The organism is Roseobacter sp. HKCCA2468 (assembly GCF_037805105.1).
GTDB lineage: Bacteria > Pseudomonadota > Alphaproteobacteria > Rhodobacterales > Rhodobacteraceae > M30B80.
Genome location: NZ_JBBLYN010000005.1, coordinates 32,501 through 88,119, shown reverse-complemented (window position 1 = coordinate 88,119; position 55,619 = coordinate 32,501). Strand labels below are relative to the sequence as shown.

57 protein-coding genes and 1 tRNA gene (2 of these 58 running past the window's edge) are annotated in these 55,619 nt (G+C 56.6%); 28 read left to right on the top strand and 30 right to left on the bottom strand.

Annotation, left to right across the window (positions count from 1 at the left end):
- The 4 genes from AAC620_RS11365 to AAC620_RS11350 form a co-directional block, all read left to right on the top strand.
- A protein-coding gene (locus AAC620_RS11365) for an exodeoxyribonuclease III (protein WP_340245089.1) crosses the window boundary here: on the top strand, positions 1-762 show its 3' portion. It extends 27 nt beyond the left edge of the window; 762 of the gene's 789 nt are visible here — the last part of the coding sequence; its start codon lies beyond the left edge, outside the window; its stop codon occupies positions 760-762.
- A gap of 71 nt (positions 763-833) precedes the next feature.
- Positions 834-1,736, top strand: a complete 903-nt coding sequence (locus AAC620_RS11360; RefSeq protein ID WP_340245087.1) for a co-chaperone YbbN — start codon at positions 834-836, stop codon at positions 1,734-1,736.
- A gap of 27 nt (positions 1,737-1,763) precedes the next feature.
- A complete protein-coding gene (locus AAC620_RS11355; protein WP_340245085.1) occupies positions 1,764-2,408 on the top strand; it encodes an LON peptidase substrate-binding domain-containing protein in 645 nt (214 codons plus the stop codon).
- Positions 2,405-2,593 (top strand): Trm112 family protein, encoded by a 189-nt coding sequence (locus AAC620_RS11350; protein ID WP_317656765.1) that lies wholly within the window; start codon positions 2,405-2,407, stop codon positions 2,591-2,593. Before AAC620_RS11355 ends, AAC620_RS11350 begins: the two co-directional genes overlap by 4 nt.
- Here AAC620_RS11350 and AAC620_RS11345 read toward each other — a convergent pair.
- The gene (locus AAC620_RS11345; protein ID WP_340245081.1) at positions 2,590-3,816 is read right to left on the bottom strand and encodes a UbiH/UbiF/VisC/COQ6 family ubiquinone biosynthesis hydroxylase; all 1,227 of its coding nucleotides are present in this window, start codon (positions 3,814-3,816) and stop codon (positions 2,590-2,592) included. The two genes, AAC620_RS11350 and AAC620_RS11345, sit on opposite strands and share 4 nt — an antisense overlap.
- A 91-nt stretch (positions 3,817-3,907) precedes the next feature.
- On the opposite strand from AAC620_RS11345, the gene AAC620_RS11340 reads away from it, so the two are divergent.
- From AAC620_RS11340 to AAC620_RS11325, 4 genes are all read left to right on the top strand, one after another.
- Positions 3,908-5,260: an amidase gene (locus AAC620_RS11340; protein WP_340245078.1), complete on the top strand. Its 1,353-nt coding sequence runs from the start codon at positions 3,908-3,910 to the stop codon at positions 5,258-5,260.
- Between the two features lie 82 nt (positions 5,261-5,342).
- Positions 5,343-6,524 (top strand): aminotransferase class I/II-fold pyridoxal phosphate-dependent enzyme, encoded by a 1,182-nt coding sequence (locus tag AAC620_RS11335; RefSeq protein WP_340245076.1) that lies wholly within the window; start codon positions 5,343-5,345, stop codon positions 6,522-6,524.
- Between the two features lie 8 nt (positions 6,525-6,532).
- A complete protein-coding gene (locus AAC620_RS11330; RefSeq protein WP_340245074.1) occupies positions 6,533-9,418 on the top strand; it encodes a DNA translocase FtsK in 2,886 nt (961 codons plus the stop codon).
- Positions 9,419-9,473: 55 nt separating this feature from the next.
- Positions 9,474-10,073, top strand: coding sequence for a LolA family protein (locus AAC620_RS11325; protein ID WP_340245072.1), 600 nt, complete (start codon positions 9,474-9,476; stop codon positions 10,071-10,073).
- Here AAC620_RS11325 and AAC620_RS11320 read toward each other — a convergent pair.
- Positions 10,070-10,654 (bottom strand): transglycosylase SLT domain-containing protein, encoded by a 585-nt coding sequence (locus AAC620_RS11320; RefSeq protein ID WP_340245070.1) that lies wholly within the window; start codon positions 10,652-10,654, stop codon positions 10,070-10,072. The two genes, AAC620_RS11325 and AAC620_RS11320, sit on opposite strands and share 4 nt — an antisense overlap.
- 191 nt (positions 10,655-10,845) lie before the next feature.
- Between AAC620_RS11320 and hspQ the strand changes: the two genes are divergently transcribed.
- On the top strand, positions 10,846-11,172 hold the full coding sequence (gene hspQ, locus AAC620_RS11315; protein ID WP_317656758.1) for a heat shock protein HspQ: 327 nt from the start codon (positions 10,846-10,848) through the stop codon (positions 11,170-11,172).
- Between the two features lie 2 nt (positions 11,173-11,174).
- On the opposite strand, the gene AAC620_RS11310 is transcribed toward hspQ, so the two are convergent.
- From AAC620_RS11310 to AAC620_RS11300, 3 genes are all read right to left on the bottom strand, one after another.
- Complete coding sequence (locus AAC620_RS11310) at positions 11,175-12,755, bottom strand: gamma-glutamyltransferase family protein (RefSeq protein WP_340245133.1); 1,581 nt, start codon at positions 12,753-12,755, stop codon at positions 11,175-11,177.
- Positions 12,756-12,966: 211 nt separating this feature from the next.
- The gene (locus tag AAC620_RS11305; RefSeq protein ID WP_340245068.1) at positions 12,967-13,419 is read right to left on the bottom strand and encodes an ATP-binding protein; all 453 of its coding nucleotides are present in this window, start codon (positions 13,417-13,419) and stop codon (positions 12,967-12,969) included.
- 40 nt (positions 13,420-13,459) lie between these two features.
- Entirely contained in the window at positions 13,460-13,804 is a 345-nt protein-coding gene (locus AAC620_RS11300; RefSeq protein ID WP_340245066.1) for an STAS domain-containing protein, read from the bottom strand.
- Between the two features lie 129 nt (positions 13,805-13,933).
- On the opposite strand from AAC620_RS11300, the gene AAC620_RS11295 reads away from it, so the two are divergent.
- On the top strand, positions 13,934-14,383 hold the full coding sequence (locus AAC620_RS11295) for a GAF domain-containing protein (protein ID WP_340245064.1): 450 nt from the start codon (positions 13,934-13,936) through the stop codon (positions 14,381-14,383).
- Position 14,384: 1 nt separating this feature from the next.
- On the opposite strand, the gene AAC620_RS11290 is transcribed toward AAC620_RS11295, so the two are convergent.
- The 9 genes from AAC620_RS11290 to AAC620_RS11250 all read right to left on the bottom strand — a co-directional run bounded on the left by AAC620_RS11290 (position 14,385) and on the right by AAC620_RS11250 (position 25,973).
- A complete protein-coding gene (locus AAC620_RS11290; protein ID WP_317656754.1) occupies positions 14,385-15,524 on the bottom strand; it encodes a DNA recombination protein RmuC in 1,140 nt (379 codons plus the stop codon).
- 3 nt (positions 15,525-15,527) lie between these two features.
- Positions 15,528-17,399, bottom strand: coding sequence for a DNA mismatch repair endonuclease MutL (gene mutL / locus AAC620_RS11285; RefSeq protein WP_340245062.1), 1,872 nt, complete (start codon positions 17,397-17,399; stop codon positions 15,528-15,530).
- Positions 17,400-17,447: 48 nt separating this feature from the next.
- Positions 17,448-18,767 carry a M16 family metallopeptidase gene (locus AAC620_RS11280; RefSeq protein WP_340245061.1) on the bottom strand — a complete coding sequence of 440 codons (1,320 nt, stop codon included), beginning with the start codon at positions 18,765-18,767 and terminating at the stop codon, positions 17,448-17,450.
- A gap of 2 nt (positions 18,768-18,769) precedes the next feature.
- Positions 18,770-20,113, bottom strand: coding sequence for a M16 family metallopeptidase (locus AAC620_RS11275; protein ID WP_340245059.1), 1,344 nt, complete (start codon positions 20,111-20,113; stop codon positions 18,770-18,772).
- 107 nt (positions 20,114-20,220) lie between these two features.
- Positions 20,221-20,736, bottom strand: coding sequence for a DUF3035 domain-containing protein (locus tag AAC620_RS11270; protein WP_340245057.1), 516 nt, complete (start codon positions 20,734-20,736; stop codon positions 20,221-20,223).
- A 60-nt stretch (positions 20,737-20,796) separates the two neighbouring features.
- On the bottom strand, positions 20,797-21,255 hold the full coding sequence (gene lspA / locus AAC620_RS11265) for a signal peptidase II (protein ID WP_340245056.1): 459 nt from the start codon (positions 21,253-21,255) through the stop codon (positions 20,797-20,799).
- Between the two features lie 10 nt (positions 21,256-21,265).
- The gene (purH, locus tag AAC620_RS11260; protein WP_340245055.1) at positions 21,266-22,855 is read right to left on the bottom strand and encodes a bifunctional phosphoribosylaminoimidazolecarboxamide formyltransferase/IMP cyclohydrolase; all 1,590 of its coding nucleotides are present in this window, start codon (positions 22,853-22,855) and stop codon (positions 21,266-21,268) included.
- A 51-nt stretch (positions 22,856-22,906) separates the two neighbouring features.
- Entirely contained in the window at positions 22,907-24,625 is a 1,719-nt protein-coding gene (locus tag AAC620_RS11255) for a heparinase II/III family protein (RefSeq protein WP_340245053.1), read from the bottom strand.
- 64 nt (positions 24,626-24,689) lie between these two features.
- Positions 24,690-25,973: an RsmB/NOP family class I SAM-dependent RNA methyltransferase gene (locus tag AAC620_RS11250; RefSeq protein ID WP_340245051.1), complete on the bottom strand. Its 1,284-nt coding sequence runs from the start codon at positions 25,971-25,973 to the stop codon at positions 24,690-24,692.
- A 91-nt stretch (positions 25,974-26,064) separates the two neighbouring features.
- On the opposite strand from AAC620_RS11250, the gene AAC620_RS11245 reads away from it, so the two are divergent.
- Positions 26,065-26,250: a DUF1674 domain-containing protein gene (locus tag AAC620_RS11245; protein ID WP_317656745.1), complete on the top strand. Its 186-nt coding sequence runs from the start codon at positions 26,065-26,067 to the stop codon at positions 26,248-26,250.
- Between the two features lie 15 nt (positions 26,251-26,265).
- Here AAC620_RS11245 and AAC620_RS11240 read toward each other — a convergent pair whose 3' ends face one another.
- Positions 26,266-26,628: a dihydrodipicolinate reductase gene (locus AAC620_RS11240; RefSeq protein WP_340245050.1), complete on the bottom strand. Its 363-nt coding sequence runs from the start codon at positions 26,626-26,628 to the stop codon at positions 26,266-26,268.
- Positions 26,629-26,684: 56 nt separating this feature from the next.
- A complete protein-coding gene (gene dapB, locus AAC620_RS11235; RefSeq protein ID WP_340245048.1) occupies positions 26,685-27,494 on the bottom strand; it encodes a 4-hydroxy-tetrahydrodipicolinate reductase in 810 nt (269 codons plus the stop codon).
- Between the two features lie 112 nt (positions 27,495-27,606).
- Here dapB and rbfA point away from each other — a divergent pair, with 112 nt between their 5' ends.
- The 5 genes from rbfA to AAC620_RS11210 are packed head-to-tail and all read left to right on the top strand — an operon-like array spanning position 27,607 to position 31,139.
- A complete protein-coding gene (gene rbfA / locus AAC620_RS11230; protein ID WP_340245046.1) occupies positions 27,607-28,026 on the top strand; it encodes a 30S ribosome-binding factor RbfA in 420 nt (139 codons plus the stop codon).
- Positions 28,010-28,789 (top strand): phosphodiester glycosidase family protein, encoded by a 780-nt coding sequence (locus tag AAC620_RS11225; RefSeq protein ID WP_340245044.1) that lies wholly within the window; start codon positions 28,010-28,012, stop codon positions 28,787-28,789. The genes rbfA and AAC620_RS11225 overlap by 17 nt, the downstream gene beginning before the upstream one ends.
- A gap of 33 nt (positions 28,790-28,822) precedes the next feature.
- The gene (truB, locus tag AAC620_RS11220) at positions 28,823-29,728 is read left to right on the top strand and encodes a tRNA pseudouridine(55) synthase TruB (protein WP_340245043.1); all 906 of its coding nucleotides are present in this window, start codon (positions 28,823-28,825) and stop codon (positions 29,726-29,728) included.
- Positions 29,725-30,231, top strand: coding sequence for a DUF1643 domain-containing protein (locus AAC620_RS11215; RefSeq protein WP_340245042.1), 507 nt, complete (start codon positions 29,725-29,727; stop codon positions 30,229-30,231). Before truB ends, AAC620_RS11215 begins: the two co-directional genes overlap by 4 nt.
- Entirely contained in the window at positions 30,222-31,139 is a 918-nt protein-coding gene (locus AAC620_RS11210) for an alpha/beta fold hydrolase (RefSeq protein WP_340245041.1), read from the top strand. Before AAC620_RS11215 ends, AAC620_RS11210 begins: the two co-directional genes overlap by 10 nt.
- On the opposite strand, the gene AAC620_RS11205 is transcribed toward AAC620_RS11210, so the two are convergent.
- The gene (locus AAC620_RS11205) at positions 31,136-32,632 is read right to left on the bottom strand and encodes a calcium-binding protein (protein ID WP_340245039.1); all 1,497 of its coding nucleotides are present in this window, start codon (positions 32,630-32,632) and stop codon (positions 31,136-31,138) included. The genes AAC620_RS11210 and AAC620_RS11205 overlap by 4 nt on opposite strands.
- A gap of 354 nt (positions 32,633-32,986) precedes the next feature.
- Here AAC620_RS11205 and rpsO point away from each other — a divergent pair, with 354 nt between their 5' ends.
- The 3 genes from rpsO (at position 32,987) to AAC620_RS11190 (ending at position 36,448) form a co-directional block, all read left to right on the top strand.
- Positions 32,987-33,256, top strand: a complete 270-nt coding sequence (gene rpsO, locus AAC620_RS11200; protein WP_317656736.1) for a 30S ribosomal protein S15 — start codon at positions 32,987-32,989, stop codon at positions 33,254-33,256.
- 252 nt (positions 33,257-33,508) lie between these two features.
- Positions 33,509-35,644, top strand: a complete 2,136-nt coding sequence (pnp, locus tag AAC620_RS11195; RefSeq protein ID WP_340245038.1) for a polyribonucleotide nucleotidyltransferase — start codon at positions 33,509-33,511, stop codon at positions 35,642-35,644.
- A gap of 168 nt (positions 35,645-35,812) precedes the next feature.
- On the top strand, positions 35,813-36,448 hold the full coding sequence (locus AAC620_RS11190; RefSeq protein ID WP_340245036.1) for a L,D-transpeptidase: 636 nt from the start codon (positions 35,813-35,815) through the stop codon (positions 36,446-36,448).
- Between the two features lie 37 nt (positions 36,449-36,485).
- On the opposite strand, the gene AAC620_RS11185 is transcribed toward AAC620_RS11190, so the two are convergent.
- The 6 genes from AAC620_RS11185 to AAC620_RS11160 form a co-directional block, all read right to left on the bottom strand.
- Positions 36,486-37,139 carry a peroxiredoxin gene (locus AAC620_RS11185; protein ID WP_317656733.1) on the bottom strand — a complete coding sequence of 218 codons (654 nt, stop codon included), beginning with the start codon at positions 37,137-37,139 and terminating at the stop codon, positions 36,486-36,488.
- Positions 37,140-37,253: 114 nt separating this feature from the next.
- Entirely contained in the window at positions 37,254-37,904 is a 651-nt protein-coding gene (locus AAC620_RS11180) for an RluA family pseudouridine synthase (protein ID WP_340245034.1), read from the bottom strand.
- A gap of 7 nt (positions 37,905-37,911) precedes the next feature.
- Complete coding sequence (locus tag AAC620_RS11175; RefSeq protein ID WP_340245033.1) at positions 37,912-38,127, bottom strand: hypothetical protein; 216 nt, start codon at positions 38,125-38,127, stop codon at positions 37,912-37,914.
- Positions 38,124-38,990, bottom strand: a complete 867-nt coding sequence (locus AAC620_RS11170; RefSeq protein WP_340245031.1) for an MBL fold metallo-hydrolase — start codon at positions 38,988-38,990, stop codon at positions 38,124-38,126. The genes AAC620_RS11175 and AAC620_RS11170 overlap by 4 nt, the downstream gene beginning before the upstream one ends.
- 70 nt (positions 38,991-39,060) lie before the next feature.
- On the bottom strand, positions 39,061-39,720 hold the full coding sequence (locus AAC620_RS11165; protein WP_340245029.1) for a ChrR family anti-sigma-E factor: 660 nt from the start codon (positions 39,718-39,720) through the stop codon (positions 39,061-39,063).
- Positions 39,717-40,232, bottom strand: coding sequence for a sigma-70 family RNA polymerase sigma factor (locus AAC620_RS11160; protein WP_340245130.1), 516 nt, complete (start codon positions 40,230-40,232; stop codon positions 39,717-39,719). The genes AAC620_RS11165 and AAC620_RS11160 overlap by 4 nt, the downstream gene beginning before the upstream one ends.
- A 337-nt stretch (positions 40,233-40,569) precedes the next feature.
- On the opposite strand from AAC620_RS11160, the gene AAC620_RS11155 reads away from it, so the two are divergent.
- The 4 genes from AAC620_RS11155 to AAC620_RS11140 are packed head-to-tail and all read left to right on the top strand — an operon-like array spanning position 40,570 to position 44,636.
- The gene (locus AAC620_RS11155) at positions 40,570-41,862 is read left to right on the top strand and encodes an NAD(P)/FAD-dependent oxidoreductase (RefSeq protein WP_340245028.1); all 1,293 of its coding nucleotides are present in this window, start codon (positions 40,570-40,572) and stop codon (positions 41,860-41,862) included.
- Between the two features lie 12 nt (positions 41,863-41,874).
- Positions 41,875-42,639 carry a DUF1365 domain-containing protein gene (locus tag AAC620_RS11150; protein ID WP_340245027.1) on the top strand — a complete coding sequence of 255 codons (765 nt, stop codon included), beginning with the start codon at positions 41,875-41,877 and terminating at the stop codon, positions 42,637-42,639.
- Complete coding sequence (locus tag AAC620_RS11145; protein ID WP_340245026.1) at positions 42,639-43,877, top strand: MFS transporter; 1,239 nt, start codon at positions 42,639-42,641, stop codon at positions 43,875-43,877. The genes AAC620_RS11150 and AAC620_RS11145 overlap by 1 nt, the downstream gene beginning before the upstream one ends.
- A gap of 30 nt (positions 43,878-43,907) precedes the next feature.
- A complete protein-coding gene (locus AAC620_RS11140; RefSeq protein WP_340245024.1) occupies positions 43,908-44,636 on the top strand; it encodes an SDR family NAD(P)-dependent oxidoreductase in 729 nt (242 codons plus the stop codon).
- On the opposite strand, the gene AAC620_RS11135 is transcribed toward AAC620_RS11140, so the two are convergent.
- Positions 44,633-45,775, bottom strand: coding sequence for a saccharopine dehydrogenase C-terminal domain-containing protein (locus tag AAC620_RS11135; RefSeq protein ID WP_340245022.1), 1,143 nt, complete (start codon positions 45,773-45,775; stop codon positions 44,633-44,635). The two genes, AAC620_RS11140 and AAC620_RS11135, sit on opposite strands and share 4 nt — an antisense overlap.
- Before the next feature lie 13 nt (positions 45,776-45,788).
- Positions 45,789-46,832 (bottom strand): saccharopine dehydrogenase, encoded by a 1,044-nt coding sequence (locus AAC620_RS11130; protein ID WP_340245020.1) that lies wholly within the window; start codon positions 46,830-46,832, stop codon positions 45,789-45,791.
- A 266-nt stretch (positions 46,833-47,098) separates the two neighbouring features.
- Between AAC620_RS11130 and AAC620_RS11125 the strand changes: the two genes are divergently transcribed.
- On the top strand, positions 47,099-47,626 hold the full coding sequence (locus AAC620_RS11125; RefSeq protein ID WP_317656722.1) for a DUF4329 domain-containing protein: 528 nt from the start codon (positions 47,099-47,101) through the stop codon (positions 47,624-47,626).
- Between the two features lie 69 nt (positions 47,627-47,695).
- On the opposite strand, the gene ykgO is transcribed toward AAC620_RS11125, so the two are convergent.
- Both ykgO and AAC620_RS11115 read right to left on the bottom strand, forming a co-directional pair.
- A complete protein-coding gene (gene ykgO, locus AAC620_RS11120; protein ID WP_012177066.1) occupies positions 47,696-47,821 on the bottom strand; it encodes a type B 50S ribosomal protein L36 in 126 nt (41 codons plus the stop codon).
- A gap of 63 nt (positions 47,822-47,884) precedes the next feature.
- Positions 47,885-47,959 (bottom strand) — tRNA-Val (locus AAC620_RS11115).
- A 174-nt stretch (positions 47,960-48,133) separates the two neighbouring features.
- Between AAC620_RS11115 and AAC620_RS11110 the strand changes: the two genes are divergently transcribed.
- Positions 48,134-49,018, top strand: coding sequence for an N-formylglutamate amidohydrolase (locus AAC620_RS11110; protein ID WP_340245018.1), 885 nt, complete (start codon positions 48,134-48,136; stop codon positions 49,016-49,018).
- Here the strand turns inward: AAC620_RS11110 and AAC620_RS11105 are convergent, their stop codons facing one another.
- Positions 49,019-50,272: a DNA polymerase IV gene (locus AAC620_RS11105; protein ID WP_340245016.1), complete on the bottom strand. Its 1,254-nt coding sequence runs from the start codon at positions 50,270-50,272 to the stop codon at positions 49,019-49,021. It abuts the gene before it with no gap.
- 11 nt (positions 50,273-50,283) lie between these two features.
- Entirely contained in the window at positions 50,284-50,979 is a 696-nt protein-coding gene (pyrF, locus tag AAC620_RS11100; protein WP_340245014.1) for an orotidine-5'-phosphate decarboxylase, read from the bottom strand.
- A gap of 144 nt (positions 50,980-51,123) precedes the next feature.
- On the opposite strand from pyrF, the gene AAC620_RS11095 reads away from it, so the two are divergent.
- Together AAC620_RS11095 and clpB are read left to right on the top strand one after the other, a co-directional pair.
- On the top strand, positions 51,124-51,897 hold the full coding sequence (locus AAC620_RS11095) for a hypothetical protein (protein WP_340245012.1): 774 nt from the start codon (positions 51,124-51,126) through the stop codon (positions 51,895-51,897).
- A gap of 117 nt (positions 51,898-52,014) precedes the next feature.
- Positions 52,015-54,630: an ATP-dependent chaperone ClpB gene (gene clpB, locus AAC620_RS11090; protein ID WP_340245010.1), complete on the top strand. Its 2,616-nt coding sequence runs from the start codon at positions 52,015-52,017 to the stop codon at positions 54,628-54,630.
- A 58-nt stretch (positions 54,631-54,688) separates the two neighbouring features.
- Here the strand turns inward: clpB and AAC620_RS11085 are convergent, their stop codons facing one another.
- Complete coding sequence (locus AAC620_RS11085) at positions 54,689-55,171, bottom strand: fasciclin domain-containing protein (protein WP_340245008.1); 483 nt, start codon at positions 55,169-55,171, stop codon at positions 54,689-54,691.
- Between the two features lie 304 nt (positions 55,172-55,475).
- On the opposite strand from AAC620_RS11085, the gene msrP reads away from it, so the two are divergent.
- Positions 55,476-55,619, top strand: the 5' end (the start) of a protein-coding gene (msrP, locus tag AAC620_RS11080; RefSeq protein ID WP_340245006.1) for a protein-methionine-sulfoxide reductase catalytic subunit MsrP. It continues 762 nt past the right edge of the window; only the first 144 of its 906 coding nucleotides appear in the window; its start codon is at positions 55,476-55,478; its stop codon lies beyond the right edge, outside the window.

The following is a 55,619-nucleotide window of genomic DNA, read 5'->3' as shown; positions in this document are numbered from 1 at the left end:
ATCAACTCGGTGCGATTGCGCGAAGAATTGGTGCTGAAACTGCTGCGTGAAGAAGCGCCAGATGTTTTGTGCTTGCAAGAATGCAAAAGCCCCGTTGAAAAAATCCCCACCGAAGGCTTTGCGGCGCTGGGCTACACCCACTTGGTCGCGCGTGGTCAGAAAGGGTATAATGGCGTGGCGATCCTGTCCAAGCTGCCGCTTGAAGAGGCGGGCGCGCGGGACTGGGCTGGGCTTGGTCATGCTCGCCATGTGGCGGCGCGCCTCCCCAATGGGGTGGTCATCCATAATTTCTACATTCCCGCAGGGGGCGATATTGCCGATCGGGAGGTCAACGAAAAATTTGGCCAAAAGCTCGATTTTCTGACGGAGATGCGCGATGCGTTTCGTGCGGATGCCCCGCAAAAATCTATCCTTGTGGGCGATTTGAATATTGCACCGCGTGAGGACGATGTTTGGAGCCACAAACAGCTGTTAAAGGTGGTCAGTCACACGCCGATTGAGGTGGATCATCTGGCCCAAGTGCAAGAGGCGGGGAATTGGGTGGATGTCACCCGCAAGGATATACCCGAGGGGTTGCTCTATAGTTGGTGGTCGTATCGCGCTCGTGATTGGGACGAGGCGGATAAAGGCCGCCGTTTGGATCACATCTGGGCCACCGCAGATATTGCCAATGCCGCGCATTCAAGCCGTATCCTGCGCGCCGCTCGCGGGTGGGAGCAGCCATCGGATCACGCCCCTGTTTTTGCGACAATTGATCTCTGACCCCTTGGAGAATGGGCCCGAAGCGCGCATATAGAGGGCGCGCGCAGATCTCATCAGTGACGGAGAAATAAATGTTGGAATTTGGTCAAGCACAGCCCGCAGGCGCGGATGTCATCAAGGATGTCACCGATCAGACCTTTATGGCCGATGTCGTTGAGGCCAGCCGCGAGGTTCCTGTCATCGTAGATTTCTGGGCGCCATGGTGCGGCCCTTGCAAGACGCTTGGGCCACAGCTTGAGGCGGCGGTGCAGGCCAAAAAGGGCGCGGTGCGCATGGCTAAGGTCAATGTTGATGAGAATCAGATGATCGCGGGCCAATTGCAGGTGCAGTCTATTCCTACCGTTTACGCGTTTTGGCAGGGCCAACCCGTGGACGGGTTCCAAGGGGCGCTTTCGCAAGGGGATGTGCAGCGCTTCGTTGAAAAAATCGCCGCCCTTGCAGGCGATGGTGGCTTGGGCGAGGCGCTTGAGGCCGCCGAAGAAATGCTTGCCCAAGGGGCCGTTGCCGATGCGGCGCAGACCTTTGCGGCGATTTTGGGCGAAGAACCTGAAAATGCAGCCGCCATGGGTGGCTTGGCGCGCGCTCATATCGCGATGGGCGATTTGGACACGGCGGAGGCCTTCCTGAATAACGCCGCCCCCGCAATCGCCGCCGCGCCCGAGATTGAGGCCGCACGCGCCCAGATTGCTCTGGCGCGCCAAGCCGATGAGGCAGGGCCCTTGGCCGAGTTGCAATCCGCCGTGGCGGCCAACCCTGATGATCTGCAAGCGCGGTTCGATTATGCAAAGGCGCTCTATGCGGCAGGGCAGGCGGAGGCGGCGATTGAAGAATTGCTTGATCTCTTCCGCCGTGATCGCGAATGGAATGACGGGGCTGCCAAGGCGCAGCTCTTTACAATCTTCGATGCGCTTAAGCCCACGGATCCTTTGGTGCAAAAGGGCCGCAGAAGATTGTCATCGATGATATTTGCCTGATCGCATTTGGCCGCTATTTCATACTTCATGATCCATCACAGCGACCTGCCTGATACGATACCGCTCTTTCCACTTCCCGGCGCGTTGTTGCTGCCGCGGGCGCGATTGCCTTTGCACATTTTTGAGCCACGCTATTTGGCCATGCTGCAAGATTGCATGCGCACGCCCGACCGGTTGATTGGTATGATCCAACCGCTTGAGGTGCCCAAAGGCAGTGCTAAGCGGTTGCACAGCATTGGCTGTGCAGGTCGTCTGACCCAATTCTCGGAAACCGAGGATGGGCGGTATATGATCACTCTGACGGGAATTTCGCGCTTTCGCCTGCAACGCGAACAGTCAGGCTTTACCCCCTATCTCAAAGGTGATGTCGATTGGGTAGGCTTTGAGAATGATTTGGGCAAGGTCGAGCAGGATCAGGGCTTTGATCGTCCTGTCTTTATGGATCTGTTGGAGCGCTATTTCGCGGCTATGTCACTGTCGACCGATTGGGACAGTATGAAAGATGCCGAAGATGAATTGCTGATCAATTCGCTGTCAATGCTATGCCCCTTTGATCCAGAAGAAAAGCAAGCCTTGCTTGAGGCGCCCTCCCTGTCTACGCGGCGCGAGACGCTTGTAACCTTGATCGAATTTGCCTTGCGGGGTGGATCATCCGATGAGGCCATGCAATGAGCGCAGACAGCCCCGTGTTTGACAGACATATGCTTGAGGCATTGGTGTGCCCTTTGACCAAGGGGAGCCTGCGCTATGATGCAGAGCGTCAAGAATTGATCTCCGAAAAAGCAAAACTGGCCTTTCCGATTAAGGAAGGCATTCCAATCATGCTAGAGAACGAAGCCCGCGAGATTGAGGGTTAAAGCGCCTCGCCCTGCAAGAGGCGTGGCAAATCCCCCGTTAGACCTGCCGCCTGCCGCATGAACCCACGCCGTAATGCGGGCGTTGCACTGACAAGGCCCATGCCGATATCGCGGATCAGCCGAAGGGCAGGATTGTCATTTGAGAACAGGCGATTGACTGTGTCCATCCCAAGCGCAAGCGCGGTGGTGTCGAAGCGCCGCCATTGCTGATACCGCTCCAACACCAGTTCCGAGGCGATATCTTCGCCATGCAGTCGTGCCTCGTGGAGCACTTCGGTCAATGCCCCAATGTCCCGAAAGCCAAGGTTAAGCCCCTGACCTGCGATAGGATGCACGCCATGCGCCGCATCGCCAACAAGGGCAAGGCGCGGGGCAATGAACTGCTCGGCCAAGGTGAGCTTCAGCGGATAGCTGAACCGCACGCCCGCCAATTCGATCTCACCCAGAAAGTCACCGAATGCGGGGCGCAATGCCTTGAGAAACTCAGCGTCATTTGCGCGCGCAATTTGGGCAGCGCGGGCCGTTTTTTCGCTCCAGACAATAGAACAACGATTGTCTGGCAAAGGTAGGATCGCCAAAGGCCCCGATGGCATGAAGAACTGATGTGCAATGCCGTTATGGGGCAATTCATGTTTGACGGCACAGACAAGGGCGGTTTGCCCATAATCCCAACCTTGGCGGCGAATGCCAGCGCGTGCCGCCACACCTGACGCGCGACCATCCGCGCCAATCAAAATTCGCCCCTGCAAACGCTGACCATCGGCCAATGTCACCTCGGCCAGAGCCCCATCGGTGCTTTGATCTACGACCATGCTGTCGCTGAGATGCGTGATCTTATCATTGGCCTCCATCGCCGCGATCAGCGCGCGGCGGAGGTAGCGGTCTTCAAGCATATAGCCCATAGGGCCTTCTTCCATCTCTGCCGCTTGGAAATGTAGGAAGTGCGGCGCAGCCCCGCGCCCTGCATGACCGTCTGAGGCTTTGATTTCGGAAATGGCCTGCGCCTGTTTTGCGACAGCGTCCCACAACCCCAAAGCCGCCAACATTTTTTGCGATGCACGGGCCAAAGCATAGGCGCGGCCATCGAACGTATCCGCTTCGCGCTGAGGGCGGGAATTTGCATCAATCACGATGCTTCGAAACCCTGACTGCGCGAGCGCAAGCGCAAGGGTTGGCCCGTTCAGCCCGCCACCTACAATCAAAATATCTGTGTCACATGTCATGCAGTTTATGATGGGCTAATTTATGGAATTGTCCACGCGGCATAGCGTCATTACTCTGCCCATGCGAGACAAAAGCGGCAAAGGGATGAAGATGCGCGAATGGTTGACACGCACGGCAAGTGAACAAGGGCGCGCGATTGGCGAAGGTGCGGTTGATCCAGTGGGTCTGACCGAAACCTATTTGAGTGCGATAAAAACGCATCCCGCAGGCGCGCGTATTTATGCCCGCCTGACCGAGGCCCGCGCCCTAGCCGAGGCCGAAGCAGCCCGATCTCGGGCGCGCAACGGGGTGCGGCGGGGCATTCTGGATGGGGTGCCTGTATCGTGGAAAGATCTATTTGATAGCGCCCATGTCGCGACTGAGGCCAGTTCGCGCTTGCTTGCGGGGCGCGTTCCAACACGAGATGCCGATGTTTTGGCCCGCGCCACGCAGGCGGGGGGCGTATGTTTGGGCAAAACCCATATGTCAGAATTGGCGTTTTCTGGCCTTGGGTTGAACCCCATGTTTGGCGAAGGGCTTGATCCCTTGCCTGCAACGCCGCCCAACATCAATGACTCAGACGCCGTGCCGGGTGGCTCTAGTTCTGGTGCTGCCGCTTCGGTGGCGTTTGGGTTGGCTGCCGTTGCCATTGGGTCTGACACAGGCGGTTCTGTGCGGGTGCCTGCTGCGTTCAACGATTTGGTTGGTTTGAAAACAAGCCATGGACGCCTGTCCAATCGTGGGGTTGTTCCGCTTTGCGCGAAATTCGACACAGTTGGCCCGCTTGCGCGCTCTGTCCAAGATTGCGCCGAGGTGTTCGCCGTTCTGGCGGGCGCGCGCGCCGTTGATCTCGAGAACGCAAGCCTTGCAGGGCGGCGGCTTTTGGTGATGGAACCATATGCGGAGGATGTGCGCGATGCGCCCGCCGCAGGGTTTGCACGCGCGCTTGAAGCCTTTGCTGCGGCAGGGGCGCAGATTGTGCGGCATAAATCAGCGGCACTTGACGCGGCGATGGCGCTTTCGCCCATTCTTTTTGCCGCTGAGGCCTATGCGACTTGGCGCGAAATGATTGAGGCCAATCCTGAAAAGATGTTTGGCCCCATATTGCAGCGCTTCCGTGGCGGGGCGGATGTTTTGGCGAGTGATTATATCGCAGCTTGGCAAAAGCTTGAGGCTTTGCGCGAAGATTTCCATCGTGAGACGGCGGGGTATGACGCGGTGATTGTGCCCACTGTTGCGATTTTGCCGCCCAATATCGCGCGGTTGATGGTGGATGAGGAGTATTATGTCACCGAAAATCTACTGGCTTTGCGCAACACGCGAATTGGCAATTTGATGGGGTCTTGCGGCCTTACATTGCCCACTGGGGTGCCCTCTACGGGGGTAATGCTGCTCTGCCCCGCAGGTCAGGAGGAACGGCTTCTGCGTCTTGGGGCGGCGGCAGAGGCTGCATTGCAAGCTTGATCCTTTTTCTGGACGTTTGCGTCATAAGAGGTTAATTTGATTGTCAAAGGGGCGAAAACAGACCCCGATATTTGAGGCAGTCATGGTGTTTCCCGAGCGGTTTTCGAACCTGCCAGAATACGCCTTTCCGCGTTTGCGGAAATTGCTTGACGTCCATCAGGCGGGCGGCGATCCGATTAACATGTCTATCGGCGAGCCGCGTCATCCGTTCCCTGAGTTCATTGGACGCGCAATTTCTGAGGCGCTTGAGGGTTTTGGCCGTTACCCCCCCAATGAGGGGGGCGAAGATTTGCGCGCGGCGATTGTGGCTTGGATCGCGCGCCGCTACGGTGTTCACCTTAACGCAGACCAGCATATCCTCGCCCTGAACGGCACGCGTGAGGGGTTGTTCAATGCGGCTCTTGCACTTGGGGTTGAGGAAAAGGCGGGGCAAAAACCCGCTGTTTTGATGCCAAACCCGTTTTATCAGGTTTATGCGGTGGCAAGCCTCGCGATTAATGCAGAGCCAATCTATGTGCCTGCAACCGCTGAAACGGGCGATTTGCCTGATTATGCCGCGCTGCCTGCGGCCCTTCTTGATCGCGTGACCATTGCCTATCTTTGTTCGCCTGCAAACCCGCAAGGTGCGGTTGCCACTGAGGCCTATTGGCGTGATCTGATTGCCTTGGCCGAGAAACATGATTTCCGAATTTTCGCGGATGAATGCTACAGCGAGATTTATCGCAACACCCCCCCTGTGGGTGCTTTGCAGGTGGCCCATGACATGGGCGCAGACCCTGATCGGGTTGTGGTGTTTCATTCGCTGTCGAAGCGCTCAAACCTTCCAGGGTTGCGGTCGGGCTTTGCAGCATCGGGTTCCGGCAATATCGCAGCGATGAAGCAGTTGAAGAATTATACAGGCGCCCCTTTGCCTTTGCCCCTCCAAGCGGCCGCTGCCCTTGCATGGCGCGATGAGGCCCATGTGGAAGAAAACCGCGCCATCTATCGCCGCAAATACCAAATGGCCGATGAGATTTTTGGCAATGTCGTAGGATATCAGCCGCTTGAGGCGGGGTTTTTCCTTTGGCTGCCTGTTGAGAATGATGAGGCCGCAGCCTTGAAACTGTGGCGCGAGGCGGGCGTGCGCTGCTTGCCTGGATCGTATTTGTCGCGCGCTGTTGCGGGTCAGGCCATAGGCCAAGACCGCCTGCGCGTGGCTTTGGTGGCAGAAGAACAAGAATTACAGCGCGGGCTTTTGCGCCTGCATGGCTGTTTGTATCAGTGAGGTGAAGAATGGCGTATCAAACCAGACAACGTGACCCCCTTCTGGACGCCCCGATGCAAGAGGCATTGGAACGGCGTGGCAAGGAACTGCTTGGCCTTATGTTGGTGCTTGCAGGGATTGCGGTTGGGGCCATGTTGGTCAGCTATACGCCAAATGACCCAAATTGGATGGTCGCAACAGATACGCCGCCACAGAACCTGCTGGGCCGCTTTGGGGCGTCCATGTCTGCAATTCTGATCATGATTGTTGGCTATGCATCCTATTTGATGGCGGCGGGTTTGGTTGTTTGGGGTCTGCGCTTGACCCTGCACAAAGGCGAAGAGCGCGCGCTGTCGCGCTTGATTATGCTGCCATTTGCGATTGCTGCCTGTTCTGTGTTCATGGTCAGCTTCCCACCGAGTTCGGGATGGCAGCACAGTTTTAGTTTGGGCGGGCTGTTTGGCGACACTGTGATGGGGGTTTTGGTCAATATCCTGCCCGTTTCGATGACTATGTCTATCGCCGTTTTGGGTATCGCTATGGGTGCGGCAAGCCTTGGTTTGTCAGGCTATGCGCTTGGGGTGACGCGCTCTGAATTGCGCCTCTTTACCCGTGGTGGATTGATTGCGCTTTTCCACGCCAGCAATGGCGCCTCGGGAATGGCGGCAGGTATCGGTCGCGGCGTCAGCCAAATGAGTGGCCAAATCGGCGGGCGCATGCGCGCGCCAAGTCCGCGTAGTGCGGCGCAATATTCCTCCAATGATCTGTTGGTGGATGACGATGATGCGCTGCAGGTGCCATTTTCGACCCCTCAAATCGCAGCGCCCGAAGCCCCTGCGCAACAAGGATTGTTTGACCGCGTGCCCATTTTGCGCGCCATTCGCGGTGGCGAAGATCGCACCGCAGATGTGGCGCAGCAACCGCCCCTTGCGACCGATGAGAATGCGCGCCTGCGCGAAAAAATCTCAAACGCGGTGCGCAATCGTGCGACCTCTGCGCGGCCTGAGGCGTTGCGGGTAACCGATGGCATTCCCAATCCTGCCAAGCGCGTGGCGCCACCATTGACCGCACAAAGCCCCTCGCAAATTGCAGGCGAGATTTATCGCGAGGTTCCTCCGCTTTCTACCTCTGCGCGTGTGGCTGATCCACAGATTGCGCAAGATTATGACCCTTATGCCGATGAGGATGACAGCGACAATATTTTCGCCGATGGTTTTGACGATGATGAAAGCTTTAGCGTGTCGCCGCGAGATGAGGACTATACGCCTGTTGCTTCGCATCCTGCCCGCACTGGGGCAGAAGCGCGGCGCGTGGTGCAGCACAGCCCCAAAAAGGCCGCCGCGCCCTCTCGTCAGGCAATGGCGGATGCGCAGCCCTCCTTGCCCTTAGAGGCGCGCGAGATGGAATATGAATTCCCGCCACTCTCTTTGTTGTCCAGCCCGACCACCATTGAACGCTTTCATTTGTCCGATGAGGCCCTCGAAGAAAACGCACGGATGTTGGAAAACGTGTTGGATGATTACGGCGTCAAAGGTGAGATTGTCAGCGTCCGCCCCGGCCCAGTTGTTACGATGTATGAGTTGGAGCCCGCACCAGGCCTAAAGGCCAGCCGCGTGATCGGTCTGGCTGACGATATTGCCCGCTCAATGTCGGCGCTCTCTGCGCGGGTCTCAACCGTTCCAGGTCGCTCTGTGATCGGCATCGAATTGCCCAATTCGCACCGCGAAAAGGTGGTTTTGCGCGAAATCTTGTCGAGCCGCGATTTTGGCGATGGCAATCACAAGCTGCCTTTGGCTTTGGGTAAGGAAATCGGCGGCGAACCTGTTGTGGCCAATCTCGCCAAGATGCCGCATTTGCTGATTGCGGGCACGACAGGCTCGGGGAAATCGGTGGCGATTAACACCATGATCCTCTCGCTGCTGTATAAACTGCGCCCTGAAGAATGTCGCATGATCATGATTGACCCCAAGATGTTGGAATTGTCGGTTTATGACGGCATTCCGCATCTGCTCAGCCCCGTTGTGACTGACCCCAAGAAGGCGGTTGTCGCTTTGAAATGGGTCGTGGGTGAGATGGAAGAGCGCTATCGCAAAATGTCGAAAATGGGGGTGCGCAATATCGAAGGCTATAATGGCCGCGTGCGCGATGCTCTGTCCAAAGGCGAAATGTTCAAGCGCACTGTCCAAACGGGCTTTGACGAGGATACCGGTGAGCCCATCTTCGAAACCGAAGAGTTCAAGCCCGAGGTCATGCCGTTCATTGTCGTGATCGTGGACGAAATGGCCGATCTGATGATGGTTGCAGGCAAAGAGATCGAAGCTTGCATTCAACGCCTTGCACAAATGGCGCGGGCGAGCGGCATTCATTTGATCATGGCGACACAACGCCCTTCGGTTGATGTGATTACAGGCACGATCAAAGCCAATTTCCCAACGCGTATTTCCTTCCATGTGACCTCAAAAATCGACAGCCGCACCATTTTGGGCGAGATGGGCGCAGAGCAGCTTTTGGGTATGGGCGATATGCTTTACATGGCGGGCGGCTCCAAAATCACCCGCGTTCATGGCCCATTTGTCAGTGACGAAGAGGTTGAGGAAATCGTGCGTCATCTGAAATCCTTTGGCCCTCCCGCCTATGCCGCTAGCGTTTTGGATGGCCCTGATGAGGACAAGGAAAGCGATATTGATCTAGTGCTTGGTCTTGGCGGCAATACGGACGGCGAAGATGCGCTGTATGATCAGGCTGTGGCCGTGGTGGTGCGCGATCGGAAATGCTCGACCTCCTACATCCAACGCAAGCTTGGAATTGGCTATAACAAGGCCGCACGCTTGGTCGAACAGATGGAGGAGGCAGGTCTTGTCTCAACCGCCAATCATGTCGGCAAGCGTGAGATTTTAGTGCCTGAACAGGGCTGAGCCCTCGCTGAAATGTGACGTGTCATTGAGGGTGCTTTCGCGCTATGGATGGGGCATGAAAAAACCATTTGTGACCATGGCCGTTTGGGCCGCGTTCTTTGCCCTGCCCGCGGCGGCGGCCCCGATTTCCTTGGCAGATTTGTCGGCTTATTTTGCAGGCATTCGCACAGCGGAAGCACCATTCACGCAGTATAATGCCGATGGCACCGAGGTGACGGGGCGTCTTTTCATGCACCGCCCGGGGCGGGCGCGATTTGAGTATGATAACAGCGATGTTCTGGTCGTTGTGGGCGGCGGGCAAGTTGCGATTTTTGAAGACCTGACCGATGCGCAGCCCTTGCAATATCCGTTAAGCGTCACCCCGCTTGATTTGATTTTGGGTCGCAACGTGTCTCTCGCGACTTCGGATTTGGTGGTTGATCATCGAGAAGCCGAAGATGGCACCACCCGTGTGGTGGCCCGTGATCAAGACCGCCCAGAGGCGGGGGAATTGACGCTGGTTTTTGCGGATGCGCCTGTGCGCCTTGTGCAATGGATGACCCGCAATGAATATGGCGAGACTGTTGTGGTCGCGCTGGGTGATTTCATCTTTGGGCAGGATTATTCGAATTTTCTGTTCAGCCCGACCTTTGAGGCGGAACAGCGCAGCCGCTAGCCTTGGATCGCGGTGCAGCTTGCCAGTTGCCGATCATAGAGCGCGGCGCGCGCTTCGACACGATCTGCCACGCGCATAAGCCATGCCTTGTTGCGATAGGTGCCGCGTGAATAACCACGATGACCTTCATGATAGGCCAGATATTGGTTGCGCGCATCGGTCAGCGCGATGCCGTTTCTTTCGCGCGAGCGGTTCATATACCACCCCATGAAATCGGTGGCATCGGAGATATCGGTGCGTCTGGCAAACCGCCGACCTGTGTCATCGCGGTATTCATCCCATGTCCCATCAAGGGCTTGGCTGTAACCGAACGCTGAGCTTTGCCGCCCTGCAGGGATGACCCCAAGCGCATAGCGGCGCGGGGTTCGTGCGTTGCTGACGAAACTACTTTCATGGTAGATCGTGGCCATCTGAACCGCGATAGGGACGCCCCAATTGGCCTCGGTGGCCTGCATGGCGCTTAGATAATAGGGGCGTTCTTCGATGATTGCGCAGGCATTGTCCACATTGCGTGGCGGGGTGGCTGATCCCACGCAGGCGCCGAGCGCCAACACCAGCGGAAGCAACGCAAAGCGGTTCATATGCCTGATCCTTTATTGGACTGCTCTCTTTTTGTGGCGAAATCATACGCCAGTTACGCTGAAATGAAAATAAATTCCCGCATGATCCGCATCCTTTGTTTCAACAATCTGTTTCGCCTGATCTGCATTGCGGGTCATGGACAAACAAGGGCGACAGGATTACGGTGCGCGTTGGATCATAGGGGGTCTAGATGCTCAAACGGCATGCTAAATTCAATCTTGGGCAGGTCGTGCGCCACAAGAAGCACCCGTTTCGTGGGGTGATCTTTGATATCGACACCCAGTTTTCGAATACTGAGGAATGGTATAACTCCATCCCCGAGGACAAGCGGCCGATCAAGGAGCAGCCATTTTACCACCTTCTGGCGGAAAATGATCATAGCTACTACGTGGCCTATGTTTCCGAACAAAACCTTGAGATTGACGATACGGGCGAACCCGTGGATCACCCCGATCTGCCCGAATTGTTCGGTGAGTTTCAGAACGGGGCCTATCCTTTGGATTACCAGTTGAATTGATCTCAATACCCCAAGGCAAGACCGTCTTTACGGGGATCCGAACCTGCGATCAAAAGCCCTGAGCTTGCGTCAATTTTAATGGCTTGCGCGCCGCCAATGGCCCGATAGGGGTCGATCACCTGATGGCCCAATTTACGTAAATCATCGGCCACATGCGGGCTATATCCCCGCTCAAGCTGCAATTTGCCTTGATCCGCAAAGCTGCGCGCACCATCAATCGCAGTTTGAACATCCATCCCATAGTCGATGATATTGGTGATCAGACGCGCGTGGCCTGTGGCCTGATACGCGCCGCCCATGACCCCGAAGGGCATCAAACTTTGGTCAGGGTAGTGTAAGAAGGCGGGAATAATGGTATGCAAGGGACGCTTGCCGCCCATGGCCTCATTCGGGTGCCCCTCTTGTAGTGAGAAGCCCGCGCCGCGGTTTTGAAACAAAATACCAAACTTATCAGAAGCATAGCCCGAGCCAAAGGAATGGAAGATCGAATAGATCATTGAGACGGCCATGCGGTTTTTATCAACCACGCTGAGATATACCGTATCCTTATGCACTGCGCCTGAGGCCTGATGTGGGTCAGGCATCGCGCGCGTGGGATCAATCAAGCCTGCCAAGGCCTGTGCGGTTTGATCTGACAGCATATGATCCAAACGGGTCAGGTGATCAGGATCAGAGATAAAACGATTGCGTGCATCATAGGCCAGTTTGGTCGCTTCGGCCTCGATATGGGCGCGGGCTGCACCGAAAGGATCCATTGCGCCGATGTCAAACTGGGAAAGGATATTGGCCAACAACAGCGCGGTTGCACCCTGACCATTGGGTGGCAATTCAATCAAGTCATGATCCCGATAGCGGGTCGAGATTGGGGTGACGTAATCGCAGGCTGTGGTCGCGAAATCCTCTAGGCTGTGGCTGCCGCCAAGGGCGCGCAGGGAGTTAACCAAATCCTCGGCCACTTCGCCTTCGTAGAACCCTGCGCGACCTTCGCGCGCGATGCGGCGCAGCACCTCAGCCTGCCCCTGGGCCGTGAACCGCGCGCCAATTTGGGGCGGTTGGTCGTTCCACATATACATGTCGCGGGCCCGACCGCGGAGCGTATCGCGTGCCTCGTCCCAATCGAAAGCCACGCGCGGTGCAACAGGAATGCCATGTTCAGCATAGAAGATCGAAGGGGCGAGGATGTCTTCAAGCGGTAATGTCCCATGATCTTGGTGAAGGCGGCAAAATCCATCAACGGCCCCTGGCACGGTCACAGCATTGATATTGTCGAGCGGAATAGAGCGATGCCCTGCCGCACGCAGCGCTGCTGCGTCTAACGCCTTTGGCGCGCGGCCCGATGCATTTAGGCCAATAATATCCTTCTGACCCTCATAGGACACCATGGCGAATAAATCGCCGCCAAGCCCTGTTGATTGTGGCTCACAGAGCCCCAAGAGGATCGCTGTGGCAATGGCGGCATCCATCGCATTGCCGCCCTGTTCCAAGATTTGCACGCCCACTTTGGCGGCGAGCGGGTGCGAGGTTGCAACCGCCCCTTGGGTGGTAATCAAGGCTGAGCGCCCTTGCTTCTGGAAATCACGCATCATTGTCCCTGCTCCTGCCGAAAGGATTTTAGCAAAACTAGCGGGAATGGGGGGCGCTGCAAGTGGTCAAGAACCCCGATGATGCGTAACAAGTGGGGGCGATAAAAACGCACCATCGGGGGAAGCATAAGCGCTACCCTGCTTTAATGGCTGCGAATTTGGCCGCGGCTATGATCAGGCCAAGGTGATTTTGTGGCAGTGTTGGCCAAATTTAGACAAGTCTACAGGCCAATTGTGGGCTTTGTTCCAATTCAGCTGCAATGGTTAGGAAAAGATGATTTTCTAAATCGCGCCGTTCATATTGGACGTCTTGCGCAATCGCGCGGATCAGGCCCCAGCCAAATCCACCTTCGGGCAGTTCATCAAAGGCAAAGCTGTCGGGGTCGCGGAACCCACCAAGAGGGGGTGTCAGGTTCGGCATCGCGCGCCCTTTATCGGTGATATGACACTGCACCTCTGCGCCCCGACAGGAAATCGTTGTCAAAATGCGTCCATCATCGGCCCCTGCATAAGCGTGTTCGCAAATGTTGTTCAGCGCTTCCGCCAAGACCAATTCAACATTTAAGCACTGGCCTTCATCAAGGTCGCATTCGCGCAGATAGGTGCAAATTTGTGCCAATGTTTGCCGCACTGACTGGGGATGGCTTGTCAAACTCCACATCATATCGTTGCGCCCCCGCATGCTTGAATATCTATCCCTGTTGTCATGCGCTTTGGTTCAGCGCTGCGGTCTTATTTGGCTGAATTGCAAAGACTTTATCCATCGCCGTCAGGCGCAGAACCTTATCCACCAAGGGGGAGAGGCTTGTCAGTTCAAGTTGCCGATCCTGTCCAAGGGATTTGCGCATGGCGACAAGCGTGCCAAGACCGCTGGAATCTAGGAAGGTCACATCTTCCATATCTAAAATGACCCGCGCACCTTCGGTTTTTGCGGTGGCTTGTCGAAAGGCATCACGGAAGGCCAAGGCAGCGGCAGCAGCCACCCGACTGGCGCAAACCTTTACAATCAACCCGTCAGGGATGGGTTCAATATCCAGACGCACATCCATTTCATCACCTATGGAGAGGGTAACACAACCAAAAGGCTAGTCCGAATTCCTTGCTGAAAGGTTACCAAGCGCAGCTTTCTTTGCCGCCCAGGATGGCCTATATCGAGGCCAAGCATTAAGAGGCCCCCGATGGATTATCCGACCCTAGCCGCAACGATTGACAGCCTGACCCATGGTGAAACTGATCAAATCGCCCTGATGGCCACCATCGCCTGTGAGGTGTATCACGCCGATGCGCGGTTTGATTGGGTTGGGTTCTACCGCGTCACCGCGCCCGAAACTCTTAAAATTGGCCCCTATCAGGGAGGGCATGGGTGCTTGGTGATCCCGTTCTCGCGCGGGGTCTGCGGGGCCTGCGCGCGCAGTCGCACCCCGCAATTGGTTGCAGATGTGAACGCGTTTCCAGATCACATTGCGTGTTCAAGCAGCACCTTGTCCGAACTGGTCTTGCCCGTTTTTGATGCCGAGGGCGCGTTAATCGCGGTTTTTGACATCGACAGCGATCAGGCGGATGCCTTCACCGAAACGGATGTGCAGGAATTAACCAAAATTCTCGCCCATGTTTTCGCGCGGAGCTGATCTATTTATCGGGAAGCGGTGGCATTGGGTCAGGGGCGATTTCTTCGAAATCGAAATTATCAAGCTTGATCGCCCGTTTGCCTGCGCGTTCTGCGGCGATTGAAATATCATCAATATCTTTGCGCGCCTGCCCGAAATGGGTGTTCAACTTATTCACCCGCTCGAACACCAGTTCCACATCACGATGCAACAGGCCCAGTTGCTTGCGGATCGCGCCCGCTTGCTCGCGCATCCGTGCATCTTTGAGAACCGCCCGCATCGTGTTGAGCGTGGCCATGCAAGTGGTGGGGGATACAATCCAGACCCGTGCCGCGAACCCTTCGCGGACAATCTCAGGGAAATTGGCGTGCAATTCTGCATAAACCGCTTCGGATGGCAGGAACATCAGCGCGCCATCGGCAGTTTCACCCTCAAGAATGTAGCGCTCAGAAATTGCCTTGATATGGCCGCGCACAGATGTGCGAAAGGCGCGGGCGGCGTCTTGGGTTTCTTGCGCGGTCTTTGCTGCGCGCAATGCCTCATAGGCCTCTAGTGGGAATTTGCTGTCGATCACAATCGGGCCAGGGGGTTTGGGCAGATGGATCAAGCAATCGGCGCGCTTGCCGTTTGAGAGGGTCGCTTGGAACGCGTAGCTGTCACTGGGCAGCGCCTTTGAGACAATATCATTGAGCTGAATTTCGCCAAATGCGCCGCGCGTTTGCTTGTTTGAAAGAATGTCCTGAAGGCCCAAAACATCGCCTGACAGTTTCTCAATCTTGGCCTGCGCCCGATCGATTTGTTCGAGCTTCTGCTGCAATTCTCCAAGGCTGCGGGCTGTGCGCGTTGATGTGCCGTGCAGCGTCTCACTCATACCTTTTTGCACTTCCTCAAGGCGGCGCTCCATGGCCTGCAACATCTGCGCTTGGGTCTTGGATTGCAGATCAACCACCTGCGCAAGTCCGCCCGACAGTTGCTGTTGCCCATCGGAAAGAGATTGAACCCGTGCTTCAAGACCGCCAAGGTTGCGGGCCAAGGGTTCCATCATTGCAGCCGATCGATTGGCCGCTTTTACCCCTGCAAGGGTCACCCAAAAAAGGGCGATGAGGATCACACCTCCAATGAGTGCGCCAAGGATTATTGGATTGGACAGATCAAGCTGCATCACTCACCTGCGACCAAAAAGTTTTTCAATATCGCTCAAGGCAAGTTCCACATATGTGGGGCGGCCATGATTGCATTGACCAGAATGCGGGGTGGCCTCCATTTCGCGCAAAAGCGCGTTCATTTCTTCCACGCGCATCGCACGCCCCGAACGGATGGATCCGTGACAGGCCACGCGTGACAATATCGCCTCAATCCGAGCCTGCACCATTTGGCTTTCGCCCATATCAGCAATCTCGTCCAAAATATCGCGCAGCAGTGCCTCGCTGTTGACCGCACCCAGAATGGCAGGGGATTCGCGCACGGCAAGTGCGCCTTCGCCAAAGGGCTCAATGATCAGACCAAATTGTGCAAGACTGTCAGCGTGATCCAAAAGAATGGCGGCATCAGGCCCAAGGGTCACAATATCAGGGATCAGCAAAGCTTGCCGCGCCACGCCGTTGGTGGCCATCTGTTTTTTCAGCCGCTCATAAACCAAGCGTTCATGGGCGGCGTGTTGATCCACGATCACAAGGCCCGTGGCGGTTTGGGCGATGATGTAATTCTCATGCAGTTGTGCCGCGGCCGCCCCCAAAGGATGACTCTTTTCGGCAAAAGAGGGCGCAGGATCAGGATCTGCCACGCGGTGGGATGGGGCGTCAAATTGGGGGGCTGTTTCAGAGAGGCCAACCTGTTCGGGCGCTTGAAACGCATAGGCGCTGCGATAGGTGCTGGGCCGCGTTTGTGGTGCCGAGTAGCCACCTTGATAGAGCTGCGGCTGCGCGCCACCCTCGGGACGCATGGCGCCCAAGGTTTCTGCGGCCACTGTGCTTGATGCGCGATGGCCCGCCTCGGCCAAGGCATGGCGCAAGCTAGAGACAATCAACCCCCGCACGACACCCGCCTCGCGGAACCGCACTTCTGCCTTTGCAGGATGCACATTCACATCCACCCGTTCAGGTGGGCATTCGATAAAGAGCGCCGCAGCAGGGTGGCGATCGCGGCTGAGGAAATCGGCATAAGCCCCACGCAGCGCCCCGATCAAAAGCTTGTCGCGCACGGGGCGACCATTGACGAAAAGATATTGCGCCACCGCAGAGCCACGAGAATAGGTTGGCAGGGCTGCCAGACCGATGAGGCGGATTTCCTCGCGGGTTGCGTCAATCTGAAGGGCGTTATCCACAAAATCGCGGCCCATTACTTGGCCCAATCGACTGGAAAGCGCATCAAACAGATCCCCTGTTTCGGGATCAACGGAAAACAGAGTGCGGCGGCCATCGCTGCAATCAATCAATTGGAACCCAACGCTGGGCTCGGCCATGGCGAGGCGTTTGATGACATCGGTGATTGCTTGGGTTTCGGCGCGTTCGGTCTTGAGGAATTTCAGTCGCGCGGGGGTTGCGAAAAACAGATCGCGCAATTCCACCACCGTGCCAAGTGGCATGGAGGCGGGCTTGATCCGCTCTTGCCGTCCACCCGAGACAGATATCTCATGGCCATCCTCACCAGCTGCGCGGCTGGTGATGGTCAGGCGGCCAACCGCGCCCAAACTGGGCAGCGCCTCGCCACGAAAGCCGAAACTTTGAATATTCAACAGGTCTGAGCCGTCAATCTTGGATGTCGCATGGCGGGAGAGGGCCATGGGCAAATCTTCAGGCCCCATGCCGCAGCCATCATCACTGACGCGGATCAAGGTTTTGCCGCCATGTGCAATTTCTACTGTGACCCGCCGTGCCCCTGCATCTATCGCGTTTTCCACCAATTCCTTGACCGCGGAGGCGGGCCGCTCCACGACTTCGCCTGCCGCGATTCGGTTGATTGCCGCTTCATCAAGCTGGCGGATCACCGGGCGCGCTACGGCTTCATTGGCATTTATGTTGTGGTCAGGCTTTCCCATGCCACTATCAGTAGCACGCGCCTGCACGATTCGGAAATGGAACGCGCGTTAGGGGGCGGTGTTCAGCCCTTCGGGCTGCCCCACAACCACGGTCAGCATTTTATCAACATCCAAAAGCCGTTTTGCGACACGGGCGATGTCCTGAGATGTGACCGCCTCAACGAAGGCATTGCGGTTCGCGATATAGTCAATCGGCATCCCGCTTTGCTGCATCCCTGCCATGATCCCTGCAATGGATCCATTTCCGTCAAAGCGCAGGGGATAGGCCCCCGTCATATAGCGTTTGGCGCGCAGTAATTCCTCATCAGTTACGCCATTTTCCGCGACATCGCGCAGGATTTGATCGACCAGCTCTAATGCTTGGCCAACGGTGGCGTTTGATGAGGAGAATTGTCCCAGCCACATGGGCTGCCAATCGGCTGTCGAGAGGCTTGTGCCAACCCCATAGGTCAACCCACGCTTTACGCGCAGTTCTTCCATCAGCCGCGCGCGGAACCCTCCCCCAATGATTTCATTCAACACGAAGGCAGGGAAAAAATCGGGGTCATCCATCGCAATCCCCTCCATCCCAAAAAGGATCACGGATTGCGGGCTTGGATAGTCAATCACGGCTTGGCGTGTGTTTGGTGAAAACCCTGCCATGCTCGGCAAAGCAGGCCCTGTCTGTGGCAACCCCTCAAGAAGGCGGTCAATGAGATCGCCCAATTCCTCGGCAGTGATGTCGCCCGATGCGCCAATGGACACCCGTGATGTGACCAAAGCATTGCGATGGGCCGTGATCAGATCATCGCGGGTCAAGGACGCAATGCTGTCTGGGGTGCCTTCTTCGGCAGATGCATAAGGGTGGTCGCCAAAGGCCAAGGCATTAAATGTCTGGCCTGCAATTGCATTTGGGTCTTGCGCTTGGCTTGCCAGTATTGACTGAATTTGACCCCGCACCCGTTCAACGGCATCGGCATCAAAGCGAGGATTGCTTAAGGCCTCGTGCAAAAGTGCAGCCGCCGCATCGCGATTTTCCGTCAGCATGCGCGCGCTGATGGCCACAGTATCGCGATAGGATGAAAATGAAAATTCGGCGGCCAAGCCCTGCACAGCCTCGGCAAAACCCTGTGCCGTGAGGTCGCCTGCGCCTTCCTCAAGCAGGCCTGTCATCATATAGGTCGCCCCTCGTTTGCCGGGTTCATCCAAATTCGTGCCGCCCTCAAAGCGAATATCAAGCGCCACAAAGGGGATCGAATGATCTTCAACCAACCATGCGCTATGGCCATTGGGGCTGAGGACAGGCTGAATTTGAATTTCCGCGCGCAGCGGTGTGACGAGGGAGATAACAGCAAAAAGTGCAGCAGAGATATGTTTGACGAAAGGCATGATCAATTCTCCGCCACCTGTGCTTGGGTCGAATAGCCTGTCACGCGTGGTGCATCTGCAAACAGCGCCCGCGCCGCATCCATAACATCGTCCATCGTGGTGGCCGCAATCACATCTGGCCAGTTTTGGACATCTTCCACCTCAAGCCCTGAGGTCAGGGCCATCCCGTAAAGCCGCGCAAGCCCCGAAGCATTATCGCGCGCATAGATATCCGAGGCCTCATATAGAAATTTGATCCGTTCAAACTGGTTTGGATCAATCCCGCGCTCTAGAAACTCTGCAATGACCTGATCCAGATCGGCTTCCGCCTCTGCAAGGGTGACGCCCGCGCTTGGCATATTGATCAAGGTGAATTGTGTGTCGTCAAGGCTGAGGCCCGAGTAATAGGCAGTCGCAAAGACTGAGCGCTGAGTGTCGAATTGCAAGGCGCGCCCCAAGACGGAGGTAGAAGGGGCACCCCCCAAGATCTCAGCCAACAGGCTGAGGGCTGCGGCGTCTTCCTGCGCGCCATGGTCGCGCTCTGGCGCGCGATAGCTGCGCATCACATAAGGCTGCGCGACCCGTTCATCGGCAAATTCAAATCGTTGATCTTGTGGAAGGGTGGTATCTTCGACCCGCGCGCGGGCGGGCAATTCTGCAGAAGCGAGCGGGCCGTAATGGGTTTGCGCCAGTCTGCGCACCTCCTCAGGGGTCACATCACCTGCCACAACAAGGATCGCGTTATTTGGGGCGTAATAGGTTTCGTAAAAGGCCAACGCATCTTCGCGGCTGAGCGTCTCCATTTCCGTGCGCCACCCGATGACCGGAATGCCGTAAGGGTGGGTTGGATAGGCCAATTGGCGGAATTCTTCGTTAAATAGCGCGCCTGGATTGCTATCTGTGCGCTGTGCGCGTTCTTCTAATATCACGCTGCGCTCGGTCTCTACCTCATCAGGGTTGAGGCGCAGATTGGCCATGCGGTCGGCCTCAAGCTCCATCATCAAGGGCAATCGGTCAGCGGCCACGCGTTGGAAATAGGCCGTATAATCCCACGAGGTGAACGCGTTATCATCGCCGCCATTTTCTTCGACAATACGCGAAAACTCTCCGCTTTCGCGGGTTTCTGTTTCTTTGAACATCAAATGTTCAAGGAAATGCGCGATGCCTGATTTGCCTTCAGGTTCATCTGCCGCGCCGGTGCGATACCAGACCATGTGCACAACGGCGGGGCTGCGGTGATCTTCGATCACAACCACATCCATGCCATTGTCCAAGGTAAAGCTCGTCACATCGCCAGAGGTTTGCGCGTAGCCTGTGCCGATTGGCAGCAATGCAAGCCCCACTAAAGCCGCAATGATCCTGCGCATAATTCCTCCTAGGTTGGCCTATGTGCAAAAACAGATAGGCCGCCGCTGCACAGGGTTCAATCAGCCGCGCGCAAGGGCGCGGTCACAAAGTGATGATCAATGCGGGCTTACTGAGGTTGCGGCTCGGGGGGTGCGGCGGGGGTGCGAATGCCCGCACGGCGCAGACGCTCAAGTTCGGCATAACGATCTAAGGAGATCGGGCGATAGGCGCGGTAATAGACATTCACGCCAAAGACCCGCTCCAAGAGCCGCCCATCATTGTCACGGCGGAAGGCCAAATCTTCCGCAGCCAATTGGTCGCGGATGCCCTCTTCAATACCAAAGCGTGTCGCATGGGCCAAAAGGCTGTTGGTCACACCACCGCCGCGCGCGGCATTTCCGCCAAGCGCGGCAATTGCATCTGCCTCAGGGGTTGGGTCGGTGCGGTTTGTGCCACCGGGTGTTGGTTCGGGGAGCGCCGCCAAATCCGTTGGGATTTCAATGGGGCGTGTTGGCAAAATGGCAAATTCATCTGGGCCAGATTGATTGGCGCGTAAATTCATCAAAGATGGGTCGCCTTGTGAACAGGCGGCAAGGCCCATCAGGGCGCAAAAGGTCAGGAGAATATGCGGTTTGCGGCTCATAAAATCCTCCATGGCACAAAGCGCCACGTCATGCCAAGGTTTCTCTCATACCTTGGGCTTTTAGTCATTCGAAAACAAGAGCAACCCGAACACACCCGCAAATATACCGATATCTGCGATATTAAACGTATAGGGGTTATTGATCCCGCAGCAGGACATGTTCAGGAAATCCACAACCGCCCCGTGATAGAGGCGGTCAAACGCATTTCCCAAAGCCCCACCTGCCACTGAGCCCGCCGCAATCGCACTAAGTTTGCTCTGGCTGTTGCGGCCCAGCTGGATCATCCACGCGGAAACCGCAAGCGCCAAAGCAATCAAGCCATACCGCAGAAGGTCGGGGCTGTTGGCGAAGAGGCCAAAATTTATCCCGCGGTTCCAACCCATGATGAAATTCAGATAGGGCGGCATGACCAAGACCTGACCAACACGATCCAGATCAAGCACCAAAAGCATGATCCATTTGCTGGCCTGATCAAGGATGATCCAAAACAGTGCGGCAATAAGTGTTAAACGGGTCATCATGGCCCCCTTAGTGACGGAAATGGCGCATTCCTGTAAAGACCATCGCAAGGCCTGCCTCATCGGCGGCAGCGATCACCTCGTCATCGCGCATGGAGCCGCCCGGTTGGATGACCGCCTTGGCCCCTGCCTCTGCAGCCGACAGCAGACCGTCAGGGAAGGGGAAGAAAGCGTCAGAGGCCAAAACTGAACCAATCGCAGGGCTTTGCGCAAGACCAAGGATGTCGGCCATATCCTGCGCCTTGCGCGCGGCAATGCGCGAACTGTCGACACGGCTCATCTGGCCTGCGCCGATGCCAACAGTGGCGCCGTCTTTGACATAGACAATCGCGTTAGATTTGACGTGCTTGGCTACTTTCCATGCGAACAGCAAATCAGTGAGCTGCGCATCGGATGGTTTGAGTTTGGTCACGACTTTCAAATCGCTCAGATCAATTTGGCCATTGTCTTTATCTTGCACCAGATACCCGCCTGAAACTTGGCGGATCGTCATCGCGGCTGCTTTTGGGTCTGCAAGCGCATCTGTGGTCAAGAGGCGCAGATTTTTCTTGGCGGCGAAAATGGCGCGCGCTTCCTCATCTGCACCGGGGGCAATGACAACCTCGGTGAAGATCTTTGTGATTTCCTCTGCAGTCGCGCCATCAAGCGGTTGGTTGAAGGCGATAATCCCCCCAAAGGCCGATGTGCGGTCGCAGTCAAAGGCCCGCAAATAGGCCTCGGTCAGGCTTGCGCCACGGGCAACGCCACAGGGATTGGCATGTTTGATAATCGCACAGGCAGGGCCGCCCTCGGGCAAGAACTCGCTGACCAATTCAAAGGCTGCGTCTGTGTCGTTGATGTTATTGTAGGATAGCTCTTTGCCTTGGTGCTGTTTCGCGGTGGCAACGCCCGCACGGCCTGTGCCATCGGTATAAAAGGCCGCCGCTTGATGTGGGTTTTCGCCGTAACGCAAAGACTGCACCAAACGCCCTGCCACAGCACGGCGGCGCGGTGCGGAATCCCCCAAAGCATCTGCCATCCAAGTTGAGACAGCCGCATCATAGGCGGCGGTGCGAGCATAGGCTGTCTGCGCCAAAGTTTGGCGGAAGCGCAGCGTGGTTTGGCCGTTTTGCGCATCCAACTCGGCCAGAAGGGCGGCATAATCTTCGGGATCGGTCACAACGCTGACAAAACCGTGGTTCTTTGCGGCAGCGCGGATCATCGCGGGCCCGCCGATGTCGATATTCTCAACGCAGTCTTCGTAGCTTGCCCCTTTGGCAACAGTCGCCTCGAACGGATAGAGATTGACCACCAATAGATCAATCGGCGCGATGTTATGCTCGGCCATGGCGGCTTGGTGATCAGGATTGTCACGCAAAGCTAGCAAGCCGCCATGCACCATCGGGTGCAGGGTTTTGACGCGGCCATCCATCATTTCAGGAAATTTTGTAACCTCGGAGACATCACGCACCGCAAGACCTGCCTCGCGCAGGGCTTTGGCTGTGCCACCTGTCGACAAAAGATCAACCCCCCGTGCGGCCAAGGCCGTAGCAAACTCAATCAGACCCGTCTTGTCAGAAACAGAGATCAGGGCGCGGGAGAGGGGGGCGAGATCGGTCATGGGGTTTCCTTGGCATTTGCATCAATCACGGGGTCGCATGATGCCCCCGTGCTATTGGGCGCGCAGAAAACACCATCCGATGGCGCCCCCATAATCTGCTAGCGTGGAAAAGAGAACCACCTGTTTTGTCGCGCGTGGATTTCGATGGTCGGGATCAAAGTAAACCGAAGGGCGCAAAACAAGCTCTGCGCCTTCGCTTGGCCGCAAGACCCAAACTTGCCCATCTGGCAATAGGAACGAGGCGGCCCGTCCGCCCATGTCGCTTTGTGCTGTGACCGTGGGATGCACGTGGAAATGGAGGCTAAAGCCCAAGCTGCCCCTAGGGGTTTGGGCCATGCGGGCCGCAAAAATGGCACGATCTTCTTCATTGCGCGGCGCAAATGCATCTTCACCCTCAAGGCGCATCCCATCATGGGATAGGGTCAGGGCGCGAATGTGGTGCAGGCCCCAGTCTGCTTGCCACGCATTATGAGAAACCGCCACGCGCTCGGCGCCGTGGGTGGGTTTTGAGCTTTGAGCGACCTTTGTCGCACCCCCAATCAAGGTTGCACCATCCAATCCCGCCGAGGAGCGACCCGCGAGACAGGCGGTGGAGTGGCTTTGTGTGGCGCGGCCCGCGCGCATCCAATCTGGCCCAAACCCCGCCCCTGTCCCGCAGGAGGTGATAAAGGCCAAGCGGTTGACGCTAAATTCCATTGCATTCGTGCTTGCATGGGCCAGATCCCCTTCCCTTTTGAGGGGGGGCGGGCTTGCGTCCAATATCAGGCAAGATGTGGCGCAGCTGAGGCGAATATAGCCCGCTGCACGGCTGAAACGGGGTAGGGCTGCGGGCTTACGCCCCTCATCAGCCCGATCTTGGATTTGAGACAAAAGGGCAGGTGCGCGCCCATCGCACCCATGAAATCGGGCCAAAGCGCCGTGGGGTGGGCGCAGAACACTGACGCAATCAGAGAGGCGCGTGATGGCCTGCTGCACCGCCTGAGGGGTTGCGGCACGACCTAGAACCGCGCGCATCCAAACCAAATCCGCTAAGGCCGAAGCAAGTCTTGCAGGATTACGGGGAAGATCGGCCTCAGGCGCAGTGCTGAGGTGAGCGGCCGCTTTCTCAAGACACTGTATCGCTTTGGGTCGCACCCCCTCCATCCCCATGAGGCTTGCAGTCGAAAATACCCAAGCGGTTGCGCCGTGTAGTCGCGCGACAGGGTCAGGGCAGCGTGTCACCTCATGACGAAGCCAGGCCGTTTGGCGCGCCAAAAGTTTGAACATCGCCTTGCGATCAGCGGTGTTTTGTCCAGCCATTAAAAAATGCGCATGGGTCAATAGGCTGATCTGGCGCGCAGAGATGGCCTCTAATGTCCAAGCCTTGCCTTGGCGCGCAAAGGGGCGGTCATGGTCGCGGATCCAAAGGGCAAGCCATGCCTGCGCCAGATCGCGCGCGGGGCGATTGCCCAAGCTGGCAAGGTCATCAAGCCAGTCAAACCCATGCGCGGCCACCTCAGCTGCGTGCTGCCACGGCGCGTGACCTGCCAAGGAAATCAAGCCACTCGCGCCTGCGTAATTGCCCGCCAAAATCTGCTGCCCGCGCAGTGGATTGGGCAGGGAAAAAGGCGCGGGCTGCCAAATGATACCAAGGGCCTTGGGGCTGAGCAGCCACCGCAAATCCGCGATGCTGAGCCCCAAATGAACACGGCCCGCAGCCTGATGAGGTTGCGAAACGGGTAAGGCAGGCACCGATTGCGATCCCCTGATCGGGAGCGGGAGTGATGTCATTATGCGTATAATTCAAGCAGCTGGCCAAGCGGTCTGTCTTGTGTAGCGGCTTGAACCCGCGCTGTCACCGCTTTTGCAAAAGCGCCATGTAAAATCCGTCAATTCCGCCACGATCTTGCCAGTAATGCGGCAAGATACGCAGACCGCCTTCGGCACTGATCCATGCAGGATCAACCCCAAGTGCCTTGGGATCAAGTGGCAAGACGGCGAGGTTAGGGTGTCGTTTCAGCGCAGCTTTGATTTGGTTTTCACCCTCATTGGGCAAGAGGGAGCAGGTGCAAAACACCATGCGCCCGCCTGTGTCCAAAAGCGATATAGCGTGATCAAGCATTTGCATTTGCAGCTTCGTCAGCGCTTCCACTTCACGGGCAGATTTAACGAAGGGCAGGTCAGGGTGCCGTCTTATTGTTCCTGTCGCCGAGCAGGGCGCATCAAGCAGGATGATAGGCCAAGGGCCACTGTTGAATTCCAACGCGTCAGCCGTGACCATATCCGCCGACAGGCCCGTTCGGCGTAGATTGTCACGCACGCGGCCCATACGGTGTTTCGACAAATCAAGAGCGGTGACCTTCGCCCCTGCTGCTGCAAGCTGCATGGTCTTGCCGCCAGGTGCTGCGCACAGATCAAGCACAGGTTGCCCTGACACATCGCCCAAGAGCTTCACAGGAAGGGCGGCGGCGGCATCTTGCACCCAAAACGCACCCGCCTCATAGCCGCCTAGCGTGGATATTTGGGTTTGGCGCGGCAATCGGATGCTGCCTGTGGGCAAGGGTTCACCTGCCTCGAACGGGGCGCTTTGGTCGCGTAAGGTGATGTCAATCGGCGCACCTGCCTCATGCGCGGCTTCAATCGCGCGCGTTGCGGTTTCGCCCCATGCCCCCCCAACCGCTTTGCGCAACCAAACGGGCAAGGTTTGTGGGGCCAGTTGTGCCCATCTTGCGCGCCCTTCTTGATCGACCTTACGCAGGACAGCGTTGATCAAACCAGCCGCGCCGCCTGTTGCGCGGCCTTGTTTGGCGATGGCAACAGCCGCGTTGACCACGCCATAGGCTTCGGCTTCATCAAGCAACAGTTCTGCAACCCCAAGGCGCAAAATATTTTGGGCCAATGGGTGTGGACGGCGCTCGAGATAGGCTGACAGCAAGGTGTCAATGCGGCCTGTGTGGCGCAGCACCGTTTGCGCCAAACGCTCGGCGCGGGCGCGATCCTCGGGGGCAAGACCGCGCGGTTGGTCGAGATGAGCGACCATCTGGCGGTCAAGATAAACCGCGCGCAAAATGGCCAATGCGGCCTTGCGGGGGCCTAAACCTTGGGTGTCTTGGCGACCCTCTTCGCGTGTCCGCGCCATTTTATATCCTTGTTTCTGGGTTTCGCTGCCGTATATCACGGGGGAGACAGAGATCAATCGTGCAGCCCTTTTGCTGCGCTATGAGGCCGCAATGAGTGAGACTAAGACGGACAAGCGTGACCTGCCGCCTGCTGCACAGCGGGCCTTGGCTGAGGCGGAAGCCCGCCGCGCTGAGGCGGAAGCGGTAGAATTGCCCAAGGAGCTTGGGGGGCGCGATGGCCCCGAACCCGTGCGCTATGGCGATTGGGAGAAAAAAGGCATCGCCATTGATTTTTGATGCGGGCCCTGCCGCCTAGCGCAGTGTCAGGTCAGCATAGATGCCTGCACCCTCATCAGCCGTAAATCGCAGGGTGCCCTCCCGCTCCTCCACCAATTGGCAATTATATTCTAATGGCTCTGCGCCAAAGCTGAGATTGCGGCAGAAATAGCCATTCTGCCACGCCCAATCCCCCGTAACTGGGCGTCCAAAGGCGCGGCCCGTGATGTCGCCATCAGGCTCAACCGTCAATCGAATGCCAAAACGGGTAAGTTCGCGCCCTTCGATCAAAGAAACGAACCTTGCGCGATCCGTCACGGGCGTAAAGCCTTCCGCCGCTGCGGCATCCGCCAGAATCAAGACACCAAGCATTGTGCCGAGCGCCAATCTGTTCAGCATAGTCTGCTCCGTAACCAACATCTATTGCTGTGTTACGAAAGATAGAGCGGCTTAGATCACAGTCCAAGCACATCCAGCATAGAAAATTCACCTGGGCCTTGGTCTTGTGCCCAAATAGCGGCCTTAAGGGCGCCGCGCGCAAAAATGGCGCGATCCGTCGCAATATGGCGCAGGACAAGACGTTCCCCTGCGGCCGCAAAGATCACATCATGCTCGCCGACAATATCGCCGCCTCGAATGGCGGAAAAACCTATTGCGCCCGCCTCCCGCGTGCCCGTGATCCCGTCACGGCCTGCATCGCGGACATCTGCAAGGGAAACCCCGCGCCCCTCTGCGGCGGCTTCGCCGAGCATGATGGCCGTGCCAGAAGGGGCATCAACCTTGCGGTTGTGATGCGCCTCCACGATTTCAATGTCGAAATCCTCATCCAATGCAGCGGCCACCTGTTTGGTGATCTGCACGAGCAGGTTGACCCCAAGACTCATATTGCCCGCGCGCACGATGGTGGCATGGCGAGCGGCGGCCTTGAGTTTTGCAAGCGCTGCATCATCCATGCCCGTTGTGCCAATGACATGGGCCACACGGGCTTGGGCCGCCAAAACTGAATGCGCCACCGTGGCTTCAGGCGATGTGAAGTCGATGATGGCTTTGGCTTTGGGCAAAATTTCAAGAAGGTCGTCCACGACTGGCACACCCATCTCACCGCGCCCCATGGCTGCGCCCAAATCCTGACCGATCCATGTATGGCCTGCGCGTTCGGTGGCGCCGACCAAATGGGTGCCGGGGTTGGCCTCTACGGTTTCGATCAACATCCGCCCCATGCGGCCTGATGCGCCTGTAATGATGATCCCGATTGACTCGCTCATGCCATCCTCCTGTGTTCCATTCCCTCTACCCCAAGCGATGCAAATCGGAAAGCCCGCGCTTGCGAGACGGGCCATGATCGCCTAGATGCGAGAAAGACTTAGGAGAGTGCGGATGGCAAAGAACAAGTTCCATGAGGGGCCAGGCCCGTCACAGCGCCAGTTGCGCGTGGGCGAATTGATCCGCCGCACTCTGTCCGATGTGCTGAACCGCGGCGAAGTGCATGATGCAGAGCTTAATCGCCTGTCAATCACAGTGGGCGAAGTGCGCGCGACCCCAGACCTCAAAGTGGCGCATGTTTATGTGATGCCGTTGGGCGGTGGTCAGCGCGAGGAAGCCCTGACAGCGCTGCGGCGCAACACGGGCGAATTACGCCGTGCCATCAGTCGTGAGATGACGCTGAAATATGCCCCTGACCTGCGGTTTTTGATTGATGAAACCTTTGATCGCATGGACGAGACGCGCCGTATGTTTGCCGATGAAAAAGTGCGCCGCGATGTCGAGGCCCCAGATCGCGATGACGGGGAAAATTAAATCACTGCTTTTGGGCGCCTTATGTGCGCTGGGCGGAGGTGGGCCTGCAGTCCTATGGGCGGATCAGGCGCCTGTATCTTGTGCGGATTTCCGCTTTGAGGACACGCCCTTCACCGCTTGTGAAATTGATCTGACCCGCGCTCAGATACGGCTCTTTCTACGCGATGGTGCGGGCGAGATTTTTGGGTCTTTCCTCAATGTGGCAGACAGCTTGCCTGAAAATCAGGTTTTGGCCTTTGCGATGAATGGCGGGATGTATCACCCTGATCGCCGACCTGTCGGTCTTTATGTTGAGCAAGGCCGAGAGGAGATGCGGATCATCACATCTGATGGGCCAGGTAATTTTGGCCTTCTGCCAAATGGCGTGTTCTGCCTGAATGCAGGGAAGGCCGCGGTGATTGAGGCGCGCAGCTTTGAAGCCGCGCCACCCGTTTGCGAATATGCGACACAATCTGGCCCGATGTTGGTGATTGATGGTGCTTTGCATCCTGCCTTTTTGCCCGACAGCACATCGCGATATATTCGTAACGGCGTTGGCGTTCGAATGGAGGGGACATCTGTTGTGGCGGTGATTTCTAATGCGCCTGTCACATTCCACCAATTTGCCCGCGTGTTTCGGGATCATTTCGCCATCAACAACGCGCTGTTTTTGGATGGAAACGTATCCCGCTTCTATGCGCCGCAATTGGGGCGCGCGGATTTCGGTTTGCCCCTTGGGCCGATCTTAGGGGCTGTGGTTGACGCGCAAACAGGCCTAGAGTAACGCGACCCCTCTTGGATTTTGGAAGGATCACGCATGGCACGGCGCAAACGGGGACGCGACATCTCAGGCTGGTTGATTGTCGATAAACCTGCGGGGGTGAGTTCCAACTTTGTGGTGAACAAAGTGAAATGGGCGTTGGATGCGAATAAAGCGGGCCATGCAGGCACGCTTGATCCTGAGGCGACAGGTCTTTTGGCGGTGGCGCTTGGCGAAGCAACCAAGACGGTGCCTTACATCACTGATGCCCTCAAAGCCTATGAGTTTGAAGTCACCTTTGGCGCGGCGACCAATACTGATGATGCCGAAGGCGAGGTGATCGCCCGCTCTGACCTGAGGCCGAGTGATGACGACATTCGTGCGGGCCTCGCCGCGTTTCGGGGGCATATCACGCAAATTCCGCCGCAATATTCAGCTGTGAAAATCGATGGCCAACGCGCCTATGCCTTGGCGCGGGCGGGCGAAGATTTGGAACTATCCGCGCGGCCGCTTTACGTTGAGACGCTTGATCTGGTTTCGCGCAAAAACCCTGAGTCTGCGGTCTTGGAGATGGTCTGCGGCAAGGGGGGTTATGTGCGCGCGATTGCACGAGATTTGGGTGCCGCATTGGGCTGTTATGGCCATGTTGCGTGGTTGCGCCGTCTGTGGTCGGGGCCTTTCGACTTGGACGATGCTGTGAGCTTGGAACAGGTTGAATTGGCCGCGAAAACCACGGCGCTTGATGCGGCTCTCTTGCCGCTTGAACATGCGTTGGACGGGTTGCCACATTTGCGCGCAACCTCAGAAGGCGCGCAGCGCCTGCGGGTTGGAAACCCTGGGCAGGTGATGGATGCCGCACCCAATTATGGTGACCAAGCATGGGCCAGTTTTGAGGGGCGGCCTGTTGCCATTGGGCGGTATATGGGGGGCGAGCTGCATCCAAGCCGCGTGTTCAACCTGTGATCCGCCGCGCGTTCCAAAAGGGTGATGCCGCGTCAGAGGCAGTCTATTCCGATTGTGAGGCCTATCGCTATAGCCTCACGCGGATTTGGGAGGGGGACGGCCAGCGCGTGGGGTTTGTGATGCTGAACCCCTCCACCGCGACCGAGACGCAAAACGACCCCACAGTCGAGCGCTGCGAACGGCGTGCGCGCGCGCTTGGGTTTGGCAGCTTCACAGTGGTGAATATTTTTGCATGGCGCGACACAGACCCCCGCGCGATGCGTGCCGCCGCTGATCCGATTGGGCCTGCCAATGATGATGCCATTTTAGAATGCGCAACTGCAGCGCATCAGATCATCTGTGCATGGGGGGCGCATGGGGCGTTTTTGGGGCGGGGGGCACAGGTGGCGGCATTGCTGCGCCACGTTGAAAAACCGCTTTACCATTTGGGATTGTCGAAGGAAGGTCATCCCAAACACCCGCTTTATATTCCGTATTCGACCACGCCAATTTTGTGGAATTGATCTTGGAGGCACCGATGGACAGCGCGATTTCAGGTTTTGTGAAGGAACACATCAAAACCAACGGGATCACGCTTTCAGTGCATCATGGCGGTCATGGTGCGCCCTTGATTTTGCTGCATGGCTATCCTCAAAACCATATGTGCTGGTCAAAGGTCGCGCCCGATTTGGCCCGCGATTTTCATGTGATCATCCCTGATTTGCGCGGCTATGGTGAGAGTGAGGTTGTCGCCGCCGATGAAGAACATCGCATGTACTCCAAGCGTGAGATGGCCTTGGATGTGGCGGGGGTTATGGATCATTTCGGCATCGAAAAGGCCCATATTGCGGGGCATGATCGCGGCGCACGCGTGGCCTATCGCTTTGCTTTGGATCATCCTGGTAGGCTGGATCGTTTGGCGATTTTGGAAATCGTTCCGACCGTTGATTTTTGGGCGGCATGGGATGCGGAATTGGCGATGAAGGCCTATCACTGGACGTTCCTTGCGCAGCCCGCCCCTTTGCCCGAGCGGATGATCGCAGCAGATGGGCCTGCCTATATGGATTGGACATTGGCCTCGTGGACATATGCCAAGGATCTAAGTGCCTTTTCTGACGTGGCCTTGGCCGCCTATCGCGCCCAAGCGGCTGATCCCGCGCGCATTGCAGCAATGTGCAACGATTACCGCGCGGGCGCATTCTTTGATCGCGGATTGGATGCAGAAGATCGGGCGGCGGGTCGGATGATCACGGCGCCCCTCTGCTTTCTCTGGGCTGAGGCAGGCTTTCCCGCGCGCACGGGTGATCCTTTGGGGATCTGGCGGGCATGGGCGGAAAACGTGACGGGGCAGGCCGTGGCCAATACAGGCCATTTCATGCCCGAAGAACAGCCCGAGGCGGTTTTGGCCGCCTTACGGGCGCATTTTCTTTAGGACGCGCCTCCAATCGCGCGCAGATGGATATTGTCGGGATTTAGACCCGTTATCTGGCTCAGCGATAGGGCGAGATTGCCATCAAGATAGACATCTGTCCTGCCATCTATTTCACGCAGTTCAAGGCTTGGGTCAGGGTTTGTGGTCGGATCATAGAGAAGTTCAATCCGATCCTCTCGAGGGTCGAAGTCTAGGATATGTGCAGCGGTGCCTGCCTGTTGCAGCAAGGGTGCCGCGATAATTAAATCTGCGCCACTGCCCGCGAATACGGTATCACCCGCGTCTGCGATGATGGTGTCGTCACCCTCATCGCCTGATAAATCGTCAGCGCTGCCCCCTGCGGCCTCATCAACGATCCCGTCAATGCGATCATTGCCAGCGCCGCCCAGAATGAGATCATGACCTGCCCCGCCCGTGAGGCTGTCATTGCCGAGGCCCGCGAGAATGATGTCATCGCCTTCCCCGCCGAGGATGTAATCATCCCCCGTTTCACCGATCAGCGCATCATTGCCTTCGCCGCCGTCAATAAAGTCATTTCCTGCGCCGCCAAGAATGCCGTCATCGCCGCCATCCCCAACCAACTCATCCGCGCCTTCCCCGCCTTGGAGGATGTCATTGCCGTCATTTCCAAATATTGCATCATTGCCGAGGCCGCCTGTGATTGTGTCATTCCCATCGCTGCCCGTTATTGCATCGTTTGAGACGGGGCCAAGATTGTCGGCCATGTCGGCGCGCGCCTCAACGGCGGGTGCGAGGCTTTCGTCAATCAAATCGGAGAGGCTTGGGTCTGGGGTATTGGCCTCTGGCAGATTAAGTGTTGGGGAAGAAACTGGCCCAGTGGGCGCAGGTGGTGTGTTCGGCCCAAGCAGATCGGGGAAACGCGGCGCAATGTTGGCGATGCTCACGCCATCGGGGAGATTAAATTCAAGGTCATCAACTGATAGCTCGGAGAGGTCGCTGAGAAATGCAACCGGCATATCATTGACATAGAGCGTGATATTTCCAGGAAGGGTAGTGTTGTCATAGGTGACGGTCGGGGCGCTGCCCCAGTCGCCTGCTAAATTCACCACCAATTTATCGGCGCCGCGGGAGAAATCAGCGATTTCTGGAAGCTGGTCGGAGCCATTGAGCGGATCAATGGACAGCGCGAATGTATCTGCACCGAAGCCACCAAACGCCACATCATCGCGAGCTAAACCAATCAGGTCATCGCCCGTGCCGCCATATAGAACGTCCCGTCCCAAACCGCCGAGCAAAATGTCATCACCACCCTCGCCGAGAATTTCATCGTCACCATCGCTGCCGATCAATGCGTCAGGCTGTTCGCCCCCCATGATCAAAAACCCAAGCGGGGCAGAATTTAGGGTCAGGGGTGTGATCTGCGGATCATTTTCCGCAGGCCCGTCTTCGGCCTCATCCAATTGCAGGTCAAACATACCTGCAGCGGCATAGCCTGCCGCGATCAAACTGATCAAACCCGTAAGCGCAAGCATCACCCACTCCCGCACATTATGCGACACCCTCAAAAGATCACCGGATTTGCGTGATGTGGCGCGAACCTTGCCCTAATGGCAAAATCTGATGCTATGGCAGCAGCAGATGCGTGATGCCAAGCGCCGATGAACGGAGCATGGCAAGGCTGAAAGATGCCATACATCGCCAAGGTTTTGGATAAAAATTTGCGCTCAAGGTTAACAGACCTGTGCGGCACAGATCAAAAAAGCCTTTTCATTTCCGCGATTCCCCCCTATGTGGCCGCAATCCATGGCGCTTGCGCTTTGGGGAAATGGCCTTGCTGGACGACATCCCGGCCTGTGCTGCAACCCTCTAATGTAAAGGAGAGCCCGATGTCGATTACTGCTGAAGAAAAGAACCGTTTGGTCAAGGAATTTGCCACCAAAGAGGGCGACACTGGTTCCCCCGAGGTGCAGATCGCGATCCTGACATCGCGCATTACTACGCTGACTGAGCATTTTAAAACTCACGCCAAAGACAACCATTCGCGCCGCGGCTTGCTTAAGCTTGTTGCTCAGCGCCGTAAGTTGCTGGATTATGTGCGTGGGAAAGACGAAGCGCGTTACCAGTCGCTCCTCGAGCGTTTGGGTATCCGCCGCTAATCTTTGCCTTTATCAGTTTGAAGCGCCCGCTGATCCTGTCAGCGGGCGTTTTTCATTTGATCATTAGATATTTCAGGCGCGATTTCTGTCTATGCTTTTCATATCGCACAATCTGCGCTATGTGGCGCGCATCTGAGACGTGACGCAACGACCCCGGCGCATGGGATGATGAAGGGGGTCGGCGGCAATGGGGCCGCCAATGAAACGGAAGACCCGAGAAGGCTTGGGAGTGCTTCCACACAGGAAATGATGATGTTCAACGAAGTGAAAAAATCGATTCAATGGGGCGAGGAAACCCTCACCCTAGAAACGGGCAAGGTTGCCCGTCAGGCAGATGGCACAGTGATCGCAACGCTTGGGGAAACCAGCGTTATGGCAAATGTGACCTTCGCCAAAGAAGCTAAGCCAGGTCAGGATTTCTTTCCGCTGACTGTGCATTACCAAGAGAAATACTACGCCGCAGGCAAGGTGCCTGGTGGCTTTTTCAAGCGCGAAGCGCGTCCTACCGAAAAAGAGACGCTGACCGCGCGCTTGATCGACCGACCCATTCGCCCCTTGTTCGTTTCGGGCTTTAAGCACGAAGTTCTCGTGATGTGTACGGTTCTCAGCCATGATTTGGTGAATGATCCCGACATCGTTGCGATGATCGCCGCTTCTGCAGCGCTGACCATTTCGGGCGTGCCTTTCATGGGGCCGATTGCAGGCTGCCGCGTTGGCTTTGAGGATGGGGAATACATCCTGAACCCGACCGTTGACGATATGCAGGGTCTGCGCAACAACCCCGACCAGCGTTTGGATCTGGTTGTGGCGGGCACCAAAGACGCCGTGATGATGGTTGAATCCGAGGCCTATGAGCTGACCGAGGATGAAATGCTCGGCGCGGTCACATTTGCCCATGAGCAAATGCAGCCCGTGCTTGATCTGATCATTGATCTGGCAGAAGTTGCGGCGAATGAGCCGTTTGATTTCACCCCACCCGATTACAGCGCGCTGTATGAAAAGGTGAAATCCTTGGGTGAAGCGCAGATGCGCGACGCCTATGCGATCCTTGATAAACAAGACCGCGTTGCCGCTGTATCCGCCGCAAAAGAAGCGATCAAAGCGCAGCTTTCCGAAGAAGAATTGGAAGATGAAAACCTTGGTTCGGCACTGAAGAAGCTGGAATCTTCGGTTCTGCGTGGTTCGGTTGTGAAAGACGGCAAGCGGATTGATGGCCGCGCCTTGGATGCGGTTCGTTCGATTGTCAGCGAAACGGGTCTTCTGCCCCGCACGCATGGCTCGGCGCTGTTCACCCGTGGTGAAACTCAGGCCTTGGTTGTGACCACGCTTGGCACAGGCGATGACGAGCAATTCATCGATGCGCTGCATGGCAATTTCAAAGAAAACTTCCTGCTGCATTACAACTTCCCCCCCTATTCTGTGGGCGAGGTTGGGCGTGTTGGCTCACCAGGTCGCCGTGAAATCGGCCATGGTAAGTTGGCTTGGCGTGCGTTGCAGGCGGTTCTGCCTGCGCCAACCGATTTCCCTTACACGATCCGCGTTGTTTCTGAGATCACAGAGTCGAACGGGTCTTCCTCAATGGCTTCGGTCTGTGGTGGTTCCTTGTCTATGATGGATGCAGGCGTGCCGTTGAAAGCCCCTGTTGCGGGTGTGGCCATGGGTCTGGTCTTGGAAGAAGATGGCTCCTACGCTGTTTTGACCGATATCCTTGGTGATGAAGATCACCTTGGCGACATGGATTTCAAAGTGGCAGGCACTGAAGCGGGGATCACCTCGCTGCAGATGGACATCAAGGTTGCAGGGATCACCCCTGAAATCATGAAAAAGGCGCTTGCGCAGGCGAAAGCAGGGCGGATGCATATCCTTGGCGAAATGGCCAAGGCATTGTCTTCGGCCAATGCGTTCTCGGCACATGCCCCACGCATTGAGACCATGCAAATCCCAACCGACAAGATCCGCGAAGTGATCGGGTCTGGCGGTAAAGTGATCCGCGAGATCGTGGAAACCTCAGGCGCCAAGGTTGATATCAATGATGATGGCATCATCAAGATCGCAAGTGCGAACCAAGACGCCATCAAAGCCGCCTATGATATGATCTATTCCATCGTGGCTGAGCCTGAAGAAGGCAAGGTTTACAAAGGCAAAGTTGTCAAAATCGTTGATTTCGGTGCTTTCGTGAATTTCTTCGGCAAGCGCGATGGCCTCGTTCATGTCAGCCAGATCGAAAACCGCCGTCTGAACCATCCAAGCGATGTTCTTCAGGAGGGCCAAGAGGTCTGGGTGAAGCTCTTGGGCTTTGACGACCGCGGCAAAGTGCGTTTGGCCATGAAAATGGTTGACCAAGAGACTGGCGAAGAACGCAGCGAAGAAGAGGCATCGGCGGAGTAAGCCCCGCCTGAGACTAAGAAAACCCCCGCAGCCTTGGTTGCGGGGGTTTTTACCAAGGCGTCACTGACGCAAATGTTAACCGCCCCGCTGCGTGATGTTCTTGTGTCACTGGGGGCAGTTGCGGCATATTTCGGCCAGTAAATTGGCCCCATAACGATGGATTTTTCTATGGATCGCAGACATTTCCTAGCAGGCAGCGCCGCTTTTCTCGCGACCCCCGCCGTGGCACAAGATGCCGTAGGCTTTGACGAGACGATTGAGCGCCCCGAACCACAAGGCCCAAACCCGTGGGGGTTACATCCCCGGCTGATGCCGACACGGATTGTGCATAAGGCTGGCATGGTGCCCGGTCATGTGCATGTCGACCCGATTGCAAAATATCTCTACCACATTCTCGATGATGGCACCGCTATGCGCTACGGCGTGGCTGTTGGCCGTTCGGGCCTGCAAGCGCCTGGGCAATATACGATCCGCCGCAAGGTTGAATGGCCGAGTTGGCAACCGACAGCCGCGATGATTGCGCGCGAACCAGACCTTTACGCAGAATTTGCAAGCGGTGTCCCCGGTGGGCCAGAAAACCCATTGGGTGCGCGCGCGCTTTATCTTTATGACGGGGATCGCGACACCTATTTGCGCATTCATGGCACACCACAGCCTTGGTCAATCGGCACCAGCGCGTCATCGGGTTGCGTGCGTATGGTCAACGCGCATGTCATAGAGCTTTATGAAAAATTGCCGATTGGCACGGTCGTGCATCTGCACAGACCGAATTACGCCATCACAGGCAACGGCACTGCAGCGTAAAAATAAAAGCCCCCAAATGTTGGGGGCTTTTTTCTGATTAGCTTGGCTGTTTCGTGGTGCGCAGGTAAGGCAATTTCACATCAATCTCGCCAAACTTTTCACGCGCTTGATCGTCATTGAGCGAGAGGGCCACGATCACATCTTGGCCATGTTGCCAATTTGCAGGTGTTGCAATTGGCTGTCCGAAGGTGGCTTGCAACGCATCCAGAGCGCGCAAAACTTCGGCAAAATTGCGCCCAACCGACATGGGGTAGGTCATGATCAATTGCACCTTCTTGTCAGGTGAAATGATGAAGACCGAGCGCACGCTTGCACTATCCGCGGCGGTGCGACCATCGGGCAGGTAGGCCTCGGCTGGCAGCATATCAAAGGCTTTGGACACGGTCAGATCAAGGTCTGCAATGATTGGAAATTCGGCCTTGGCGGAAGCAAAGCTTTCAATGTCTGATTTCCATTTGCCGTGCTCTTCCACGCTGTCCACGGAAAGGCCAATAACTTTGGTGCCGCGCTTGGCCCATTCTGCGCCAAGCTGCGAGACTGCGCCGAATTCCGTGGTGCAGACGGGTGTGAAATCTTTGGGGTGAGAGAATAAAATAGCCCATTGATCGCCAATCCAATCATGGAATTTAAAGGTGCCGTGATCGGTGGTCAGTTCAAGATTGGGGACAATGTCATTGATACGTAGGCCCATGGGGGAGGTTCCTTTTTTTGCCGTTACCCCCTTGATATAGGAAAGCTACCTCGCGCCTTACAGGCCCAATCTTTAGAATTATTCTAATTATGGCATGACAAAGCGCCGCAGTTCCTAGAACGGGTTTTTCGCTCGAAAGGTCATGCCACGCCCGCCATCAGGGTGGCGCAGACGCAGGGTTTCTGCGTGCAACATGAGGCGCGGAAAGTCGCGTGCAGGCCCTGTAGCATAGAACGGATCGCCCAAAATTGGATGTCCCAATTCCCGCATATGGACGCGCAATTGGTGCGAGCGGCCCGTTTGGGGGAACAGCCGCATCCGTGTGCTTGTCTCGTCATGACGCAAGACCTTCCATTCCGTCACCGCCGCGCGGCCCGTCTCGTGGCAGACCTTTTGCAAAGGGCGGTTTGGCCAATCCACAATCAGGGGCAGATCAATCACGCCCTCTTTGCCGTCAACTTGGCCCCAGACCAAGGCGAGGTAGGATTTCTTCATCATCCGCTTTTCGAATTGCAGCCCCAAATGGCGCTGTGCAGCGGGGGTGCGCGCGAAGACAATCACGCCTGAGGTATCCATATCCAGCCGATGCACCAACAGGGCCTCAGGAAAGGCAGCTTGCAGGCGGGTGATCAGGCAATCCTTCAGATGATCCCCCTTGCCTGGAACAGATAAAAGACCTGCGGGCTTATTGACGACCAGCAGTTCATGATCCTCATGGATCAATTCAAGGGGCGTGTTTGGGGGGCTGTAGACGAATTCGGTCATCGGAGGTTTAGGGATGATCGCGCGTGATCAAACGCCATGCTGACCAAATCGCGCTGCCACTGAAAAACCCACCCGCAATGATGCCAATCTCTGCCATTGCGGGGCCAGATGGCAGGCCACGATACGCGACAGCACCGCCAAGCGCGGCCACACCCACCAAGGAAAAGCAGAAGCGAAACCAAAGCTCGGCACGATCTGGCCCGAATTTGCGCTTTTTGCTCATGGGTTTGGCCCTTCTATCACACATCCATCGTAACCGATGATGATTTCGCCTGAAAACGCATCTGCACAGGCCGCGCGCCAGTGATCGGCTGTGATCTCAGGGTCATCTGCGGGCACAAGGTGGTGCAGGGCCAGACGCGGCACGCCAGCAGCTTGTGCAATTTCAGCAGCATCACGCGCCTCTGTATGGGCGCGCACAATATGCGCTTTGAGTTTTGCCCCATCGCCCGTGGTGCGGGCGACCAAGCGATCCACCCCTGCCTCAAGCATGGCTTCGTGGATCAAGAGATCACATCCACGGGCGAAATCGGCCAAAGGTGGGAAATATGCGGTATCGGCCGAAAAACAGACTGACCAGTCAGGGCTGTCAAAGCGTAGCGCAAAGCAATCAAGAATGGGGGGGTGATCAACCCGCAACGCGCGCACCACTAGGCCATTTGGCAGATTTGCCACGATGCCCTCATCATATTCGGTGATCGTCACTAACCCGCGCAAATCGGGGCGGCCCTCATCATCAATGCGTAGATCAATGTCGAAAGCGAGAGACGCAAGGAACCCCTCCCACACTGCGCCAATGCCTTTGGGGCCGTAAACATGGACAGGGGTGGCAAGGCCAGATGTCCAAGCGGTGTGGATCAATCCACCCAATTCCAAAATATGGTCTGAATGAAGATGGGTGATGAAAATCAGATCAAGCGATTTGAGCGAAAGCCCTGTCTGCACAAGCCCCTTGGACACACCAAGTCCGCAATCCACAACACAGCTGCGCCCTGCAATCTCAAGTAAGCTAGAGGTGGGCATTGGGCCCTTGGGGCGAATTGCAGGCCCGCCTTTTACACCCATAAGCACGACTTTGTTGGACATGAGAGCGCCCTTTCGCCTGTTCACGCCCCTGCCTAGCCAAGCAGGGCGTGAATGGAAAGCGGCCAGTTGATCAGATGCGCAGGAATGTTTGCGCGATACGCGGCAAGAGGCCTTCAAATTTCAGGCGCGCATCGGTGGCAATCAGACAAATGCAATCTTCGCCCGCCTCAGCCACGGGGGTGTGGTTCATGGTTTCATCACCAATTTCGATGTCACCACGCCCGAAACGGTCGGTTTCATCACGATAGGCCCCTTGAAGCACCAAGGTCATTTCGGTTCCGCGATGTGTGTGGCGGGGCATCGCTTGGCCCGCTGGAATGAACAAAAGCCGCGCGGTGGCATCCTTGCCTTCGCTGATAATCGCTTGCTTGCAGCCCATTCCAATCGGGCGCCATTTCACATCTGCCAAATCGCACCCAATCATATCGCGCAGCGGGGCAGGGAAAATGCCATCTTCTGGCCGAGTTTGATTTTGCGGGCTGGCCGCCTCTGATGCGGCGCTTTCATTGATAAGGCTCAAGGTTTTGGAAAGGCTGTCCTGTGCAAGGGGGGCCTCGTCCATTTCGTCTAGGATACAGCCGCCAACCGCATCAAAGGCATGCAGCCTTGCGCGGGCGTCATCACTGAGCGAGACATGAGTGGCGACAACAAGATCGAAAGCCGCAGGCAAACTGCCTGCTGCGTAGCCGATCAAAAAGTCGTCACTGATATGGTGTTTTACTTCGGTCATTTGGTCGCTTGGCTCATGTTATGACGCAATCTCTCTAGCGCCAACCTAATTCTCGATTTGATCGTGCCAAGGGGCAGGCCTGTTTCTGTTGCAATCTCGCCATGGCTGAGATCCCCAAAATAGGCTTTTTCGATCAAAACTCTTTGTTTCTGAGGTAGTCTTTTAAGGGCTTCGGCCAGTTTGCGGCTCTCTTGTTGGAGGGCAAGAACATCTTCTTGGTCGGGTTCTGCCTCTGGCCCCCATGGTAAATCTTCTGGCTCTGGTCGTGCATATTTGCGCAACAGGTCAATCTTGCGGTTCCGCGCAATGGTGAAAATCCATGTCGCAACCGAGGCCCGTGCGGGATCAAACAGATGTGCTTTGCGCCACAAAGTGGCCATCACATCCTGCATACATTCTTCCGCCAGCGCCTCATCCGCGCCTGACTTGATCAAAAAGGCCTTAACGCGTGGGGCGAAATGCCGAAACAAAGCAGCGAAGGCCGCTTGATCACGATCTTGCGCAATCGCCATCACTTCGGCGATCCATTCGCAGGACTGCGCCTTGAGGGGGGGAGGGGTCAGCGGTTTTGACATCAGCGGTTCCGCATCAGCGGGGGCTGACTCATGCCGACCTTGCGCGCAATGTGCATCGCGAGGGTCACCTGCCGTCAAATTATGAACATCAAGGTCAAGCATAACACGGTTACGCGCAGGTTACAGGGTTGGATCAAAAAATTATCGTGAGGGCCGTCCGCCCTTCGAACTTTGACGCACGCTTAGAAAAAATTGAGGCAATTTTTAATCCAAGGCGCGACAGGGGGCGTAAACTTGGCTAGACAGAGAAAGAACACTAACAAGGAAAACATCCGTGCCATTTGAAACACCTCCCGCCCCCCCTCGCACTGTGGCCGTCATCGGGGGAGGGATCTCAGGGATGGGGGCCGCTTATTACCTTGCGCCAAATGCCAAGGTAACCTTGTTTGAAGCGGAGCATCGCCTCGGGGGGCATGCCCGCACTGTGGTTGCAGGCCGCCACCGCGATCAGCCTGTTGATACGGGGTTCATTGTATTCAACTACGTCAACTATCCCAATTTGGTGCGTCTGTTCGAAGAGCTACAGGTTCCTGTTGTCGAGAGTGACATGAGTTTTGCGGCCTCAATCGGGGGTGGGGCGATTGAATATGGCCTGCATTCGCTCAAGGCACTCTTCGCGCAACGCAAAAACCTTATGCGGCCGCAATATCTGCGCATGTTGGCTGACATCATGCGCTTTAACGCACAGGCGGCCAGTTTGGCCAATGACAGCTCACAAACTTTGGGCGAGTTCATGGATGAGTTGGGTATGGGCGCGTGGTTTCGCGATTACTACCTGACCCCAATTTCTGGCGCGATTTGGTCGACCCCAAAAGAGGAGATCATGGATTTCCCCGCCCAGGCCCTTGTGCGGTTTTTCCAAAACCACAACTTGCTGCAGGCGTCAGGCCAACACCAATGGTGGACTGTGCATGGTGGTTCTATCGAATATGTCACGCGGCTAGAGCGCGCGTTGAGCGAGCGCGGGGTGACCATCGTCACCAATGCAGGTGTGGACAAGGTCAAGCGCGTTGCGGGCGGTGTTGAGATCCGCCGCGATGGCCAATGGCAGCGCTTTGACGAGGTGGTCTTTGCAACACATTCTGATGACAGTTTGGCGCTCTTGGCGGACCCAACCGCGCAAGAACAAGCCGCCCTTGGCGCAGTCCGCTATCAGCCCAATGAAATGGTGTTGCACGCAGATCGCCGCGCGATGCCATTGCGCGAAGTCACATGGGCAAGTTGGAATTACACCGAGCGCGCAGGCCATAGCGGTGGCCCAATTGATCTGACCTATTGGATGAACCGCCTGCAACCTATCCCAAAATCTGACCCGCTGTTTGTGACATTGAACAGCCGCGGTGAAATTGCAGATGATTTGATCTATGACACAGCAACCTTCCGTCATCCCGTTTATGATTTGGCCGCATTAGCTGCGCAAGGCACAGTGCGGGCCATGAATGGCACTGGAAACACTTGGTTCTGCGGGGCGTGGATGAAAAATGGGTTCCACGAGGATGGGTTGGCCAGTGCGATTGATGTGGTCAATGCCATGGCCGAACGGGATCGCATGGTTGCGGCGGCCTGACGGGAGAAAGCAGTGTCATCATCGGTGGATTATATCGCAGGCGAAACATTTCATGGCCGCAGGGGCGCTGTGGAAAATGCGTTTCGATATTCCATTGATTACGTGATGCTTGATGCAGAGGCGGATGATCTGATTGCCCCCGCATTGTTTGGCCGGAACAAGGGAAATCTTGCGGCCCTACGGGATCTTGACCATGGCGGTGCGCCCAAAAACGGAGCGGGGGCCAGTTGGGCACGCGGTGTTTTGGCCGCGCATGGATTGGCCGAGCAGACCCAAGGCAAGCTGATGCTTTTGGCGCAGCCGCGTCTCTTGGGTCATGTGTTCAACCCTGTCAGTTTTTGGCTGGCCTATGATACCCAAGCGCGCTTGCGTGTTGTTATTGCCGAAGTATCTAATACTTTCGGTGATCGGCATTCCTATCTTTGCCATCGCGAAGATCTCGAGGAAATCACCCGTCACGATATTTTGCGGGCGAAAAAGATCTTCCACGTCTCGCCCTTCCAAGAAATTGAGGGCGGTTATGAATTCCGCTTTGATATTCGTGCGGATCGGGTGGGGATTTTCATTGATTATGCCACGGGGAATGAGGGGCTTTATGCCACGCTGACCGGCGCGCGCCGTCCGTTGCGCAATGGCGATATCTTGCGCGCCTTATGGCGGCGGCCTTTTGGGTCGCGCAGGGTTTTGGGCCTGATCCATTGGCAGGCGCTGAAATTATGGATCAAGGGCGCGCCCTATCGTCCGCGCCCTGAGCCGCCCGAACGCGAGGTGTCTTGATGGTAAAGCGCAGCGCGCCCTTGGCGGGCTACGCAGTTTTTGCCGCCATGCTGTCGAGCGCGGGCCTGCCCATTTATATCCATGCCCCGAAATTCTATGTCGATGAATATGGCTTGGGCCTTGCGGCGCTGGGGGGCATCCTTTTCGGCTTGCGGTTATTTGACGTGGTGCAAGACCCTGCTTTGGGATGGTTGGCACGCACCACCCGCGCCTATCGGGGGGGCATGGTGGCGGGGGCTGTGACGATCCTTGCCGCCTCCATGTATGGCCTCTTTGCCATTGCCCCCCCGATTGCCCCGATGTGGTGGTTTGCGCTGACCTTAATCGGATTGTTCTCGTCTTTCTCGTTCCTCACGATCTGCTTTTACGCCGAGGGTGTGCAAACCGCCGAGCGGCTTGGAAAAGATGGTCATTTGCGCCTTGCCACATGGCGCGAAACGGGGGGGTTGTTGGGGGTATGCTTGGCGTCAGTTGCCCCGATTGCATTGGCAAGCTTCTTGCCCAACCCGTTTACGGGTTTTGCGATTGGCTTTGTGGGTCTTTGCGCCCTTGCCTATGTGTTGATGCGCCCTGACTGGGGGCAGGGGGCGGCGACACCGCCAACCGCCTTTGGCACAATCTTGCGCGATCAGACGGCGCGGCGTTTGTTGGGCATTGCTTTGATCAATGCCGCCCCAGTCGCGGTGACCTCCACCCTTTTCCTGTTCTACGTTGAGGGGGTGTTGCAGGCCCTTGGATGGGGGGGGCCGCTTTTGTTGTTGTTCTTCTTTGCTGCCGCGCTTTCCGCCCCATTTTGGACACGGGCCGCCACGCGCTTTGGGGCCAAGCCTATATTGTTGTTTGGCATGGCTTTGTCGATTTTGGCCTTCGCCTTCACCCTCGCTTTGGGGGCGGGCGATGTGGTGGCTTTTGCTTTGATTTGTTTGGCTTCGGGCATGGCGCTTGGGGCAGATTTGACGATCCTGCCTGCCATTTTCTCGCGTCATTTGTCCAAAATCGCACCCGAGGCGGGCGCAGCCTTCGGATTGTGGTCTTTCGCGACCAAATTCACCTTGGCCTTCGCCGCCGTCACCCTATTGCCCCTGTTGGAGGCCGCAGGGTTTGAGGCGGGCGCGGCCAATCCCGAAGCGGCATTGTCGCGCTTGGTGCTGCTCTATGCGGCGGTTCCGTGCGCGCTCAAGCTGCTTGCGATCACGATTCTGAGCATCACACCTTTGCCACAAGAACGCGCGCGCTAGGTTTACTTTCGCGAGAGAGATGGGGATTTTATGCGAGATTTTGCAGGAAAGACATATTGGCTTGTCGGCGCATCCGAAGGATTGGGTGCAGCCTTGGCTGAAAAATTATCTGGCGCAGGCGCGGAGGTGATCTTATCCGCCCGATCTGAGGCGCGGCTTAACGAGGTTGCGACACGCCTAAACGGCCCATCTCGGGTTGTGCCCATGGATGTCAGTGATGCGAAAAGCGTGGCCAACGCCGCTAGGGATGTCGGCGATATAGATGGGATAGTCTATCTTGCAGGCGTTTATTGGCCGATGCATGCCAGCGCTTGGGATAGCGACCAAGTCTTGGCGATGATGGATATCAATGTCATGGGTGCGGCGCGCGTCTTGGGCCATGTCGTGCCGCAATTCGTGGCAAAGGATGCAGGTCATATCGTCATCACGGGCAGTCTATCGGGCTTTCGTGGCCTTCCTTCGGCCACGGGCTATGGCGCATCGAAGGCGGCGGTGATGCATATGGCGGAATCCCTGCGTGTGGATATGCGGCGCAGCAATGTCGCGGTGCAACTGGTCAACCCTGGTTTCATCCGCACGAGGCTGACCGATAAGAACAATTTTGCCATGCCGTTCATCATGGATCCCGCTCCTGCGGCAGATATTTTCTTGCGCCATATGCGGCGCAAGAAATTCAGTTGCAGTTTTCCATGGGGCTTTGGGGCGTTTTTCAGGGTCAGTCAGTTCTTCCCCGATTGGCTTTATTACCGCATTTTCTAGGCGAGATGGTCGACCACAGACAGGCTTTGGGCAAGGGTTCTCACAACCTCCATCCAGTCGCGGACAAGCCCGATATCATGCGGCGCAGCGGACACGCCCGCAGGCACGGCCCCTGTGATTGCCGCTTTGACGGCCAGTGCGACAGGGGTTGAGACAAGCCGCGCCATCGCTGTGCCGCGCGCATCGCCCCATGCATCCATCACATAGGTTTTGTGCCACCGCGCACTTCCCGCGACCTCAGCCTTGAGAGAGACGCATAAAACAACGCGGTCTGGCTCATCTGCCTCATAGGAATTTTCGCGCCAGAATTGGTCAGACATCTCGCGCAGCCGCGCATCGCCCGCGGCCCCCTCGAGGGTTTCTATTTCGCGGAACACGGGCGCCCATGCCTTAGACCACCCATCAAGTCGCAAAGTGCCGCGCACAAAGCGCTGCACATTCCAATCGGCTTCAAACCCGTATTCGGCCATGAAAGGCAGGCTATCGCGGTTTGGATAGACCTCAAATTCCTCTGGCGTTTCAAGGGGTGCGGTGTAGTGCGAAATCGCATCCCAAGGCCGCGAGACGTTCAATTCTTTGCCATCGGCAATGGAACGCGAAGGCGACCGCAGTGCCTTGAGAACGCCAAGCGGCGACCAGCTGAATTTGTAGCGAAACGGGTTCGGGATTTTGGGAATCCCGCCGCAATAAGAGATGAAATCATGGGCATTTTGCGGATCAAAAGCAGCACTGTTGCGATAGTCATGCATAAGGGCATGGGCCATCAAATGGTCAATGCCAGGGTCAAGGCCCACTTCATTGATCACGCAAACCCCAGTCTTGCGTGCCGCCTCATCCAATGCGCGCATTTCAGGTGCGATATAGGAGGAGGAGACAAAATGTGCCCCTGCCGCAATCGCCATTGCGGCCAGCGGCACATGCATATCGGCAGGCAGCATTGAGATTACCACATCGCCCTTTTTCGTGGCTTCGGTGAGGGCTGCCATATCAAACGCGCGGATCTCTTTTGCGATATCCCCGACAGCGGCCTTGGCTTTGTCGACACTGCGGTTCCACACGACCACATCGCCTTCGGTTTCAATCAGATGGCGTAGGCCTGGAATGGAGGACAGACCTGTTCCACACCAATTAATTGTCATGATCTAAACTCCCTTAAACTTGTGCGATATGGTGGTCAAAGCGGGCCTTGGCGCGGCCCCACACGCCTTGGGTCAAATCCCCCAACCCGTGCAAAGATGGCAAAAGCTGCGCGGCGTAATCTTCCGAACTTTCTAGCGGCAAGAGAGAGGGCAGATTGTCAATCGCCATGACATCTAATGGTGGCACATCATGCACCCGCAATGCAGGTTCCCCCCATGTGGTGACATGATCATAGACCTTGATTGGCGAGAAATCGGAACTTGGATCGCAGGCAATATCCCCAATCACGCGCAACGCGCGCGGGGCCTCTTTGGCGCTTCGCGGCACAAATACGGGCACAGAAGGATCCGCGAGAATGCAGTTGAGAAACATTTCATGATCCAGAATTTCTGGGAATGGCCCGCCTGATGCCGTTTCTGCCATGTCCCAAGCAGTCACTGGAATGCCAAGTGCCGCGCAAAGATCGCGCGCGCCTGTCCCGACCCGCCCCAAGGCACCGATGATGATGGCGCGAGGCGGATCAATTGCTTTCATCTCACGCTGCAATTCGGCAATCAAAGCGTCTTTGTTGGGATAGCCTTGGATCGGCCCCATGAGTTTGGGTTGTGCAATAAGCGCCTTCAGCGACACTGCCGCGCCCGCGAACCCCGCCCAATATCCAAAGGCGGCTACACGGCGGCCATTTTCATCGACCAGATATTCCAAATCGTAAAGCGTGCCGCCGCCCGCCTTGAATCGTTTCAACAACCTTTGTCCCGCAGGTTGGCCCTTATAGGCATGTCCGAACATGATGTGACGATGGTGCAGGGGTTGATCGGTTTCTGGCAATTCTTTGAGGCCAAAGATGATCGCATCTTGGGGGGCATCTGCCCATGAGGAAAAGGGTGCGGTTGCACAGCCTGCCTTGATATACCCCTCAACAGGGATCACGCGCGCAGGGCTTTCTTCAACCGTAATTTTCATGCCTTGGGCGATCAGTGCGGCAGCGCCTTCTGGGGTTAGTCCCACCCGCTCCTCGCTTTCGCGTTCTTCGGCGCGCAGCCAGATATGTGTCATGCCCTCTTCCTTCCAAATGCGGGTCTGTCTTTAGGCGAGCCATTTTTTGCGGCAACCGCGCTTTTGGCACAAAAGCGCATATGCGCGGGCGAGTTGCAAGACGGCGCAGCATCGTATCTGCGGCGATCTTATTGTGTTTTTTATGCCTCTTTTTAGGGAATTGTGAGGCCGTTTGGTGTGCCGTGTCGCAGAAAACTTGCCCCATTTTGGTGCGGGCCGCAAATTTGCGACAAGAGGGGTTTCTTGGGGTTTTGTGAAAAATGAAGATGCGGCACATAGTGATGCTTGGGGCCTTTGGCCTTTGTCCGATCATGGCCACGGCCCAACCTGCAGGCGAGATGGAGGCGGCGCGCGAGATATTGTTAGAACTGCAAAGCCGATCTTTCGCGGAGAATCGTGAATATTGCGGCTATATTGGCCTGATGCCCGATGGCACCTACATGGCGACCGAGGTGACACGGGGGACATCGGATTCCTGTTTGTCGCGTGGGGATGAAAGCCGCTTTGTCGAGGTTACGGCATCCTTCCACACCCATGCAGGCTATGACCCTGATGCCGATAGTGAGGTGCCGTCCGTTGAGGATCTCGCGGGCGACATAGACGAAGGCGTCAATGGATACGTCGCCACACCGGGGGGGCGGCTATGGTTCAATGACGGAGAGGATGGGGTCGCCTATCTGATCTGTGGGCCGAATTGCATGGGCCAAGATCCGCGTTATCGTGAGGATGTCTCAGATCAAATCCAAGACAGCTATAGTTTGGACGAATTAGAAGATCGCCAATCTGGTTGGTAGGCCCAAAGAAAAAAGCCGCCCCAAAAGAGGGCGGCGTTTTTCATTAGATCATAAGCTCTTGCGCTCGGCTTAGCCCTGACGGGCTTTGAAGCGGCGCTGCGTCTTGTTGATCACATAGACGCGGCCCTTGCGGCGCACGACGCGGCAATCGCGGTGACGCTGCTTGAGCGAACGGAGCGAATTCTTGACCTTCATGGGTCTTCTCCTTCTCGCGGCGCGGCGGTGCGCCTTTGTTCGTTTGGCACGGGATTGTGCCGATGGTGGGCGGTACTGGGATCGAACCAGTGACCCCTACGATGTCAACGTAGTGCTCTACCGCTGAGCTAACCGCCCGATGTCGTTACGGATCGCACCGCTTTTTCCACGCGGCCTTAAGGTAAAGCCAAATGAAACAGAAAAACGGACGTCACGGGCCAAGCCCGTTCCGCAGTAGCGCGGTCTTTAAAAGGAATCGCGGGGCGGTTCAAGGGCTTTTGGTATTTTCCAGAACTGGGCTATATCCAACACATGAGAAACGCACAAAATAGCAGTCCCGCCTATGATTTGACTTTGCCAGAGGTGCATCTGGCCCCTGTTGTTGTGGCTTCACCGCATTCTGGTGATGTCTATCCCGCAGAGTTTCTGGGCGCGATTGATATTGACCCCCACCAAATCCGCAGTTCCGAAGATGCGTTTGTGCATCTTTTGGCGGAACGCACTGCTGAATTTGGGGTTCCGTTTTTAAAGGCTCGATTCCCGCGCGCCTATGTTGATCTCAACCGCAATGCGGATGAATTGGATCCCGCTGTTATCTTCGGGGTGGCGCGGGGGGCGGCATCGCCACGCATTGCAGCAGGGCTTGGGGTGATTCCGCGCGTGGTGGCCAATGGGCGCAGCATTTACCGCGGTAAGATCACCCGCGCTGAGGCTGAGGCGCGTCTGGCCCGTGTTTGGCATCCCTATCACGCCTGTCTGAGTGATTTGATGGCTGCGGCGCGCGCGCAATTTGGACGCGCCATTTTGTTGGATATGCATTCCATGCCCCATGACGCCTTAGGCGCCGCTTTGGTGGGTAGCAAAAGTAAGCGCCCCGATCTCATTCTAGGGGATAGGTTTGGTGGTGCCGCAGATCGTGAGATTGTTGATCTTGTCCATACTGCATTTGAAGAGCAAGGGTTCACTGTGGCGCGCAACACGCCCTTTGCAGGGGCGTATATTGCCCAAGCCTATGGCAAGCCGAACCGCGGGCTTCATGCTGTGCAAATCGAAATTGACCGCGCTCTTTATATGGATGAGGCGGCGATTGCCCAAAATGATGGGTTCGAAGATACCCGTCTGCGGGTCACAGCGGCTTTGGCGAAGGTCATTGAGGCCTTTAAGGAACCTGACGCGCAGCCTCTTGCCGCTGAGTGATCATCGCAGCGCGCGGCCCTTTACGATCGCTTGATCGCCAAATTTTTTGCGAATTTCATCCGAGGCGCGTTCCGCTTGGAGGCGTTTGGCCTCTTGTGGGTCAAGCAGATTGCCTGCGCGATCCCCCTGAGCTTCGGGGATCAAATCCCCCAACCCCAAACCGATCAGTCGAAAGGGCGCAAATTTCAGATTAGCCGCAAGCAATTGCGCGGCTTGCGCATAAATGCGGTCTGCCATTTGCGTGCCATCGGGCAGCGCGGTCTGGCGGGTCAGCGTTTTGAAATCATGGGTTTTCAATTTCAATACCACAACACGCCCTGCAAGCCCCTGCGCCTTTGCGCGTGCCGATAGCTTTTCTGCCAGACGCCAGATATGTCCATCGAGCAAATCAGGATCACGAAGATCATTGGGAAAGGTGGTTTCGTTTGAGATTGATTTCACCTCGCGCGTGGCCGAGATTTTGCGGTTGTCGCGTCCGAAAGACAAATCATGCAGCCGCGCGCCCCATGTGCCGAAACGCGCGACCAATTCATCTTTGGGCCAACGGCGCAGATCACCGATTTTGTGAATGCCCGCCGCCTGCAAATTTGCCTGTGCGGCTGCGCCAATTCCCCACAGCATCGACACGGGCTTTTGGGTCAAGAAATCTTGTGTTTCCGCTTGGCCAATCACCGCAAAGCCCTGTGGCTTGTCGAGGTCAGAAGCGATTTTCGCCAGAAATTTATTATGGCTGAGGCCAATCGACCCTGTCAGTCCCAATTCGGTTTTCATTCGTTTGACCAAGCGCGCCAACATCACAGCGGGCGGGTGACCATGCAATTTGCCTGTGCCCGAGAGATCCAAAAAGGCCTCGTCAAGCGATAACGGCTCAATCGCGGGGGTCAGTTCGTTCATCAATGCGCGAATTTCGCGCGAGACTGCCGCGTAATGCGACATCCGTCCCCGCAGCACCACCGCATCAGGGCAAAGTTTAAGAGCCTGAAACATCGGCATGGCAGAGCGCACGCCACGGATGCGGGCAATATAACAGGCAGTTGAGACGACACCACGCCGCCCGCCTCCAATGATCAGGGGTTTATCCGCAAGGTCGGGATTGTCCCGTTTTTCCACCGAAGCGTAAAATGCGTCGCAATCCATGTGCGCGATGGATAGATCGAACAGTTCAGGATGAGAGATCACATTTGGCCGCCCGCAGTCGGGGCAGCGGCTGCCTGCCTCAAACTCGCTCAGACAATCGCGGCAGAGGGCGGGCATGGGCGGCGCCCTTAGCCAATCTCTGCCAACACGGCGCGGGCGGCTGCAGCGGGGTCGGCGGCTTGCCAGATTGGGCGTCCCACCACGATGTGATCGGCGCCATCCGCGATGGCTTGGGCTGGTGTGGCAACGCGCTTTTGATCGCCAAGCGCGCTGCCTGCGGGGCGCACACCTGGGGTGACGATGAGGCGTCCTGCGGCCTCGGGCAGGGCGCGGATCATTGCGGCCTCCTGTGGTGAGGCGATAACCCCATCTGCGCCCGCTTCAAAGGCACGCGCAGCGCGGGTTGTGACCAGATCGGGAATGTCGCCTGCGGTGATCAGGCTTGCGTCTAAATCCGCGCGATCCAATGAGGTGAGGATGGTCACAGCCAGTATCTTGGTCTTGTGTCCAGAAGCCCCTTCTTTTGCCGCGCGCACGACATGGGGATCACCATGCACAGTCAGAAAATCGAGGTCGAATTGGGCAAGCCCGCGCACCGCCGCTTCGACTGTTGCGCCGATATCGAATAGCTTCATGTCGAGGAAGATGCGCTTGCCATGTTCGTCTTTCAGCTCTTGCGCCAAGGCAAGCCCGCCGCCCGTCAGCATCCCTAAGCCGATTTTGTAAAAGCTGACTGCATTGCCGAGCTTGGCGGCCAATTCTAAACCCGCCACCGCATGTGGCACATCAAGGGCAACAATCAAGCGGTCAGATGCAGCGGTCATTGGACGTCCTTATTCATGGGGTGGGCTCGCATCCCGTGGTAGCGATGCTTGGCCCGTGGGTCAATTGCCCGACCAAGGCAGCATTGACGCGCCCTTCTGCAAGCTTCATTCTCAGAATAGCTAAACTGGACGGAACGTCAGATCATGAAATTGTCGATTGAAGTGTCGCGTGACGATGCAAAGCCCGAACAGGGGCCTGCGCGTGTGGGGTGGTTTTTGACCGAAGAAAAAGGCGCAGTGCTTTTTGAGGCGCCTGAACGCGTGGCCTCTCGCGGGGCCAGCCGTGCGCATGCGAAATCAGCAGCGCGCTGCCCTGCCGTGGTTCAGATGGAAAGCCGCTACTTTATGGTGCGCTGCCCCTATGATCTGCATTTAGGATTTGGGCGTGACAAAGATGGGAAGGCCGTCTTGATCAATCGCGCAGGCACGAGCAGCACAATCCGTGGCAATAAGATTGCCCAAGTGGTGACCTTGGTGTCCGAGGCTGAATGGCGCTATGCTGATCGCCTGACCATTCAGCTTGCGCTGCCCTATTGCTTCATTGCGGATGAGCCCATCTATCTGACCCAACTGGCCGCTTTTGCCCATTACCGCACAGACCCCCTTCCGGGCACGATTTTTGGGGGGCGGTTTCCGCTGCATATTTGGCCGCGTCCGCTGATGTGGGCGTTCGAATGGCACCAAACGGAGAAAGATTTGGTGCTGAGGCGGGGGGAGCCTCTATTTTATGTTCAGTTTGAAACCCATGACCCTGCCCGTGCAGTTCAATTGGTTGAGGCGGCCCGCACAGCGGAATTGATGGGGTATATGAATGAGCTGGCCGCAGTGACGAATTACGTCAACCAAACATTCTCGCTCTTTGAGGCGGCGGAGCGCTTGCGGCCCGCAAAACTTTTGTCAGAACGCATTCGCGATTGAGCCTTAACCCTTGAACAAAGCGCGCTGACCTCCCAAATTCAGAGAGAAGGCCCGAAAGATGCATCATGCCGCAAAGCGGGTGGTGTGAGACGGGTGCTTAGATGAAGGAGACAGACGATGAACTTTGAAAAGTTCACAGACCGTGCGCGCGGGTTCATTCAGGCCGCTCAAACAGTGGCGCAGCGCGAAGATCACCAAAAATTGGCACCAGAGCATATGCTGAAAGCCCTGCTTGACGATGAGCAGGGTATGGCAGGCAATCTGATCACCAAGGCAGGGGGCGATGCGCGCGAGGTGCGCGCCGCTAATGATGCCGCCATCGCCAAATTACCCAAAGTCACAGGGGATGCGGGGCAGGCCTATATAGACAGCCAAACTGTAAAGGTTTTGGACGAAGCCGAAAAGCTTGCCACCAAAGCGGGCGATAGTTTCGTGCCTGTTGAGCGGATTTTGACTGCGTTGGCCCTTGTGAAATCGCCAGCGAAATCTGCGCTTGAGGCGGGCGGGGTCAATGCTCAATCCCTGAACGCTGCGATTAATGACATCCGTCAGGGTCGCACGGCTGATACGGCCTCGGCTGAAGATGGCTATGAGGCTCTCAAGAAATATGCGCGGGATCTGACGCAAGCCGCGCGGGACGGGAAGATTGACCCGATCATCGGGCGTGATGAAGAAATCCGCCGCGCGATGCAGGTTCTCAGCCGCCGCACCAAGAATAACCCCGTTCTGATTGGGGAGCCGGGTGTCGGGAAAACCGCGATTGCCGAAGGCCTTGCCTTGCGCATCATCAATGGTGATGTTCCCGAAAGCCTGCGCGACAAGCGTTTGATGGCTTTGGATATGGGCGCGCTGATTGCAGGTGCGAAATATCGTGGCGAATTCGAGGAAAGGCTGAAAGCGATTTTGAAAGAAATCGAGGCTGCATCTGGAGAAATTATCCTCTTTATTGACGAGATGCACGTTCTGGTCGGGGCGGGCAAATCTGATGGTGCCATGGATGCGGCCAATCTGATCAAGCCTGCGCTTGCCCGTGGCGAGCTCCATTGCGTGGGTGCAACCACGCTCGATGAATATCGCAAATATGTTGAGAAAGATGCCGCTCTTGCGCGGCGGTTCCAACCTTTGATGGTCGAAGAACCTGGGGTGGAGGATACAATTTCTATCCTGCGCGGGATCAAAGAGAAGTATGAACTTCACCACGGGGTGCGGATCTCGGATGCGGCGCTTGTGTCCGCGGCCACCTTGTCGAACCGCTATATCACGGATCGATTCTTGCCTGATAAGGCGATTGACCTTGTTGATGAGGCAGCAAGCCGTCTGCGGATGGAGGTCGACAGTAAGCCCGAAGAATTAGACGCGCTTGATCGTCAAATCCTGCAAATGCAGATCGAAGCTGAGGCGCTCAAGAAAGAAGAAGACAGCGCCAGCCGGGAACGGTTGGAAAAGCTTGAGAAAGAATTGGCCAATTTGCAGGAGCAATCTGCGCAAATGACGGCACAGTGGCAGGGCGAGCGCGACAAGCTTGATGCAGCGCGCAAGCTGAAAGAGGCGCTTGATCAAGCGCGGGCTGAATTGGATCAGGCCAAACGGCGGGGCGATTTGGGTCGTGCAGGTGAATTGTCCTACGGGGTGATCCCTGATCTCGAGCGGCAATTGGCCGAGGCTGAGAATGCCGAAGAAGATGTCATGGTCGAAGAGGCTGTGCGCCCCGAGCAAATTGCCGCTGTGGTCGAGCGTTGGACGGGGATCCCTATGTCCAAAATGTTGGAAGGGGAGCGGGAAAAACTTTTACGGATGGAGGAGGAGCTTGGCCGCCGCGTCATCGGCCAGCGCGAGGCGGTTTCTGCCGTCAGTCGTGCGGTGCGCCGCGCGCGGGCAGGGCTTCAGGATGAAAATCGCCCGCTTGGGTCATTCCTATTCCTTGGGCCAACGGGTGTAGGGAAAACCGAATTGACCAAAGCCTTGGCTGAATATCTCTTTGACGATGATCAGGCCATGGTGCGGATTGATATGTCCGAATTCATGGAGAAACACGCGGTTGCCCGTTTGATCGGCGCGCCTCCTGGATATGTCGGATATGACGAAGGCGGCGTTCTGACCGAAGCCGTGCAGCGCAGACCTTATCAGGTGATCCTCTTTGATGAGGTCGAAAAAGCACATCCCGAGGTGTTCAATGTCCTGTTGCAGGTCTTGGATGATGGTATCCTGACTGATGGCCAAGGGCGGCGCGTTGATTTCAAACAAACCTTGATTGTGTTGACGTCAAATTTGGGGGCGCAAGCGCTCAGTCAGTTGCCAGATGGTGGGGACATTGCAGGCGCCAAGGGCGATGTGATGGATGCGGTGCGGGCACATTTCCGCCCCGAGTTCTTAAACCGCCTAGACGATATGATTGTGTTTGATCGTTTGGGCCGCGCCGATATGGGTGGGATTGTTGAAATCCAGCTTGGGCTTTTGGCGAAACGCCTCGCTGCGCGTAAAATCACCGTTGATCTGGATGAAGCGGCCAAGGATTGGTTGGCCTCCGAAGGATATGATCCTGTCTTCGGGGCGCGGCCCTTGAAGCGGGTCATCCAACGTAGCCTGCAAGACCCGTTGGCAGAGATGATCTTGGCCGGTGAGGTCAAAGATAGCGCGCGGGTTGTTGTCAGTGCAGGCGCGGATGGGCTGATCATTGGTGACAGGGTGGCGGCCACAAATCGCCCCAAACCTGATGATGCCGTGGTGCATTAAGATCGAAAAAGGCCCCGCATCTTGCGGGGCCTTCTTTATGCGCAATCCGTGTTGCGGATTACATTGGAGGCATGATCACCTTGTCGATGACATGGATCACGCCGTTTGACGCTTCGATATCGGCGGTGACGACATTGGCGTCATTGACCATCACACCATTATCGAGGTCGATGGTGATATCTGCGCCCTGAACGGTTGCGGCAGTCATGTCATCAGAAAGATCCCCAGACATCACCGCGCCTGCGATGACGTGATAGGTCAGGATTGCGACAAGCTGATCGCGATTTTCTGGCAAGAGCAGGGTTTCAACTGTGCCTTTGGGCAGGGCGGCAAACGCCTCGTCTGTTGGTGCGAACACGGTGAGAGGGCCTTCGCCTTTCAGCGTCTCAACCAGACCTGCGGCTTCGGCAGCAGCCAGAAGCGTGGTAAAGCTGCCTGCGGCTGCGGCCGTGTCAACGATATCCTTCGAGTGACCCATCGCAAAAGCCGAAGTGGCAAAAGCTGCGGTTGTGGCAAGTGCAAGTGCAGTGCGTTTGAACATGGTTAGCCTCGTAATCAATATGGGGTTAAAGTTCAGGTTGCCGTCTCGCTGCGAAATGGATGCAAAAATAGAGATAACAATAGTGCAGATGTGAATGCGCGTGACTTGACGCGCGGCGTATCGCGCCTAAGCGCGGCGCATTTTGATCTTCCAATAAATTTGATGTGATTGCGTGTGAGCCTATGTAAATGAAACTGCGATCACGAGTTGCAAACAGTTTCGTGAGATCGTGCAACAAGGCTTGGGAAATGGCGCATCTGCGGCCATGTTCCTCGCAAAACGTGACGACAGAAAGGGTAAGCTGATGGCAAGACGTTGGACAAATGATCTGAGCATTGCAGATGCCACGCCTTATGCGGCCTATATCAACCGCCGCCAAATCATTGCGGGTGCGGCAGGTTTGATTGGTGCAACCGCCCTTGGCCTTGGTCGGGCAAACGCGCAGGAG

Bases quoted from the DNA above. Each gene is read 5' to 3' on its own strand.
- AAC620_RS11360 (WP_340245087.1), top strand. From the start codon at position 834: ATGTTGGAATTTGGTCAAGCACAGCCCGCAGGCGCGGATGTCATCAAG.
- AAC620_RS11355 (WP_340245085.1), top strand. From the start codon at position 1,764: ATGATCCATCACAGCGACCTGCCTGATACGATACCGCTCTTTCCACTT.
- AAC620_RS11350 (WP_317656765.1), top strand. From the start codon at position 2,405: ATGAGCGCAGACAGCCCCGTGTTTGACAGACATATGCTTGAGGCATTG.
- AAC620_RS11345 (WP_340245081.1), bottom strand. From the start codon at position 3,816: ATGACATGTGACACAGATATTTTGATTGTAGGTGGCGGGCTGAACGGG.
- AAC620_RS11340 (WP_340245078.1), top strand. From the start codon at position 3,908: ATGCGCGAATGGTTGACACGCACGGCAAGTGAACAAGGGCGCGCGATT.
- AAC620_RS11335 (WP_340245076.1), top strand. From the start codon at position 5,343: ATGGTGTTTCCCGAGCGGTTTTCGAACCTGCCAGAATACGCCTTTCCG.
- AAC620_RS11330 (WP_340245074.1), top strand. From the start codon at position 6,533: ATGGCGTATCAAACCAGACAACGTGACCCCCTTCTGGACGCCCCGATG.
- AAC620_RS11325 (WP_340245072.1), top strand. From the start codon at position 9,474: ATGAAAAAACCATTTGTGACCATGGCCGTTTGGGCCGCGTTCTTTGCC.
- AAC620_RS11320 (WP_340245070.1), bottom strand. From the start codon at position 10,654: ATGAACCGCTTTGCGTTGCTTCCGCTGGTGTTGGCGCTCGGCGCCTGC.
- hspQ (WP_317656758.1), top strand. From the start codon at position 10,846: ATGCTCAAACGGCATGCTAAATTCAATCTTGGGCAGGTCGTGCGCCAC.
- AAC620_RS11310 (WP_340245133.1), bottom strand. From the start codon at position 12,755: ATGCGTGATTTCCAGAAGCAAGGGCGCTCAGCCTTGATTACCACCCAA.
- AAC620_RS11305 (WP_340245068.1), bottom strand. From the start codon at position 13,419: ATGATGTGGAGTTTGACAAGCCATCCCCAGTCAGTGCGGCAAACATTG.
- AAC620_RS11300 (WP_340245066.1), bottom strand. From the start codon at position 13,804: ATGGATGTGCGTCTGGATATTGAACCCATCCCTGACGGGTTGATTGTA.
- AAC620_RS11295 (WP_340245064.1), top strand. From the start codon at position 13,934: ATGGATTATCCGACCCTAGCCGCAACGATTGACAGCCTGACCCATGGT.
- AAC620_RS11290 (WP_317656754.1), bottom strand. From the start codon at position 15,524: ATGCAGCTTGATCTGTCCAATCCAATAATCCTTGGCGCACTCATTGGA.
- mutL (WP_340245062.1), bottom strand. From the start codon at position 17,399: ATGGGAAAGCCTGACCACAACATAAATGCCAATGAAGCCGTAGCGCGC.
- AAC620_RS11280 (WP_340245061.1), bottom strand. From the start codon at position 18,767: ATGCCTTTCGTCAAACATATCTCTGCTGCACTTTTTGCTGTTATCTCC.
- AAC620_RS11275 (WP_340245059.1), bottom strand. From the start codon at position 20,113: ATGCGCAGGATCATTGCGGCTTTAGTGGGGCTTGCATTGCTGCCAATC.
- AAC620_RS11270 (WP_340245057.1), bottom strand. From the start codon at position 20,736: ATGAGCCGCAAACCGCATATTCTCCTGACCTTTTGCGCCCTGATGGGC.
- lspA (WP_340245056.1), bottom strand. From the start codon at position 21,255: ATGACCCGTTTAACACTTATTGCCGCACTGTTTTGGATCATCCTTGAT.
- purH (WP_340245055.1), bottom strand. From the start codon at position 22,855: ATGACCGATCTCGCCCCCCTCTCCCGCGCCCTGATCTCTGTTTCTGAC.
- AAC620_RS11255 (WP_340245053.1), bottom strand. From the start codon at position 24,625: ATGACATCACTCCCGCTCCCGATCAGGGGATCGCAATCGGTGCCTGCC.
- AAC620_RS11250 (WP_340245051.1), bottom strand. From the start codon at position 25,973: ATGGCGCGGACACGCGAAGAGGGTCGCCAAGACACCCAAGGTTTAGGC.
- AAC620_RS11245 (WP_317656745.1), top strand. From the start codon at position 26,065: ATGAGTGAGACTAAGACGGACAAGCGTGACCTGCCGCCTGCTGCACAG.
- AAC620_RS11240 (WP_340245050.1), bottom strand. From the start codon at position 26,628: ATGCTGAACAGATTGGCGCTCGGCACAATGCTTGGTGTCTTGATTCTG.
- dapB (WP_340245048.1), bottom strand. From the start codon at position 27,494: ATGAGCGAGTCAATCGGGATCATCATTACAGGCGCATCAGGCCGCATG.
- rbfA (WP_340245046.1), top strand. From the start codon at position 27,607: ATGGCAAAGAACAAGTTCCATGAGGGGCCAGGCCCGTCACAGCGCCAG.
- AAC620_RS11225 (WP_340245044.1), top strand. From the start codon at position 28,010: ATGACGGGGAAAATTAAATCACTGCTTTTGGGCGCCTTATGTGCGCTG.
- truB (WP_340245043.1), top strand. From the start codon at position 28,823: ATGGCACGGCGCAAACGGGGACGCGACATCTCAGGCTGGTTGATTGTC.
- AAC620_RS11205 (WP_340245039.1), bottom strand. From the start codon at position 32,632: ATGCTTGCGCTTACGGGTTTGATCAGTTTGATCGCGGCAGGCTATGCC.
- rpsO (WP_317656736.1), top strand. From the start codon at position 32,987: ATGTCGATTACTGCTGAAGAAAAGAACCGTTTGGTCAAGGAATTTGCC.
- pnp (WP_340245038.1), top strand. From the start codon at position 33,509: ATGTTCAACGAAGTGAAAAAATCGATTCAATGGGGCGAGGAAACCCTC.
- AAC620_RS11190 (WP_340245036.1), top strand. From the start codon at position 35,813: ATGGATCGCAGACATTTCCTAGCAGGCAGCGCCGCTTTTCTCGCGACC.
- AAC620_RS11185 (WP_317656733.1), bottom strand. From the start codon at position 37,139: ATGGGCCTACGTATCAATGACATTGTCCCCAATCTTGAACTGACCACC.
- AAC620_RS11180 (WP_340245034.1), bottom strand. From the start codon at position 37,904: ATGACCGAATTCGTCTACAGCCCCCCAAACACGCCCCTTGAATTGATC.
- AAC620_RS11175 (WP_340245033.1), bottom strand. From the start codon at position 38,127: ATGAGCAAAAAGCGCAAATTCGGGCCAGATCGTGCCGAGCTTTGGTTT.
- AAC620_RS11170 (WP_340245031.1), bottom strand. From the start codon at position 38,990: ATGTCCAACAAAGTCGTGCTTATGGGTGTAAAAGGCGGGCCTGCAATT.
- AAC620_RS11165 (WP_340245029.1), bottom strand. From the start codon at position 39,720: ATGACCGAAGTAAAACACCATATCAGTGACGACTTTTTGATCGGCTAC.
- AAC620_RS11160 (WP_340245130.1), bottom strand. From the start codon at position 40,232: ATGGCGATTGCGCAAGATCGTGATCAAGCGGCCTTCGCTGCTTTGTTT.
- AAC620_RS11145 (WP_340245026.1), top strand. From the start codon at position 42,639: ATGGTAAAGCGCAGCGCGCCCTTGGCGGGCTACGCAGTTTTTGCCGCC.
- AAC620_RS11140 (WP_340245024.1), top strand. From the start codon at position 43,908: ATGCGAGATTTTGCAGGAAAGACATATTGGCTTGTCGGCGCATCCGAA.
- AAC620_RS11135 (WP_340245022.1), bottom strand. From the start codon at position 45,775: ATGACAATTAATTGGTGTGGAACAGGTCTGTCCTCCATTCCAGGCCTA.
- AAC620_RS11130 (WP_340245020.1), bottom strand. From the start codon at position 46,832: ATGACACATATCTGGCTGCGCGCCGAAGAACGCGAAAGCGAGGAGCGG.
- AAC620_RS11125 (WP_317656722.1), top strand. From the start codon at position 47,099: ATGCGGCACATAGTGATGCTTGGGGCCTTTGGCCTTTGTCCGATCATG.
- ykgO (WP_012177066.1), bottom strand. From the start codon at position 47,821: ATGAAGGTCAAGAATTCGCTCCGTTCGCTCAAGCAGCGTCACCGCGAT.
- AAC620_RS11110 (WP_340245018.1), top strand. From the start codon at position 48,134: ATGAGAAACGCACAAAATAGCAGTCCCGCCTATGATTTGACTTTGCCA.
- AAC620_RS11105 (WP_340245016.1), bottom strand. From the start codon at position 50,272: ATGCCCGCCCTCTGCCGCGATTGTCTGAGCGAGTTTGAGGCAGGCAGC.
- pyrF (WP_340245014.1), bottom strand. From the start codon at position 50,979: ATGACCGCTGCATCTGACCGCTTGATTGTTGCCCTTGATGTGCCACAT.
- AAC620_RS11095 (WP_340245012.1), top strand. From the start codon at position 51,124: ATGAAATTGTCGATTGAAGTGTCGCGTGACGATGCAAAGCCCGAACAG.
- clpB (WP_340245010.1), top strand. From the start codon at position 52,015: ATGAACTTTGAAAAGTTCACAGACCGTGCGCGCGGGTTCATTCAGGCC.
- AAC620_RS11085 (WP_340245008.1), bottom strand. From the start codon at position 55,171: ATGTTCAAACGCACTGCACTTGCACTTGCCACAACCGCAGCTTTTGCC.